This is a genomic window from Leisingera sp. JC1, from assembly GCF_001679925.1.
Taxonomy (GTDB): Bacteria; Pseudomonadota; Alphaproteobacteria; order Rhodobacterales; family Rhodobacteraceae; genus Leisingera.
The window spans coordinates 1-55082 of the sequence record NZ_LYUZ01000079.1 but is presented as its reverse complement, the minus strand read 5'-3'; the positions used below and the strand labels follow the sequence as shown (position 1 = coordinate 55082).

Sequence of the window (55082 nt, the reverse complement as noted above, 5' to 3'; positions counted from 1 at the left end):
GGATGCCGGCAGCGGCGAAGTGATCTGGGCCGTGGACCTGCCGGGCTACCTGAAGGACAAGCCCCGGAAGCGCGGCCAGATCCATGTGCACCATGGCCCCGTTGTCGCAGGCGGTCAGGTGGTTGTTGCTTCCAATGACGGGTTGCTGCGCTTCTTCAACCCGCAGGACGGCAGCCTCGGCCGAACGGTGGAAGTGCCCGGCGGCGCGACCACAGCACCGGTTATTGCTGGGCGCACGCTTTATGTGGTTTCCACCAAGGGCGATTTGCTGGCATACCGCTGACAGTGTTTCCGGGTGGCACAAGCCGCGCGGATGCGCTATGAGCCGCGTCTGAATCGCAGAAAGCTGGTCTGATGTCCTTTACCCTCGCCATCGTGGGCCGTCCCAATGTGGGCAAGTCCACCCTGTTCAACCGCCTTGTGGGCAAGAAGCTGGCCCTGGTCGACGACCAGCCGGGCGTGACGCGCGACCTGCGCGAAGGCGCGGCGCGGCTGGGCGATCTGCGCTTTACGGTGATTGATACCGCGGGTCTGGAGGACGCCACCGACAACTCGCTGGAGGGCCGCATGCGCCGCCTGACCGAGAGGGCTGTGGACATGGCCGACATCTGCCTGTTCATGATCGATGCCCGTACCGGCGTCACTCCGACAGACGAAATCTTTGCCGACATCCTGCGCCGCAAGTCCGCGCATGTGATCCTGGCCGCCAACAAGGCCGAGGGCAATGCCGCCGAGGCAGGCGTGCTGGAAGCCTACGGCTTGGGCCTGGGCGAGCCGCTCCGGCTGTCCGGCGAGCACGGCGAGGGGATGCCCGATCTCTACGGCATCCTGCAGCCGCTGGCGGAGAAGTTTGAGGCCGCAGCCGAAGAGCACGCGCCGGTCACAGATGTCGAGGTCTATGAAGAGATTGGCGAGGATGAGGAAGAGATCATTCCCGTTCCAACCGACGCCAAGCCCTTGCAGGTGGCCGTTGTGGGCCGCCCGAACGCCGGTAAGTCCACCCTGATCAACAAGATCCTGGGCGAGGAGCGGCTGCTGACCGGGCCGGAAGCCGGGATTACCCGCGATGCGATCTCGCTCAAGATCAACTGGAAAGACACGCCGATGCGGGTGTTTGACACCGCCGGCATGCGCAAGAAGGCCAAGGTGCAGGAGAAGCTGGAGAAGCTCTCTGTCTCCGACGGCCTGCGCGCGGTGAAATTCGCTGAGGTGGTGGTTGTCCTGCTGGATGCCAGCATCCCGTTTGAACAGCAGGACCTGCGGATTGCCGACCTGGCCGAGCGCGAGGGGCGCGCGGTTGTGGTCGCGGTCAACAAATGGGATGCCGAGGAGCAAAAGCAGGAAAAGCTGCGCGACCTCAAGGAAGCTTTCGGCCGCCTGCTGCCGCAGCTGCGCGGCGCGCCGCTGGTGACAGTATCGGCCAAGACCGGAAAGGGCCTGGACCGGCTGCATGAGGCGATCATGCGGGCCTATGGCACCTGGAACCGGCGGGTTCCCACCGCGGCGCTGAACCGCTGGCTGGTTGGAATGCTTGAGCAGCMCCCGCCGCCAGCACCGCAGGGCAAGCGGATCAAGCTGCGGTACATGACCCAGGCCAAAAGCCGCCCGCCGGGGTTCGTGGTGATGTGCTCGCACCCGGACAAGCTGCCGGAAAGCTATACCCGCTATCTGGTCAACGGGTTGCGCGAGGATTTTGACATGCCCGGCACCCCGATCCGCCTGTTTATGCGCGGGCAGGGCGACAAGAACCCCTACAAGGGCAAGCGGGCCAAAAACGCGGGCGCGCTGGAAAAGCACTTGAAGAAACGCGGAAGCTAAGGGCCTTGAAGGCGGGGCTCTCCCGCCCGGCCTCGCGGCATCCACAGAATACCTTGGCCCGTTGGGCCCGGCGCCGCCCCGGGGGGCGGCGCTTTTGCGTTGCGCTTGGCTGATCCGTTGTGTCTTTGGCGGGGTTCCGCCATCCTGCAGCGCACCATACGGGCCTATTCCATCCAAAGTAGCGCAATGTTACCCCTAGGGTTGAGGCGCTTTGCCTCAGCTGTCTTGCTTTTGGCAAGGCCGGGATTATCTGAGTTTTATCTTGGGCGGGCTGTGCCGTATTCGCATGTCTGTCACATCACGCATTTATGGACAGTTTCATGGATCTGAGGGCACACACGCGCAAGTACACCGAGAAAGACAACCGGCTGGCATCGCTCAGCTATTTCGGGACATTTGCAGTTTATTTCCTGTCGCTCTTTCTGGCCGTTGCCCACGCCGACCTCTGGTATGTGATGCTGCCGGCGGGTGTGGTCTTTGCCTTTGCCGCGGTGCGCCTTTACGTGCTGCAGCATGACACCGGCCACCACTCGCTGTTTCAAMCCCGCCTCCAGAACGAGATTGCGGGCCACGTTCTGTCGCCTTTCACCTTTGCCCCGTTTGAGGTGATGAAGCAGAACCACAACCTGCACCACTCAAACATCGGCAATCTGGAACACCGCGAGACCGGCGAAATTCACACCATGACGGTGCGGGAATGGAAGGCGGCCGGGTTCTGGGAACGGTTGGGTTACCGGCTCTACCGCAACCCGTTTGTGCTGGTGCCGCTGGGGTCGGCCTTCACCTATTTCATCCGCTACCGCTGGCCCAAGAACACAGCACGCTTTGGCGCCACCGGGGTGATCTTGCACAATCTGGTGATTGTTGCCATGCTGGGGCTGCTTTATTGGGTTGCAGGAATGACCGGCATCTGGATCTGGCTGGTGTTCTCCTTCCTCGGCGGCATGATCGGCGTGTTTCTGGTCTATCTGCAGCACAATTTCGAGGACACCTACTGGGACCGCCGCCCGGACCTGAACCCGCAGGTGGCAGCTCTGCAAGGATCGTCCTGCCTGGATTTCGGCTGGTTCTTCGACATGGCGGTGGCCAATATCACCCTGCATGACATTCACCACTACAACGCGCGGATCCCGTCCTATCGGCTGCGGCAATGCCATTACAGTCTGCCGCCTGAACTGGGGCTGCGGCGGATCAAGTTCCCGGAAGCCGTACGCGCGCTCACGCTAAAGCTTTGGGATGAAGATAAGAAATGCCTGGTGCCCTTTCCCGCATGAACAATTTTTGCAATTCTTGTAACGGAGTTTGGGTATTGAAACTGTTGAATTGGGGAAAGCAGCAACGATGACAGCTATTCAGAAACTTCGTGGGGTGGGGCCGGCGCTGGCCAAAGTGCTGGTGGCAAATGGTGTCGATACCATCGAGACGCTGGCCGCGATGGAAGAGGTCCAGTTGCGCAGCATTCCTGGAATTGGCGCTACCCGCGCGGCAGGCCTGAAAACCGCCGCAAAGGCGCAGGCAGAAAGCAGTACTGAAGCCGAGAATGCCCGTCCGGCGGCGCATGCGGTCAATGGCAAGGCGGCTGGCGGGCAGGAGGCGGACGGCCAGTCAATGACTTCTTCTGACCAGGCCGAAATGGACGCTAAACTGGCAGTGGCAGAGGCCGCCCGGAAAGCTGCAGAAGAAAAGGCAGCCAAAGCCCAGGCCAAGGCACGCAAGGCCAAGCGGCAGGCGATCCAGCTCGCCGAGGAATTTGCAGAAGCAAAGGAAAAGGCCAAGCTCAAGGCGCGGAAGGTCAAGGCCAAAGCAAAAAAGGCCATCGAAAAAGAAAAGGCCAAGGCCAAGGCCATTTTGGAAGGCAAAGCACCCGAAAAGAAAAAGAAGAAGTCGAAGAAATAGCTTCAACCTATTGTTTCAAAAGAAAACCGGCGCCAATGGCGCCGGTTTCTGCTTTCGGGGGAGGCTTTGGATCAGACCAGCTCACCCTCTGCTGTCAGGGTCAGCTTGCCGCCGAGGTAGGGCGCCAGCGCCTCTGGCAGCTTCACCGAGCCATCCGCTTGCTGACCGTTTTCCAGCACCGCAATCAGGCAGCGGCCCACCGCCAGGCCGGAGCCGTTCAGCGTGTGCACGAACTGCGGCTTGCCGCCGTCAGCAGGCTTGAACCGCGCGTTCATACGGCGGGCCTGGAAGTCGCCGCAGACCGAGACCGAGGAGATCTCGCGGTAGGTCTTCTGGCCGGGGACCCAAACCTCGATGTCGTGGGTCTTGCGGGCGCCAAAGCCCATGTCACCGGTGCACAGCACGATGGTGCGGTAGGGCAGACCCAGACGCTCCAGGATGTCCTCGGCGCAGCGGGTCATGCGCTCATGCTCCTCGATGCTTTTGTCCGGATGGGTGACCGAGACCATCTCGACCTTCTCGAACTGGTGCTGGCGCAGCATGCCGGCGGTGTCCTTGCCGGCCGAACCGGCCTCGGAGCGGAAGCACTGGGTATGCGCAACGTAGCGGCGCGGCAGGTAGCCTTCCTCGACCGTCAGGCCGTTCACAATGTTGGTCAGAGTCACTTCCGCCGTCGGCACCAGCCACCAGCCATTGGTGGTCTTGTAGCTGTCCTCGCCGAACTTGGGCAGCTGGCCGGTACCGTACATCATCTCTTCACGCACCAGAACCGGGGTCCAGGTTTCGGTCAGGCCGTTCTCATCCACATGGGTGTTGATCATGAACTGCGCCAGCGCCCGGTGGATGCGGGCCACCGCGCCGGACAGCACCACGAAGCGGCTGCCCGACAGCTTGGCCGCAACCTCGAAATCCATGCCCGGCTTCACGCCCTCGATCTCGAAATGCTCCTTGGCCTCGAAGTCCAGTGCCTTTGGCTCACCCCAGCGGCGGATTTCGACGTTATCGTCCTCATCCGCGCCGTCCGGCACATCGTCGAACGGCAAGTTGTCGATGGTCATCAGCAAGTCGGTCAACTGCTGGTCTAACGCCTTGGCTTCGGTGTTCATCGCCGCCACTTCGGCTTTCTTCTCCGCGACCAGCGCGCGCAGGCGCTCGAATTCCGCCTCATCGCCGCGGCCCTTGGCAGCGCCAACTTCCTTGGAGGCCTTGTTCTGCTCGGCCTGCGCGGTCTCCGCGGCCAGGATTTTGGCGCGGCGCGCCTCGTCCAGCGCCAGGATCTCGGATGACACGCCCGCATCCCCGCGCCGCGCCACAGCGGCGTCGAATGCGGCAGGATTTTCGCGGATAGCGCGGATGTCATGCATGAGAGTCTCTCCTAGCGTTGGAAGAATTGAATCAGTAGGCCCATCCTATGACGCAAGGGTGAACAAAGGGGAAGGGGGGCGTGCGGTCTATGTGCAAGCGGGCTTTCAAGCCACAGCGCATGCTGCACCGAAAAAGAAAAAGGCCGGGTGCTGGACCCGGCCCTTTGTTTCTCATTCCGCGGCCATTGCCATCATATGCACCTGATGCCGCGGCGGCTGCATCCGGATCTCGCCGGTCAGGAAATCGGCATAGTCAAAGGTAAGTTCCGTGCCTGCCGGGATAGTGGCCAGTGCCCGGCCCCAGACCCCGTCGGAAAAATCAAGGTTCGGATACATGGAGTGGTTTAGGAACCGTCCTTCGTCGCATTGCAGGATCAGGTAGCCGGCGCGGCAGGGATCCGGGAAGCTGTAGCGCTCCAGAAACTCCTTCATATGGGGTTCGACGTTGTCCAGCTTGCTCTCCGGGAAGGTGGTGTCGAGCATTCTGTCATAGCGCCAGACAATGTCGCCTTTGGTGATGTTGTCGTGGCAAAAGACGCCCAGCCCTTCTATGGCGGAGGGGGCGAGATAGCAGCGCACCATCATCATGCGCCTGTTCCTTCTTTCAGGAATGGCCGGGCCGCCATCCGGACCGGAAAGAGGGGGCAAAGCCCCGCGCCTGGCGGCTTGCGCAAGGGAAAGCAAAGCGCCGAATCGCACTGTTTTGCAATCAGTTTCCGCACGCCTGCAGGTCGTGTTTGGACTTTCTTTAACCTCCGGCTGCCTGGCAACTGGCTGTGGCCTCAAATCCGCCCATCCGGGACCGCAGGGTTCCCTTGCAAACCCCCGGTCCAGCGCATAGGTTCCGCTGCAAATTTCCGGCATGAAAATCATGCCGCTTTGACAGAAGGAATATCCCATGGACGCTGGCGCAATCGGCCAATTTCTCCCGCTTATCCTGATCTTCGCGATCATGTACTTCCTGCTGATCCGCCCGCAGCAGAAGAAGATGAAACAGCATCAGGCAATGGTGGACGGCTTGCGCCGCGGTGACCAGGTGGTGACCCAGGGCGGCGTGATCGGCAAGGTGGCCAAGGTCAAGGAAGACGGTGAAATCGAGGTCGAGATCGCGGATGGCGTCAAGGTGCGCGTGGTCAAGGCGACCATTGCCCAGGTTCTGAGCAAGACCGAGCCGGCATCTTAAGCGCCCTTAATAACCATCTGAAAAGGCTGGGCAATGCTGCAAATTGATCTCTGGAAGAGGGTGCTGATCTGGCTGGTATGCGCAGCTGGGATCATGCTTGCCCTGCCAAACGGGTTTTACACCCGCGTCGAACAGGCCAACGACGCGGCCGCCGATATCATCGCCAAGGGCGAGACACCGGAACGACTGGAAACAGCAGGCCAGTGGCCGTCTTACCTGCCGTCCGGGCTGGTCAACCTCGGCCTCGACCTGCGGGGCGGTGCGCATCTGCTGGCGGAAGTTCAGGTTGAAGATGTCTATGAGGCGCGGATGGATGCGCTGTGGCCGGAAGTGCGCGATGCGCTGAGGCCCGAGCGTGACACCGTTGGCACCTTCCGCCGCCAGCCCGGCCCTGCGGACCAGATTCGCCTGAAGCTTTCCAAACCGGAGGGCATGGCCCGCGCGCTGGAAGTGGTGCGCGGCCTGGCCAGCCCGGTCACCAGCCTGACCGGTGTAGGCGCCACCGACATTGAGGTCTCTGCAGAAGGCGACATTCTGGTGGTGCAGCTGAGCGAGGCGGAGAAACTTGCTTCTGACGACCGCACCGTGCGCCAGTCGCTGGAAATCGTTCGCCGCCGGATCGACGAGGTCGGAACACGCGAGCCGACCATCCAGCGCCAAGGCGCCGACCGCATCCTGATCCAGGTGCCGGGTATCGGCTCCGCCTCAGAGCTGAAGGCGATCATCGGTACCACCGCACAGCTGACCTTCAACCCGGTTGTGGGCCGCGGCAGCGACGCGGATGCAGCGCCGGGCATCGGCAACAAGATTGTTCCCTCGCTGGACGAAGAAGGCTTCTACTACACCATCGAGGCTGCCGCGGTTGTCACCGGCGAGGACCTTGTGGATGCGCAGCCGTCGTTCGACCAGAACGGCCGCCCTGCGGTGACCTTCCGCTTCAACACCTCCGGCGCCCGCCGCTTTGGCGACTACACTGCTGAGAATATCGGCTCTCCCTTCGCCATTGTGCTGGATGACGAGGTGGTCTCCGCTCCGGTGATCCAGTCGCACATCCCGGGCGGCTCCGGCATCATCACCGGCAACTTCACCGTTGAGGAAAGCACCAACCTCGCCGTACTTCTGCGCGCTGGTGCGCTTCCCGCAGGTCTGGACTTCCTGGAAGAGCGGACCATCGGCCCCGAACTGGGCCAGGACAGCATCGACGCAGGCAAGATCGCGACCATCGTGGCCTTTGTCGCGGTGCTGGCGTTCATGGGGCTCAGCTATGGCCTGTTCGGCCTGTTCGCTAACGTGGCGCTGATCCTGAATATCGCGCTGATCTTTGGCATGCTCAGCCTCATTGGCGGCACCCTGACGCTGCCGGGTATCGCAGGTATCGTTCTGACAGTTGGTATGGCGGTGGACGCCAACGTTCTGATCTTCGAGCGTATTCGCGAGGAGCTGAAGGCAGGCCGCGGCCCGGCCAAGGCCATCGACGAAGGCTATTCAAAGGCGCTCAGCGCCATTCTCGACGCCAACATCACCACTTTCATCACCGCGGTGATCCTGTTCGCCATGGGCTCCGGCCCGGTGCGCGGCTTTGCGATCACCCTGGGCTTGGGCATTCTGACGTCGGTGTTCACCGCGATCTTTGTGACCCGCCTGATGATTGTCATGTGGTTTGAACGGCGCCGTCCGAAAACGATTGAGGTGTGATATGCGGCTGAGACTTGTTCCCGAGGAAACCTCATTCGATTTCTTCAAACGCGCCAAGCTGTGGCTGGGCATCTCGGCCCTGATGATGGTGGTGGGCTTTGCCTCCTTCCTGTTTCAGGGGCTGAATTTCGGCATCGACTTCCGCGGCGGCACCACAATCCGCACCGAGGCGTCTGAGACCGTGGATGTGGGCGCCTACCGCGACGCGCTGGCAGTGCACGGGTTAGGTGATGTGTCGATCACCGAGGTCTTTGACCCGGCCTTCGAGGAGGACCAGCACGTTGCCATGATCCGCATTCAGGCACAGGACGACGGCGAGGCGATCTCCGGTGAGATGATCGAAACGCTGAAGGCCTCGCTGGACGCAGTGGCGCCGGGCATCAAATTCGTCTCGGTCGAATCCGTTGGCCCCAAGGTCTCGGGTGAGCTGATCACCACCGCCATTATTGCGGTCGCCTTGGCGATTGCCGCGGTGCTGGTCTACATCTGGCTGCGGTTCGAGTGGCAGTTCGCTCTCGGCGCGGTGGCAGCGCTTGTGCACGACGTGGTGCTGACTATCGGCGTGTTCTCGGAATTGCAGATCAAGTTCGACCTGGCGATCATCGCCGCCCTTCTGACCATTGTCGGCTACTCGCTGAACGACACCGTGGTGGTTTTTGACCGGGTGCGCGAGAACCTGCGACGCTACAAGAAGAAGGACCTCTCTGAGGTTCTGAACATCTCGATCAATGAGACGCTGAGCCGGACAATGATGACCTCAGTCACCACGCTGCTGGCGCTGATCTCGCTCTATGTGCTAGGCGGCGACGTGATCCGTGGTTTCGTCTTTGCGATGATCTGGGGGGTTGTGGTCGGGACATATTCGTCGGTCTTCGTCGCCTCCACCATCCTGCTGAAGCTGGGGGTGAAGCGCGACTGGTCGAAACAGGCAAACACCACCGGCAACCAGTTCGGCAACATTGATGCCTGAGGCATTTCAGGCAGCCCTGCAGACGCCGGGGCTGGCCTGGCTGCTGATCACCATTGGAGCCGCGGGCCTTGTCCGCGGCTTCACTGGTTTTGGCACCGCGATGATCTTTGTTCCCGTCGGCGCGCAGTTCCTGCCGTCGGCGGATGTGGTGTTCCTGATGGTGCTGATGGGGGTGTTTTCCACCATCACTCTGTTCCCGCAGGCCTGGAGCAAGGCGGACAGGGCAGAGGTGGGTGCCTTGTCCATGGCCGCTGCGGTCACCGTGCCGGCAGGATTGTGGCTGATGTCGCAGATGGATCCGCTGACCCTGCGCTGGGTTGCGGCCGGGGTTATCGGCGTGACACTGGCCGCTGTGGTCTCTGGCTGGCGCTGGCAGGGCAAACTTGGCTGGCCGGGGCGGTTCGCCATCGGCGGGGCGGCTGGTATCGTGGGCGGCATGACGGGCCTCACTGGGCCGGTGATTATCGTCTTCTACCTCGCCAACGTGCGTGACGTGGCGCGGGTCCGGGCCAACACTATCGTGTTCCTGGCTGCGCTGGATGTGGTGATCGCGGCCAACCTGATCTTCGGTGGAATGGCCAGCCTCAAGGCCGTCATTCTGGCCTGCCTGCTCGGCATCCCCTACATTATCACCACGCTGACCGGTAAGGCGCTGTTTGATCCAAAGCTGGAGAAGATCTACCGCTTTGCCTCCTATTCCGTGATTGCACTGGCCGTGCTATCCAGCCTCCCGGTATTTGACTGAAAGGACCGCCCATGCGCCTGAACGAAGTGAGTTATTCCGATGCGCAGCCCATTGACGGCTATGGCGAGGGGTTCTTCCGCATCGGCGGCAATGTGCACCAGAGCGCAGTGCTGACCTCGGCGGCTGGCACGGCTGGTTGGGGCGGCATGGCCGACGCTGAGTCGCTGCTGGCGCTTGCCGGAGAGATTGATGTGCTGTTCATCGGTACCGGACCTGAGATTGCCCATATCCCGGCAGATCTGCGCAAGGCGCTGGAGGACGCAGGGCTGGGCGTCGAGGCGATGAATTCTCCCGCTGCCTGCCGGACATACAATGTGCTGCTGTCCGAGGGGCGGAGGATTGCTTTGGCCGCGCTGCCGGTCTGAAGATGAATTTCCGATGTATTTGACCTGCCGCAAAGCGGGCATCTGTTGAATGGTCTTTTCATGCGCCGGAGCAATGGGATAAGCGAACTTCATGACATTGATTGTGACGGATCTGGGCGTGGCCCGCGGCGGCACCCCGGTGCTGGAGGGCCTGAGCTTTTCGCTGGAGTCCGGCAAGGCGCTGATCCTGCGCGGACCCAACGGCATCGGCAAGACCACGCTGCTGCGCACCGTCGCAGGCCTGCAGCCACCGCTGAAAGGCCGGGTTGAGGGCGCTGAGGACCAGATTGCCTATGCCGCCCATTCCGACGGGCTGAAGCCGACGTTGACGGTGGCAGAGAACCTGACCTTCTGGGCTAGTGTCTTTGGGCGTAACGGCATTGAAAAGGCGCTTGATGGGTTTGATCTGCAATCCCTGCGCGACCGGCAGGCGGGTGCGCTGTCGGCAGGACAGAAACGCCGCCTTGGCCTTAGCCGGATGCTGGTCACGGGCCGTCCCATCTGGATCATGGACGAGCCGACGGTGAGCCTTGATACAAACTCCGTTTCGATGTTCGCCGATGCCGTGCGGGCGCATCTGGGGCAGGGCGGCTCTGCTCTGATTGCCACCCATATCGATCTCGGGCTGGAGGCGGAAGTGTTGGATGTCGGCCCCTACAAGGCCAAGCCGCCGGAGATCGACGATTTTGACGGAGGCTTCCTGTGATTGCGCTTCTCCTGCGGGATCTGAGGCTCGCCTTCCGCGCGGGCGGCGGTTTTGGCCTCGGCCTTGCGTTCTTTCTGATCGTGACCGTGATGGTGCCATTCTCTGTCGGGCCGCAGCCGGAACTGCTGTCCCGAATTGCCCCGGGCGTTTTGTGGCTGGGCGCTTTGCTTGCTTGCTTGCTGTCGCTGGACAGGCTGTTGGCGCTGGATTGGGAGGACGGCTCGCTCGACCTCCTGGCCACCGCGCCGTTGCCGCTGGAAAGCACCGTCACGATCAAAGCACTGGCGCATTGGATCACCACCGGCCTGCCGCTGGTGCTGGCGGCGCCGGTGCTGGGCGTTCTGCTGAACCTGCCGCTGCAGGGCTTCCAGTGGCTGGTGATCTCCCTGCTTCTGGGCACGCCGGCGCTCTCTGTCATCGGCACCTTCGGCGCCGCGCTGACCGTGGGACTGAAACGCGGCGGTCTGCTGATGTCGCTCTTGGTGATGCCGCTGTATGTGCCGACGCTGATCTTCGGCTCCGAGGTCGCCCGCCGCGGGGCCGAGGGCATGACGGTGCAGACGCCGCTGTTGCTGCTGGCCGGCATCTCCGCCGCCTCCATCGCTTTGCTGCCCTTTGCCAGCGCCGCCGTCCTGCGCGTCAATTTGCGTTAGGACATTTGCCGGACCCGTGAATTGAGAAACCCGAGAACAAGAGCTAAATAGCCAACATGTCGATCTGGGAATACGCCAACCCGAAGAAGTTTCTGGCCACCTCCGAAAAGGTGATACCGGCCCTCTGGGTCAGCTCTGCGGTGCTGATCACCGTTGGCCTTATCTGGGGATTCTTCTTCACGCCGGACGATTACCGGCAGGGCTCCACCGTCAAGATCATCTTCCTGCATGTGCCGTCAGCCCTGATGGCGATCAATGCGTGGTTCATGATGCTGGTTGCCTCGCTTGTCTGGGTGATCCGCCGACACCACGTCAGCGCGCTGGCCGCCCGCGCCGCCGCGCCGGTGGGAGTGGTGATGACCGTGATTGCGCTGATCACCGGCGCGATCTGGGGCCAGCCGATGTGGGGCACCTGGTGGGCTTGGGACCCGCGTCTGACGTCCTTCCTGGTGCTGTTCCTGTTCTACCTCGGCTACATCGCCCTGTGGGAGGCAATCGACAACCCGGATACCGCCGCTGACCTGACCTCGATCCTCTGCCTGGTGGGCTCGGTCTTTGCCGTGCTCAGCCGCTATGCGGTGAACTTTTGGAACCAGGGGCTGCATCAAGGCGCGTCGCTGTCGCTCGATGAAAAGGAGAACGTGCACGATGCATTCTCCTCGCCGCTCTACGTCTGCATGGCAGGGTTTGTGCTCTTGTTCCTTGCCTTGGTGCTCTACCGCACCGGAACTGAAATCCGCGCCCGCCGCATCAAGGCTTTGATGGCGCGCGAACGGCTGGAGGCCTGATGCCCGATCTTGGAAAATACGCCGATACGGTGCTGTCGGCTTATGGTGCCTCGCTGTTGCTGCTGGCGGGACTGGTGGTGCTGACGATCCTGCGCGGCCGAAAGGTGCGCCGGGAGATGGAAACCCTGGAAACCCGGATGAAGCGCAATGGCTAAGATCTCTCCGCTGATGGCGGTGCCCGGCGTCGTGTTTGCAGGCTTTGTCGGCCTGGCCCTGGTCGGCATGTTCCGCGAGGACCCGAACAGCCTGCCGTCCGCCCGCGAAGGCCAGCCCGCGCCGCCGGTGGTGCTGGACGAATTTCCGGGCAAGGAGATGTTCACCGACGAGACTCTGCGCGACGGAAATGTGAAGCTGGTGAACTACTGGGCCAGCTGGTGCGCACCCTGCCGGGCAGAGCACCCGAACCTCGAGGCGCTGTCCAAGGAAGGCATTCCGGTCTACGGCGTCAACTACAAGGACCAGCTCGCCAATGCCGTGTCCTTCCTGAACGAGCTGGGTGATCCCTATTCAGCGATCGGCCGGGACGAGAAGGGCCGGATGGCAATCGACTGGGGCCTATATGGCGTGCCGGAGACCTATGTGGTGGACGGCAATGGCAAGATCGTGCTGCGCTTTGCCGGCCCCATCACCCAGCGGGTGATCGAAAGCACCCTGCGCCCGGCGATGGAACGGGCGGCGGAGCAATAACGGCGGCTCAATCGAAGACTGAGAGGTCCAGCTGCATCCCGGTGCCGAGCCAGATTGCGTGATCGCAGTGATCGGCCAGCTCATCGCCGGTCTCAGGATGGGCAAAGACAATCAGCCCGTTCCGGTTCAGCGCCAGCCATGGAAGCAGCATGGCGAATTGCTCCGGTGTGGCAGCCAGCTGGCAGGACCACATGGGATGGGGCCCGACGTTCTTTTGGTGGAACCGGCCCATTTCAACGGCAAACTGTTCTGCTGCCTGCTGGCACAGTTTTCGGGCCTGCTCCTTGGTTGCCGCGTCAAAATAGATATGGGCGTGGTAGCTCTTGATGCTGTCTGTCTGTCTCATGCTGCCAGTATTTGCCGTCCGCGGGGATGATGCAATTATCAGGCCGCGAACAGTTCCTGTGCGCGGAAAGCGGCGTCACCTTTTGGCTCCGTGTGCCGCATCGTAGTTCGCGCGGGAGGCGCGGATTGCCGGCTGGTTGCTGTCCGCCCAGTCTGCCAGCTGGCCGATTGTTCCGTGCAATGACCTGCCGCGCGCTGTCAGCGCGTATTCGACCTGCGGCGGCGACAGGTCCAGCACCGTGCGGCTGACCAGCCCGTCGCGTTCCAGATTGCGCAGCGTCACCGCCAGCATCCGCTGGGAAATCCCGTCAACTACCCGCCGCAAGGCGTTGAAACGGCAGGGGGCTTTAGCCAGCTCGATGATCAGCAGAACCGACCAGGCATCGCCGATCCGGTCCAAAACGTCCCGGACAGGGCAGTCGTAGTCTACGGCGCGGCGGCGGCTCATGGCGGTTCCTTTCAGGTAACCATGTGACAAACAAATGCGTATTCCGGCGAACAGGCAGGGCGCCTAAGTGGTTCCTATTAGTAACTATAGGACGAAGAGGAAGCAGGATGAAACTGCTGATTATCGGCGCCACCGGAATGATCGGGTCGCGTGTCACCCAGGAAGCGCTGAACCGGGGGCATGAGGTCATTGCTGCGGTTCGGAACCCGGCCAGGGTGCAGGAGAAAGACGGCCTGCGCACCGAAGAACTGGATGCAGCTGACACGGCACGTCTTGCTGTTCTTGCGGCGCAAGCGGATGTGACCATCAGCGCCGTCAGTCCGCGCAGCACAGGGGATGCCATCGCAGAGGCCAACGCCTATGCCGATGCGCTGATCGCCGGCCTGAAGGGGCAGCGGCTGGTTCTGGTCGGCGGCGCCGGATCGCTCAACCTGCCGGATGGTTCGCCGGTTGCAGATGTGGTGCCGGAGGCCTACCGGGCCGAGGCGCAGGGCATGCGCCAGGCGTATGAAAAGATCGCCGGGAGCGATTTGGATTTCACTGTTCTGGCTCCGGCCGGCCTGATTGAGCCGGGGGAGCGGACAGGCACTTTCCGGCTGGGTGGCCGCAGCTTTCTGACTGACGCAGACGGCAACAGCCGGATTTCTGCAGAAGACTATGCCGTGGCCCTGATGGATGAGGTGGAGCAGCCCAAACACCCCCGGCAGATATTTACTGCGGCGTACTGAGCTGGCCGGCTCCGAAAACGGATCAGTGGCGCGGTAAACGTGCCGCTGATCGTCCTGTGGTTCCTGTATAGCGCGCGGTCTTGGGGAGCACCCGCCGCTAAGGAACGGAAAATGTCCGGAAATCCTGCTCCCGCCGCATGGTTGCGCTGCGGGCATCAAGATCGCCACGTTCAGCGCGCCAGTCGAGGTACCGGTTCAGGTGCTCCGGCGACTCCCACAGGTGGAATACCCCGATCTCACAACGTTCGCGGTTTATACCGACATGCGCCTCTATGCAGCCGGGAAAATCCCGGGTGCCCGGAAGCATTTCCAGCACCGCTTCAGCATGAGCTTCGAAAGTGTCCGCGTCAGGGTAAATGACTGCAAAAACGGCCTCTTTCATACGCGGGCATCCAGCCTTTCGTTGGTCGTCGCACACAGCAGGAAGGTGTATTTCAAAAACACATTTGCACAAGCGGGCCGGGCCGTACAGCCGGTAAAGCAACTGTAAATTGCACGTCTGAATTGTATCCAGGATACGTTGTTGCGGCTGGCTCCCGGTATGTTGGCCCGGGATTTTGCAGCAAAATGGAAACATGCACCCCCGCAGGGTGCATGTTCAATTGTTCAGTCCGGCAGGTCTTACGACTTGGCCAGATTGCGCAGCACGTAGTGCAGAACGCCGCCGTGTTCGATGTATTCGATCTCCGGAGCGGTATCGATGCGGCACTTCAGGGTGATCTCTTTCACCGAACCGTCGGCAAAGGTGATCGAGCAGGGCACTTCCTGCAGCGGCTGGATGGTGTCCAGGCCGCTGATCGAGACGGTTTCCTCGCCGGTCAGGCCCAGCGACTTGCGGGTGTCGCCTGCGGTGAACTCGAACGGGATCACGCCCATGCCAACCAGGTTGGAGCGGTGGATACGCTCAAACGACTCGGCGATCACTGCCTTGACGCCCAGCAGCGCAGTGCCCTTGGCCGCCCAGTCGCGCGAGGATCCCGCGCCGTACTGCTCACCGCCGAACACCACCAGCGGGGTGCCGTTGGCCTGATGCGCCATCGAGGCGTCGTAGATCGAGGTCTGCTCGCCATCGGGGCCCTTGGTGTAGCCGCCCTCGACGCCGTCCAGCATCTCGTTCTTGATGCGGATGTTGGCAAAGGTGCCGCGCATCATGATCTCGTGGTTGCCGCGGCGGGAGCCGTAGGAGTTGAACTCACGCGGCTGCACCTGGCGCTCCAGCAGGTACTGGCCTGCGGGCGTGGTGGTAGCAAAGGAGCCGGCGGGGGAGATGTGGTCGGTGGTGACCATGTCGCCCAGAACCGCCAGAACCTTGGCATTCTCGATGTTGGAGATGGTGCCCGGTTCATGGGCCATGCCCTGGAAGTAGGGCGGGTTCTGGATGTAGGTCGAGGATGCGGGCCAGTCATAGGTTTCCGCATCGGTGGTTTCCACCGCCTGCCATTTTTCGTCGCCCTTGAAGACGTCGGCGTATTTCGACTGGAACGCCTCACGGGTGACGGTGGAGGCCACCAGATCCGCAACTTCCTGGGTCGAGGGCCAGATGTCCTTGAGGTAGACGTCGTTGCCGTCCTTGTCCTGCGCGATCACGTCGGTTGCCAGGTCGATGTCCATAGTGCCGGCCAGCGCATAGGCGACAACCAGCGGCGGCGAGGCCAGGTAGTTGGCGCGCACATCGGGGCTGATGCGGCCTTCGAAGTTGCGGTTGCCCGACAGCACAGAGGTCGCCACCAGGTCGCCCTCGGCAATCGCCTCGGAGATCTCCTGCTGGATCGGGCCGGAGTTGCCGATGCAGGTGGTGCAGCCGTAGCCCACAAGGTTGAAGCCGACCTTGTCCAGGTCCTCCTGCAGGCCTGCGGCCTCCAGATAAGCGGACACAACCTGCGAACCCGGCGCCAGCGAAGTCTTGACCCAAGGCTTGCGGTCGAGGCCAAGGGCGGCAGCCTTGCGCGCGACCAGGCCGGCGCCGATCATCACATAGGGGTTGGAAGTGTTGGTGCAGGAGGTGATCGAGGCGATCACGACCTTGCCCGATTCCATGGTGTAGTCCTCGCCTTTGACGGCGACTTCCTTGCCCATCGGACGCTTGAAGGTCTCTTCCATCTCCTGACGGAAGGCGGCCTTAGCGTTGGTCAGCGGCACATAGTCCTGCGGGCGTTTCGGGCCGGAGATGGCCGGAACGATGCTGCTCATGTCCAGCGACAGAGTGTCGGTGTAAACCGGTGCATAGTCCGCGCCGCGCCAGAAACCGTTTTCCTTGGCGTAGGCTTCGACCAGTGCGATGCGGTCTTCGTCGCGGCCGGTGTTGCGCAGGTAGCGCAGGGTCTCGTCGTCGATCGGGAAGAAGCCGCAGGTGGCGCCGTATTCAGGCGCCATGTTGGCGATGGTGGCGCGGTCTGCCAGTGGCAGGCGGTCCAGGCCTTCGCCGTAGAATTCGACGAACTTGCCGACAACGCCCTTGGCGCGCAGCATTTCAACGACTTTCAGAACCAGGTCGGTGCCGGTGGTGCCTTCGACCATCTGGCCGGTCAGTTCAAAGCCGATGACTTCGGGGATCAGCATGGAGATCGGCTGGCCCAGCATTGCGGCCTCCGCCTCGATGCCGCCAACGCCCCAGCCCAGCACTGCGGCTCCGTTCACCATGGTGGTGTGGGAGTCGGTGCCGACCAGCGTATCCGGGTATGCGACTTCCTTGCCGTTCTGGTCCACATCGGTCCAGACGGTCTGCGCCAGGTACTCCAGGTTCACCTGGTGGCAGATGCCGGTGCCCGGCGGCACGACGCGGAAATTGTTGAACGCGTTCTGGCCCCACTTCAGGAACTGGTAGCGCTCCATGTTGCGCTCATACTCGCGGTCCACGTTCATTTGGAACGCGCGCGGGTTGCCGAACTCGTCGATCATCACCGAGTGGTCGATGACCAGGTCAACGGGGACCAGCGGGTTGATTTTGGCTGCCGAGCCCTTCAGGCCGACAATGCCGTCGCGCATGGCGGCCAGGTCGACAACGGCAGGAACGCCGGTGAAGTCCTGCATCAGCACGCGGGCAGGGCGGTAGGCGATCTCACGCGGGTTCTTGCCGCCGTTGGCGCCCCATTCGGCAAAGGCCTTGATGTCGTCGGTGGAGACGGAGAAGCCGCCATCCTCGAACCGCAGCATGTTTTCCAGCACAACTTTCAGCGCGGCGGGCAGCTTGGAGAAGTCGCCAAAACCGGCCTCAGTGGCGGCGGGGATGGAGTAATAGGAGATCGACTTGCCGTTGACGCTGAGCGTTTTGCGCGCCTTGGCATTGTCCTGTCCGACGGTGATAGGCATGGTTGGCCTCCCTCAAGAATTTGAAATCCGGGAATTCGCTGCCTGCTAAATGCATGAGGAAGATGAAGCATTCAATAGCCCAAACGCCGCAGGCGGCACTTTTGTATGCGATTGTACACATTTTTTGCAAAGCAGTGCCTCATGCTGCCCTCAAAAATGATTGATTGGCCTGTTTGCAGGCAAGTCTTTAGACCTGATGCCTGACACACAGAGAAGGCGATTCATGAAATTCCTGCTACCGATCGTGGCCATGCTGGGCCTTGCCATGCCGGTTTACGGCCAATCCGCAGATGAGCCTGTTGTGGTTGAACTCTATACCTCGCAGGGCTGTTCGTCCTGCCCGCCCGCCGACGCGCTGCTGCATGAGCTTGCGGCGCGGCAGGATGTTCTGCCGCTGGCGCTGCACGTGGATTACTGGGACTACATCGGCTGGAAGGATAAGTTCGCCGATCCGTCACATACCAAGCGGCAGAAGGGGTATGCCCATGCGGGCGGGCGGCGGATGATTTATACCCCGCAGATGATCATTATGGGGCAGGACGACGTGGTCGGCGCTGATGCGCTGGCGGTTGAAAATGCCATTGCCCGGCACCGGAAAACGCCGCGCCCGGTATCGTTGAGCGTCAGCCGGGCAGGCGGGGATCTGGTGATCCGGCTGGAGCCGCGAGTGCAAATGGATTCCGGGCCCTTTCTTGTGCAGCTGGTGCGGTTCACTCCGCAGCGCAAGGTCAGCATTACCCGGGGCGAACTTGCGGGAAAATCTTTCACTTACGCCAATGTAGTGGAGGACTGGCAAGTCGCGGCAAATTGGGACGGTGCCGGCAGTCTGGAGATTTCTGTTCCCGCGCCAGGCAGCAATCCCGCCGCTGTTCTGGTCCAGGCCGCACCCTTCGGCAAGATTATCGCAGCCGCACGGGCGGATTGAACACCCGCTTCAGTCCACCGGGCTTTCCGCCTGCCGGGCTGCCTTGCCGACCGGAACATAAGGTTTCCAGCGGCGGTGAATCCAGAACCACTGTCCGGTGTGCTTGCGGACAATTGCTTCCAGGTCCGCGCTCAAAGCCTTGGTCATGGCCAGCGGATCTGACGGCGGCACCTCGGCGTTCATCACGATCTCGAAATCCAGACCGTTTTCCTGCCGCACGGCATAGACCGGGATCAGCGCAGCGCCGAATTTCAGCGCCAGTTCCGCAGGCACGGTGGATGTGACAGCAGGCTTGCCGAAGAAGTCGACCAGCTGGCCGCCCTGGGCATGCAGATCAGTGACAATGGCAGCGATGCCGCCCTTTTTCAGGTGACGCACCAGCTCCACCATGCCGCGTTTACCCTGTTCGAACATCGGCTCGCCGTTCTGCTTGATGGCGTCAACATAGTGCTCGTTGAAATACGGGTTGGCCATTCGGCGGTACAGGGCGCCCATCTCGTGACCGCGGGCCACAAGCGCGGCGCGGGCCGCGTCGTAGTTCCCAAAATGGGCGGTGGCCAGCAGCACCGGCCGGCCTTCTGCCCGGGCCGCTTCCAGGGCTTGCAGGCCAGGGCCGGTGATAGGCGCGGACCTGGCCCGTTCGTGAAAGGGCTTGCCTGCGTAGATTTCCGCAATCATCCGGCCTGCGTTGTCGCTGACGTCGCGGTACAGATCAGCGGGGTCCAGGTCCGACAATTCCGGGCTGACAAGTTTCAGGTTGTCGCGCACCCGCTTGTCAAAGCGCGCTAGCCGCCCCATGGCAGTGACCAGGCGGCCCATCATCGGCACACGCAAGCGATAGGGCACCAGCCCGGCGCCCAGCAGAAGGCCGCGCAGGAACAGGTTGCTGCCAAAATATTTGACATGGCTCCAGGTGGAGAGCTCGGAAGGATCTGCGGGCATGGCGTCTGGATATCTGCGGCGCGGAACTGCGCCCGGAAGCCTGCATCATACGCAGCCGCGGCAGCGGGTACAAGCAGCTCGCGAATGTGATGCGGCACGGCGGCTGCGGCGGGAAGCCGGCTCCCGGTTCAGCGCTTTTCGGCAAGCCTGTCTGCTGTGTATCAGCCGCCCTCTTGCTCTTCATCTTCCTCTACCGACTTGAGTTCAATTTCGCCGGTGGAAACCAGATCGCGCATGGCGCTGATAATCAGGCTGTAGGCAGCCTCGCCATCGCTGCGTTTGACCTTCCCGCGCTCTGCCACTTCTTCGCGGATGTTGTCGGCCATCCGGCTCGACATGTTCTTGAGCAGAAACTCGGAGGTGGCGACATCTTCCTCGTCGGTGGCAAAGGCAATGGCGGTCACCAGATCCGGCTGGGACAGCACCCGGATCAGCTTGGGCACGTCCAGCGGTTTCATCCGTTCGGAGACCAGCGCATAGGTAAAGATTGCCTTGCGCACCGAAACAGCGAACTCCTCATCTTGCTCGTCCAGTGCTGTCAGAACCTCATCTCGCTTGGCCGCGGCAGCCTCCGTCAGGACGGCGCCCAGGCGCTGGCCAGGTGTCTGGTCAAACGCAAGATCAGGCCGCGCCTCCACCTGAGCGGCCAGAGACAGGCCGATGCGGTCCACTGTGTCCGGCGTCACATTGGCGGTCTGGCTGACTGCATAGGTGATGCGGCGGGCCACCGGTCCGGGCAGATGGATCAGCATCTGGGCTGCCTTCGCGGTATCCAGCTTGGACAACAGCACGGCCGCTACCTCGGTGCTTTCGGCCTGGGCCAGTTCAGCCAGATCCTCAGGCGGCAGCTGCTTCAGCCGCTCCCAGGGGTCGCCGAACTGGCGCACCCCAGCCTCGCGGCGCAGGCGGGTGTGGGTATGACGGCTGATCTTGCCTTCCATCGCGCTCAAGGCGCCTGCCAGGCCGTTGGGAAAATGCAGGCCGACATTGTCCAGCAGATCGGCAAATTCACCGGCAACGGAATTCAGTGTTTCCCGGTCGACAATCCGCATCCGGCCCATCTGCTGGGTCAGTTCCAGCTGCAGATCGTCGGGCAGTTCCTCCAGGGGGATCTCGGCGCCTTCGTTCAGCAGAAGCCGGACGATGATAGCGGCCTTGGCCTTGCCGCTGAGGCCGGAGGCCGCAGCAGGATTCGCGAGCGCACCGCCGCCCATGCCGCCGCCGAGACCGCCTGCATCCAAGCCGCCCAAAGGCGCCGGAGCGGCGAAATCGCCCATGTCCATTCCGCCCATTCCGCCCCCGCCCAGATCCATCGGAAGCGCCAGCATATCGTCTTGAGGCATTCTCGCACCCTAGAAAAGATTCTTCTCAATCATTCAGAGGCAGGATAGGCCGCAAGCCGTAAAGAAAGGCTGAAGCCTAGTAGCTGTAGGAGGTGCCTGTTTCCAGCGCGCTGCGCAATGAGGCCTCGGCCCAGCTGCCACCACCGCCGCGGGCGCGGATTTCCTTCCATTGGGCAAGGGCCGCGCCGTATTTTCCCTGTTCAACAAAGCCTTGGCCCATATAGGACCGTGCCAGGATGTTGTCAGGGTCCTGCGCCAGCGCCTGATCATAATAGGCCTGCGCCAGTTCCTGGTTGCCGAGCTTGCGATGGGTGAAGCCCCAGTAGGTCAGCACCATGCTGTCCTTCTGATCGGCCATTGCGCTCAGCACCGCCTGGGCGTCTTCCTGGCGTCCGGCATAGGCCAGCTCTCTGGCTGCACCCAGCAGCCCGTCCTGGTTCAGCGAGGACTTCCGCGGCCGAACACAGCGTTTCTTCTCCTCATCCCACACCCGCTTGCCCTTGCAGGTCTTGGTGGTCTCAGTTGGTTTCGGCGGGTTCCAATCGTTGCCGCTGGCGGCAAGGGCCGCCTGCGGCGCTGTAAGGCAGACCATCAGAAGCAAAGCCGGGAGCGGGGCTGCAGTCGGGACGGATCTTTGGGCAAGTCGGCGCATGTCTGAAGCTCCTGCGGTGTGGGTTGCGGACAAACTAGCCCAGCTTCCGCGGCGAAGGCGAGCCGGTTGTCTTCAAATTTGCGTTGGTTCCGGATTAAGTCTGGTGTTGCGCCAAATCGTGGGAAGCATGGGGGGCTGGTGTAAAAACATGCGCCAATCGGCCACGGATCTCTGCAAGCCGCCGCGCTGCGCGGCTGCCTTCGGCGGGGGCGCGGGCAGTCAGCTTAGCCCATTCGGTCATGAGCTTGGCGCGCAGGCTGAAGGCCAGCAAATCAGGCGGTACCGGATGGCGATAAGTGCGCAGGAACATATCCACATGATGCTGGCGGATGCCGCCTGCTCCCAGATCCTGCGGGCTGGCGGGTTTTAGCAGATCCAGCATTAGGAAATCCACAACATCATAGAGACCCAGCTTGCGGTGAGCATAGGCCAGATCCAGCCCGCAAGCTGTGCCCTTACCGTAGATCAGGTTGCCGCCGTGAAAATCGCCATGGGCGAACAGGCTGGGGGCGGTCCGACCCTGCAGGGCCTCCGCTTGCTCCGACAGGCGTTGGATGTGACCAAGCGCCCGGGCATCAGGTTGCCCGTCGTCTGGAACCTGCGCTAGCGCGGTGTCGATCTCGTCAAAGATCCAACCTGTGTGAAACCGGTCTTCGGATGCTGTTTCCAGCTCGTGCAGCTTGTGCAACCAGGCGCCAGCGCGGCGGAAGACCTGTGCTGCTTGTTCCGGGGACGAGGCGCGCAGGTACATGCCTGTCGCGGTCTGGCCCGTGGAAAAGCGAGTGACATGGAAAGTGCCGTCGCGGCCGAGGTATACTGGTTCGGTTACAGACAGGCGCACATCATCGGCGAAATGCGCCTGCAGCCTCTGCAGATGCCGGAACTCGGGTTCAAGCCAGCCCGGCTCCTCAAGCTGGTCGCATTTCAGGGCAAAGCTCTGGCCGTTTTCGTGCACGAGGCTAAACACCAGCTGCGCCCGTTTGCCAAAGCCGGATTTATGGATGCAGGTGTAGGCGGTTTCGCCCGGCTGGCCGCATGCAGAATTGAACTCCGCCACTTTGCGCTGCACCGCGCTGTCGTCAAATTTCGAAAACAAGCTCAAATCGCAAACCCGCTGAAACCTTGCCACGGCCCTGCCGCGAAGGCCGATGCTGCTGTCTTAACAGGGGGACTATGGCCCGCAGATGTTGAAATTTCGACAAAAAAGCGCCCCGTCAGGTTGACGGGACGCTGAAGATCCAATGCTGTAGCCCGGCTTAATCGCCGAACACGCGCTTGAAAATCGTGTCGACATGTTTGGTGTGGTAGCCCATGTCGAACTTCTCGTTGATCGCTTCTTCGCCCAGCGCCGCAACCACGTCCGCATCGGCCAGCAGAAGCTCGCGGAAATCGACGCGCTCCTCCCAGACTTTCAGGGCGTTGCGCTGCACCATTGCATAGGCGTCCTCGCGGCTGACGCCGGCCTGGGTCAGTGCCAGCAGCACCCGCTGCGACATTACCAGGCCCGGGAATTTGTTCATGTTGTCCAGCATGTTCTCCGGGAAAACCAGCATCTTGTCGACGACCCCGGCCAGACGGTGCAGAGCGAAGTCCAGGGTGATGGTCGCATCCGGGCCGATGCCGCGCTCGACGGAGGAGTGCGAGATATCGCGCTCATGCCACAGCGCCACGTTTTCCATCGCCGGGATCACCGCCATGCGCACCAGGCGCGCAAGGCCGGTGAGGTTCTCGGTCAGAACCGGGTTCTTCTTGTGCGGCATCGCCGAGGAGCCTTTCTGGCCCATCGAGAAGAATTCCGCGCCTTCCAGAACCTCGGTGCGCTGCATGTGGCGGATTTCCACCGCGACGTTCTCGATCGACGAAGCAATCACGCCCAGGGTGGCAAAGAACATCGCGTGGCGGTCGCGCGGGATCACCTGGGTGGAAATCGGCTCAGGGCGCAGGCCCAGCTGCTCGCAAACATGTTCCTCAACCGCCGGGTCGATGTTGGCGAAGGTGCCGACCGCGCCGGAGATCGCGCCGGTGGCAACTTCCCAGCGGGCCTTTTCCAGGCGGTTCTTGTTGCGGTCCATTTCCGCATAGAAGCGGGCAAAGGTCAGGCCCATGGTGGTCGGCTCTGCGTGAATGCCGTGGCTGCGGCCGACTCGCACGGTGTTCTTGTGCTCCAGCGCGCGTTTTTTCAGCGCCGCCAGCACCTTGTCCATGCCCTCCAGCAGAATGTCGGCGGCGCGCACCAGCTGCACGTTCAGGCAGGTGTCCAGCACGTCCGACGACGTCATGCCCTGGTGCACAAAACGCGCCTCTTCAGAGCCGACATGTTCGGCCAGATGGGTCAGGAAGGCGATGACGTCATGCTTGGTGACGGCCTCGATCTCGTCGATGCGGGCGACGTCGAATTCCACGTCTTTGGCTTTCCACACCGCGTCAGCGTTCTCGCGCGGGATCACGCCGAGGTTGGCCATGGCTTCGCAGGCATGCGCCTCGATCTCGTACCAGATCTTGAATTTGGTCTCGGGCGACCAGATTGCGACCATCTCGGGGCGGGAATAGCGGGGGATCATGGGCGAAGGCACCTTTATGTGATTGCGCAGCAGATGCCCGGCCTCTTAGATCAGCAGAGACAGGACAGCAAGGCTGGGAGAGGGCCATGAGGCAGTTTGCCCTGATGATTGCGTTATCATGCACCGTTTCGCCGGTTTGGGGCGACGAATGGCGGGTTTTGAACGGTGAAGAAGTGCAGGCGGCGCTGGAAGGGCGCAAGCTGGTTTACGGCAGCGGTGCCTGGCAGGAATTCCGTGCCTCAGGCCGGACGCTTTATAACGCAGGCCATGACAGCTGGGGCTACTGGGGGGTGCGGGGTGGAAAATACTGCTCCACCTGGCCGCCTTCGGATCTGTGGGCCTGTTACGCGCTGGAAAGCAACGGCGAGGCCATCCGGTTTGTTGGGGAAGGCGGTGACATCACCACCGGCCGGTACGCTGAGACTGCAGAGTGAGCCAGCGCGCAGATCCGCACGCTGCAAACTGGATAGTACACAGCGGATGCGAGCAGCCGTATAGAAGGGGTTAGCCGCCCCGTAAATGCGCCAGCAGCTGAGCGTTGCGGCAGTAGGACGGCGCCTCCGCCAGCTCCGTTGTCTCCCGCTGCAAGTCACTGCAGCCGTCCTGGTTGCGGCAGGTGCTGCAACGCAAGACCGCGCGCATGTATTTCTGGCCCTGCGCCTGCGGGTCCGCGGCCACGATGCCGCCATAGTCGATGCCCAGACGGCTGGCCATGCCCTGCACCAGATCGCTGCTGCGCCCGAGTTTCGCGAAAAGTCCCATGTCTCTCCTCCCATGCCCGGCGGCGGCCGGGCGTGGACACAGCATGGTCGGGATTGTGTGGCCGGACTTTGATGTGGCGCAAATTCCGCAGCAGTCGGGTTCTCACGACTGCACCGTCCGGGCGCGGGAGCGCTGACGGAAATTCGGGAGCGTCAGGCAACGGCTTTTTCCGCAGCTTCCAGCCTTGTCACCACCTTGGCGCCGCTTTCCAGCGTCCGGTGCACCGGGCATTTGTCAGCGATTTCCAGCAGCCGCGCGCGCTGCTCTGCGCTCAACGGTCCGCAGAGGCGCACCACCCGGGTGAACTGGTCGATCTTGGCAGGCCCCGACGGCAGCGCATCCTGGGCGTGCACCTTGTCGTGGCTCACATCGACGCTGATCCCCTCCAGCGGCCAGCCCTTGCGGCGGGCATACATCCTGAGCGTCATCGAGGTGCAAGCGCCCAGGCCCGCGGCGACAAAACCGTAAGGCGACATTCCGCGGTTGGTGCCGCCATAGGCCAGCGGCTCGTCGGCGAAGGCATGGTGGTAGGGGCCGGATTGCACATCCTGCAGGAAACCCTCCGGGTCCGCCTCCGTCACCCTCAGGATGCCCTCCGGCGCACCGGGCGGCGGCGCGGGCGGCGCCATTTTGACATAGCGCCCGGCCCAGGCGGCAATCACTTCTGCTGCGTATTCGGCATCCGCCGCGCGGGTGATCAGGTGGTCGGCGTCATCCAGGGTGACAAAGCTTTTGGGATGCTTGGCGGCGGTGAAGATCGACGCGGCATTGTCGATGCTCACGGTCTCATCACGCGGCGCATGCAGCACCAGCAGCGCCGCCTTCAGCTCCGCAATTGCAGGCGCCAGTGCCTCGGCATGGATGTCGTCGACAAACTTCTTGCCGATCACAAACGGCCGCCCGCCCAGGCAGACCTCGGCGCGGCCCTTGGCCTCGATCTCCGGCAGGGCGGCATCGAAGTGGTGCGAGACATGGCCCGGATCAAACGGCGCCCCCAGGGTCACCACGCCCTTCACAGACGGAATGCCCGCACGCGCCCGCAGAACTGCGGCGCCGCCCAGCGAATGGCCGATCAGCAGCGCCGGCGCCATATCGCGCGCCGCCAGGTATTGCGCGGCCTTGATCAGGTCCGCCACGTTAGAGCTGAAGGTGGTGTTCTCAAACTCGCCCTCCGAATGCCCCAGCCCGGTGAAGTCGAACCGCAGGACCGCAATGCCCATGGCCGCCAGCCGTCCGGCAATCCGCCGCGCCGCCGGAATGTCCTTGGAGCAGGTGAAGCAATGGGCAAAGAGCGCTGTCGCCAGCACCGGCCCCTCGGGCAGGTCGAGGCGGGCAGCAAGAGTGTTTCCGGCGTGGCCGGTAAAGGTGATCCGTTCCGTGGGCATGGGCGTGGCCTTTGTTGGGTGTTCCGCATAGATTGAGCGCTCGGACAGCCTCTAACAAGCCAACAGGCCGGAACGTCACGGGAAGGTGAAGGCAGATGAGCAGCAACGCACTTACGGGCATCGGATGTTACAGCCCGCAGACCGCGCGGGACCGTGGCATGTGGGATCGCCTGTCTGAGTTTTGCGCCAGCGAGCCTCAGGCCTTTGGCCGTAATCCGGAAACCGGCCATATCACCGGCTCCGCCTTTGTGCTGTCACCGGACCTGCAATGTGTGCTGCTGACCCATCACAAGAAGCTCAACCGCTGGTTCCAGCTGGGCGGCCATTGCGACGGCATTGCCGATGTGCCGTTCGTGGCGCTGAAGGAAGCTTACGAGGAAAGCGGGCTCACGCGGATCAGGCCGCTGTCGGCGCAGGTCTTCGATGTCGACATTCACGAAATCCCGGCGCATCCCCGCGACTGCGCGCATCTGCATTACGACGTGCGCTACCTGTTTCAGGCAGAGACGGGAGAGATTGCTCCCAGCGATGAATCCCACGCGCTGGCCTGGGTGCCGCTGACCCAGCTTGAGGAAGTCACCGATTCACCCGGAGTTTTGGTCCTGCGCGAAAAGCTGGCGCCGTTCCTCAAGCTCCATTGTTAATCGGAAGCGCCCGCCGCCGCAGGCCGTTCCGGCCCCTTCGTGCGGAAGGGGCCGGGTGCAGCGTTCAGGCCTCGCCCAAGAGCGCCTTGTCGAAGGGGTAGCTGGTCAGATTCTCATAGCCGTCTTCGGTAATCAGCACCTGATCTTCCAGCTTGATCGAGAAATCGCCACCTTCCGGAGAAACCAGCGCCTCGACGCAGAGCACCATGCCCGGCTCCAGCTCGTAATCGAAGGCGCCTTCGACCATCTGATCCGGGTAGGCCACCAGCGGCCATTCATCGCACAGGCCGACGCCATGCATCATGCAGCCGTATTTCTGCTTCTGGAACTGATCATCCAGGGGATGGCAGCCCTTGGACAGTTCCTGAATGTTCACGCCGGGCTTCAGCATCTCCATGTTGTGGCGGATGTGCTCCAGCCCGTGCTGCATGGCATAGATCATGTCGGGCCGCGGTTTTTCATCTCCGATCCACCAGCTGCGGGAAATGTCGATGCAGATCCCGTAGGAGCCGACCAGATCGGTGTCGAAGCTGATCATCTCGTTGTTCTGGATGATGCGGGGGCCGCATTCCTGGAACCACGGGTTGGTGCGGGGCCCAGAGGCCAGCAGCCGGGTCTCGATCCATTCGCCGCCGCGGCGGATGTTTTCCGCGTGCAGCACCGCCCAGACATCATCTTCAGAGATATTGCCGCCGGGGATCTGCTCGCGGGCAAATTTTTCCATCGCCGCCACCGCGGTTTCGCAGGCGTGATGGGCGCAGCGCATCGCAAGGATCTCGTCCGGGCCTTTCACCGCGCGGCATTTTTCGGTCAGCTCCTCGCCGGGGTAAATCTCAAAACCCTGTGCCTCCAGCGCCCGCAGCCCGTGCAGCATCACCTTGTCCACGGCCAGGCGTTTGTTGCTGCCGCTGTGCTCCTCCAGCAGGATGCGCACCTCGTTGGAGAACTTGTCCGCCGCCACGTCGATCTTGTCGCCCCGGTCGAAGTAGAACAGGTCGGCACCGGCGCGCTGCTCCCGCACCAGCGGGTTGAACTCGCTGAGGAACGGCGACTGCTTGTAGTCCCACAGCACCATGTAGCCGTCGGCGCAGATCAAGAGCGCGCGGAACGGGTTGTGGGTGTTCCACAGCTGCATGTTTGTGCTGTCGGTAGCATAGCGGATGTTCAGCGGGTCAAACACCAGGAGGCCGCCGTAGCCGCGGTCGTTGATGTGCTTGACCAGCCGTTCCCACCGGAACTTGCGCAGCGCCTGCAGGTCGGGAAGCTGCAGCCCGGCCTCGGCCCATTCGCCAAATGCCAGCTGGGTCGGGCCGATCTCAACCCGGTCATTGTCATTCGGAGTGTTGTCGCCGAGTTTGGCGCCGCGGGTGGGGTCAATCTTGCGGATGTCGCGGTAATGCTCGTTCATGCTCGGAAGTCCTTGCTGCACAGTTCTGTACAATGTGCAGCCGGAATCAGGCGGAATCGCTGCTGAAAACGACGGAATTGACCGTCGTTTCTGACTTGCAGCAGAAATGGAGGGCAGGGGATCCATGGTCCCCCGCAACTGGAGCGCTACTACGGCAGAAGCGGCCGGGCTGCCAGAACCATGCCTGCGCTTTCAAGATAGAGGAGCAGCGCGGTCAAAAACAGCAGATGGCTGATAAGCCGCAGCCGCCGCGGACGGGTCAGCGTCATTGCGGCCAGCGTTGAAGACTGCACCTGCCGGCTCCATCTGGCCCGCAGATCCGGGAGGAAGGCAGAGACGCCCGACCCGTTCCAGGACCTGCTGGAGGCCGGCGCAGCCGAACTCGCCGCTTTGCGGATCTCGGCTTCATGGAAGGCGCGGTCGCAATGCGCCTCCAGAGCCAGCGCGGTTTGATCCACAGGTGTAAAGCAGTCCTTTCCGCGGGGCCTTGGCTGTGTCTTGCGGACTGCCTCAGGCGGGCGGGTCACTGCCGCAGCTGCGACGGGAACAGGTTCGTGTCTGTTGCCGGCTTCGGGATCAAACGCGCTCAGGAACTGTTCGCAGGTCAGCGCAATCCCGGTGTCGAGCCATTCAACAAAGGTCGCCTCCACCCTGTCCAGCAGACGGCGCAGCATTTCGGCCAGAATCAGTTCCGAGATTTCCTGATCGCAATACCCGGGATAGGATGGGGCCAGCGACAGCTCCAGAAGGGCCGAGGGCTGCATCACGCTGCCGGGCAGCTTGCTGGTGCGGCGCAGGGGAACCCGGCGCAGGCGCACGGTCACAAGATAATGGTCACACTGCAAACGGGCGGTGTTTTCCGCGCGCGCTGTGATCATCTCCGCCGGGTGGCCAAAATCATCCAGCGTGTCCACAACTGCGGTAACCGCAGCCGAAAGAGTATTGCCGTCGCGGCATTCCAGCCCCAGCCGGCCTGTATATTGCACGTTCTCTGCCACTGTCCGGGTCCTCCATTCAGGGTGCCGACAGAGAAACTATAAAATTTGAAATAGTTGAAAGTGGGGCACTCCAGGCTGAATTCAGACAGGCGGCACCTGCTCAGGGTTGTGAAATAGGGCATCCTGCAAGCTGCTGAAATTAAATGAGTTTGCGTAGAAACTTCAGAATCCGTTGCCAGGAATATGTCCCAACTGTGACGGGCGGCGGTCACATTGATGCCCAAAGGCCTACAATGGCGGCGGAAGCACACGCACTGTTTGTCAGACCAGCCCGCAACGAAAGCGCCCGCCATGCGGCGGGCGCGATTCTCTGCGGTTCTGATGCGATTGCAGTGCCGCTCAGCCGTCGATCTGGCGCCCCATGATTGCCAGCGACTGCTGGTATACGGTGGCGGCGTTCCATTCCTTCAGCACACGGTAATTCGGCTCTCCCTGCTGGTAACCCCTTCCTGGCTTCCAGCCTTTCTGGCGCAAGTAATTGGCGGTGGAGGCCAAGGCATCGCCCATGTTATAGAAATCGACCCGTCCATTGCCGTCCCAGTCGACGCCATATTCCAACGCGTTGCCGGGAAGGAACTGGGTGTGGCCAAGTTCGCCGTGCTTGGCGCCCAGGGTTGCAGGTGTGATAGCGCCCTGGTCCACCAGCTTCAGCGCCCCCAATGCGTGCGGCCGGAAGAAATCCGAGCGGCGGCAGTCATAGGTCAGCGTGACGATGGCGGAGACAACCTGGCTGTCTCCCATGTAGTTGCCAAAGGCTGTTTCCATCCCATGAATCGCAATCAGCACACCTGCTGGCACGCCGTATTTGCGCTCCAGCGCGGCATAGAAATCCGGGTTGCGCGCCTTGCGCTTGCGGCCCTGGGCCACGATGGTGGCAGAGCCGCGGATCTGCATGAACTTCTCCAGCGAGTATTTGAAGCTCTTCTGGTTGCGGTCGGCAGCGATAGTGCGGCGGGCGTATTGCGCATTAGCCAGCGCCTGAAGCCCCGCCTTGCGCACGCCTGCGCGCTTGGCCTCGCGCTGGAATTCCTGTTTCCAGGCATCAAACCCGGCGGAGGTATTGCCGCAGGTCGCGGCGAGGGCAGGGGAAGCAAGCAGGGCGGAAATCAGGGCAGGGGCAATCAGCCGGCGCATGAAGAAAACTCTCAAATGTGACTCGTGACTTGCAGCCTAACGCGCTGGCGGCCCGAGTCTAACGGGAAAAGCCATCATTGCTTCCCATTTCCTCAGGCAAATGCGCTGCCGGCAGCCAGCGCCAGCCCGTCAGCAACCGCGGTCATGGCATTTCCCGTTTCGAGCCGGGCATTTGGGCACAAGTCGCGCATTTCCGCCTGCACAGCGGACAGCAGCGAAGAGCCGCCGACCAGAACGACACGCTCCACCTTGCCGGGCGCAATTCCCGCCTGCGCCAGTGTGTCGGCCGCGCAGGCGCCAATGGACGCGGTCTGCTCCGCCAGCGTCTGCGTCATGCCGGCGGCATCCAGCGGCACCGACAGGCCGCGCTCCAGCAGTTTCAGATCGATGAGTGCTTGGGCACCGGTGCCATTGGCGCGGATCTTGCCGTGTTCCACCGCAAAGGCCAGCTCATGGCCAAGTTCGTCCTCCAGTACTGCGACCAGCCGCGCAAGTTTCTCCGGCTCCACCGCATTGGCGGCCAGATCCTTCGCTGCCCGGCGGCTCTCCGGGGCATAGAGAAAGGGGATCATCTGCCAGGTTGCCAGATCGTTGAACAGCCGGTTCGGCGCGGGCAGGGTGCCGCCGCCGAATGCGTTGCGGATCTGGCTGCCCTGGCCCAAGAGCGGCATCACGTGGCGGATGCTCAGCTGCCGGTCGAAATCGGTGCCGCCCAGCCGGACGCCATGTGAGGCCAGGATACGGGTTGCCCCCTCCGCGTCCTGCTCAAAGGCGGTAAAGTCCGAAGTGCCGCCGCCGATATCGACAATCAGCCCCAGGCCCGGCGCCGGCGCGGCGGCGCGCAGGGCGGCCTCGGGTTCATACATGAACAGCACATCCTGAAATCCCGCCTCCAGGTAACAGGCGCGGAGGTCGGCCTCTGCCTGTACGTTGCGTCCCTCATCCTTGGAATGGAACCGCACCGGCCGTCCAGACAGAGCATGGGTAAACTCCATATGCGTCGCTGCTTCGGCCCGCCGTTTCATCTCCGCCAGGAACCGCGCAATGAGAGTGGCAAAGCTGATCCGCTCGCCGCCCAGCCGCCGTTCCTCCTGCAAGAGCGGCGTGCCCAGCAGGCTCTTCAGCGCCCGCATGAACCGCCCCTCATCCCCATTGATAAGCGCCCGCGTGGCACTGTGGCCGATCCGCATGGTGCGGCTGCCCTCCTCAAAGAACACCGCAGTGGGCAATGTCTGTTCGCCCGGCTCCATCTCCACCAGCCAAGGGCGGCCTGCAACTGCAATGCCGGCGGCGGAATTGGAGGTGCCGAAGTCGATTCCAAGGGTGTTGGGGGTGGTCATGGAAAAGCTCCGGAAGCAGGAAAGGAGCCTGCGCCAATACCACCTTGGCCGTGAAAGGCAAAGACCCTCTGCTTTTTTGTGCGTCAGCCTTCCCGGAGCTCTGGCCAGAGCTCCGGGTTCAGCTCGCTAATAAAGGGTGCAAGCGTCTCCAGATGCTGTTCCCACTTGCGGACGGACCGCGCGTGCACAGGCTCGCGAACCTGGTGCAGGCTGGCAGTCAGTACCTGGCCGGTGTGGCGGTGCGGCTCGGCCATCTCCGGCACCCAGTCCAGCCAGCAATGGCTTGCAATCAGGCGGCTTCCGCTCTGAATGTCCGCAACCAGATCTTCATACCGCAGGTCAAGGATACGCCCCGGCAGAACGCGGTGCCAATGTGCCATCAGCTCTGCGTACAGGTTGAAGCGGTGTGCCATCGCCCGCAGATCGTAAGTGTAGGGAAGCGCGCCGCCGGCAAACAGCGTCTGCCACTGCGACAGTGCGGTGTCGCGCGGGTCCCGTCGTAAATGGATCACCTTGGCCTGCGGATTGGCCTGCAGCAGGAAGCCCAAGAACCGGAAGTTCTCAGGCATCTTGTCAACATAGGCGCGGGTGCCTTCCGGCATTGGCGGCAGGTTCTCTCGGGTGACGCGGTACATTTCCTTCACCTCTTCCGCGCCAAACGCTGCGCCCGATTGCAGCGCGGCAACCATCCGTTCATCAATGCGCCGCTCGCCTGCAGCAATGACCGCCGGGTGCGCGCCAAGCACTGCCTCCGTCAGCGTCGTGCCGGAGCGCGGCATTCCAATGATGTAGATCGGACAAGGCTCTTGCGCTGTTTTGGTCTGCAGCACCGCTGTTTCAGGAAACCGGGACAGGGCTTCCTGGCTCAGCTGAGTTTGCTGCCGCCGGTCATAGGGCAGCAGCTGCGCAACGGTTTTGTTTCCGCATCTGTACAGGTCTTGGGCTTTCTGCAGGTCTCCGGCCCGTCGCGCAAAATGAGCAGCCGCAAACTCCAGGGACGCCCGATCCAGCGTTTTGGGCGGCGTTTTTTTCAGAACCGCTTCCGCCGTTTCCTGTGTCTCAGCCACCTGATCCGCAGGAAGCGCCAGGGACAATTGCAGCAATGCGTTTGCATAGCCTGGATCGGATTTCAGAATTTCCTTGTAAACGGCGCAGGCATCGTCCCGCAGACCGCTTGAGTCCAGCAGCGATCCGATCCTCGAAAGCGTTTGCGTATTGTCCGGGTCAATCGACCGGGCCTGCTGCAGGACTTGCAGCGCCTCATCGGTTTGCAGCTGATAAATCAGAAGGTCGGCAATGCAGTGGCGAAGGCAGATGTCGCCGGGCGCCAGTTCCAAGGCACTGCGGTATCCGGAAAGAGCCGCATTGATTTCCCCCAGGTCCTCCTCGGCCTCGGCCAGCAGTCTGACAGCCTGCAAATTCTGCGGCGCCAGCCGCACAGCCTCCGCTGCAGCGGTGCGGGCTCCGGTGAACTTCTGCAGGCTCCGGCGTGCCGAAGCGAGCGCCAGCCAGCTGCTGACGTCCTGCGGCTGCTGCTGAACTGCTTTGGCCAGCACGGTTTCGGCCTTTGCTGTCTGGCCTGTTGCCGTCAGCGCCAGCCCGAGGTTGCGCCGCGCGTCGTGAAAGGACGGGTCAAGCTCCAGCGCCTTGCGGTAGAGAGGAATGGCCTCGCGCTCCTTGCCTGCCGCGCAAAGCGCCACCGCTGCGAGGTTCGGAAACAGCGGATGGCCCTTGTGCTTCTTCATCGCCGATTTGGCCGCTTTCAACGCGGCTTTGTGATTGCCCTGACGGGTCAGGGTAAGGGCGGTCTGGATGTCGGATTGCAAGCTCATGCCGCCAGCAATGGGTGATGCCCGCTCGGAAATCAAGCGGTGCCATGCCGTTATGCAACGGCCTCTCAAAAGCAAAAGGCGCCCCGAGGGACGCCTTTCCGTGTCTGGTCTTTCAGCTTAGCAGCTGTAGTACATACCGAATTCCACCGGGTGCGGGGTGTGCTCGTACTTGTGGACCTCTTCCATCTTCAGCTCGATGTAGCCGTCGATCTGGTCCTTGGTGAACACATCGCCCTGCAGCAGGAAGTCGTGGTCGGCGGCCAGCGCGTCCAGTGCTTCGCGCAGCGAGCCGCAGACGGTCGGGATGCCTTCCAGCTCTTCGGCGGGCAGGTCGTACAGGTTCTTGTCCATGGCTTCGCCCGGATCGATCTTGTTCTTGATGCCGTCCAGGCCGGCCATCAGCAGCGCGGCAAAGCACAGGTAGGGGTTTGCGCTCGGATCGGGGAAGCGAGCCTCGACGCGCTTGGCTTTCGGGCTTTCGGTCCACGGAATACGGACGCAGCCGGAGCGGTTGCGGGCGGAGTAAGCGCGCAGGACCGGGGCTTCAAAACCCGGGATCAGGCGCTTGTAGGAGTTGGTGCCCGGGTTGGTGAAGGCGTTCAGGGTTTTGGCATGCTTCAGGACGCCGCCGATGAAGTACAGCGCTTCCTGGCTGAGGTCGGCGTATTTGTCGCCGGCAAACAGCGGCTTGCCGTCTTTCCAGATCGACATGTTCACGTGCATGCCGGAACCGTTGTCGCCATAGATCGGCTTCGGCATGAAGGTCGCCGACTTGCCATAGGCGTGCGCCACGTTGTGGATCACGTATTTGTACTTCTGCAGCTCGTCCGCCTGTTTGGTCAGGCTGTCGAAGATCAGGCCCAGCTCGTGCTGGCAGGACGCAACCTCGTGGTGGTGCTTGTCGACCTTCATGCCCAGACGCTTCATGGTGGACAGCATTTCCGAACGCAGGTCCTGCGCTTCGTCGGTCGGGTTCACCGGGAAGTAGCCGCCCTTCAGGCCCGGGCGGTGGCCCATGTTGCCCATTTCGAACTCGGCGTCGGTGTTCCAGGAGCCGTCGGTTGCGTCAACCTCATAGGACACCTTGTTGATGGTGTTGGAGAAACGCACGTCGTCGAACAGGAAGAACTCTGCTTCCGGGCCCATGTAGGCCACGTCGCCAATGCCGGAGGACTTCAGGTAGGCTTCGGCCTTCTGGGCAGTGCCGCGCGGGTCGCGCTCGTAGCTTTCGCCGGTGTCGGGCTCAACGATGGAGCAGTGGATGCAGAGAGTCTTCTCGGCGTAGAACGGGTCGATATAGGCCGAGGTGGTGTCCGGCATCAGTTTCATGTCGGAGTTTTCGATCGACTTCCAGCCGGCGATCGAGGAGCCGTCGAACATGAAGCCTTCTTCCAGGAAGTCTTCGTCAACCAGGTCCACATCGACGGTCACGTGCTGCAGCTTGCCGCGCACGTCGGTGAAGCGGATGTCGACATAGGCGACGTCTTCGTCTTTGAGTTGCTTGAGAACTGCGTCTGCGCTCATTCCCTCGGTCCTTTTGATTTAGATGTCAGGATATTCGTTGAATTCGTTTACAGCGCGTCCGGGCCGGTCTCGCCGGTACGGATGCGGATCGCTTGCTCGACGGGCGAGACAAAGATTTTGCCGTCGCCGATTTTGTCGGTCTTGGCGGCATCGACAATGGCCTCGATCGCCTGGTCGACCTGATCGTCGTCCAGCACCACCTCGACCTTCACCTTGGGCAGGAAGTCGACCACATATTCAGCGCCGCGGTAGAGCTCGGTGTGGCCCTTCTGGCGGCCAAAGCCCTTGACCTCGATGACAGAAAGACCCTGGACGCCGACGTCCTGCAACGCTTCCTTCACCTCATCCAGTTTAAAAGGCTTGATGATGGCTTCGATCTTTTTCATGCCTTGGCTCCTCGCAAGCTTGTTGGGGGTGTCATTTCACTTCTAAATGAAGGCAGCAATGCGCGCCTGTGCAGCTGCGGCAATTGTGGGCAGAATTTGATCGTAGCTGCCTAAAAATTAAGCACTGCGTCCAAAAAATGCGCAGAATTGAATCGGGGAAGGGCGAACCATGACCGAACTGCTGACCGCAGCCCAGATGCGGGCCATCGAACAGGCCGCCATTGCATCCGGCGAAGTGACCGGGCTGGAGCTGATGGAGCGGGCCGGGCAGGGGGTGGTTGAGGCCATCTTCGAGGAATGGCCGGAGTATAAAACAGCGCCCCAGAGCGTCGCGGTGTTGTGTGGCCCGGGCAACAATGGTGGAGACGGATTTGTCGTGGCTCGGTTGCTTGCTGGCAAAGGCTGGACTGTGAAGGTCTTCTTGTACGGTGATCCAGATAAGCTGCCAGCTGATGCGCGCACCAATTATGAGATTTGGCTGGCTGACAACCAGGTCGAGGTGCTCACCGAAAGAGCGTTCCGAAAGGAGCCTTACTGCTTGTATATTGATGCCCTGTTCGGGGCCGGGCTATCTCGCCCGTTAGAGGGTGAAGCCCTTAATGTTGCTTCCCATATGTCGGGGCGCAACGGTGATGATTACAGTGATAGCGTTGTCGCCATAGATGCCCCGTCCGGCCTCTGCTTGGATAGCGGAACTGTTCTTGAGGAAGCGCCGCTCAGCCTCAGCCATCCGATCTTTGACCAACAGGGGCAGGAACCTCGAGGTCGTAAGCCGTTTCAAGACAGATTTGCAGCCCTGACAGTTACGTTCGACAGCCCAAAGTTCGGTCATTTTGTAAATGAAGGCCCGTCTGTGTGCGGCCATGTTGTTGTTAAAGACATTGGGTTGGAACAATGGCGAGTGCTGAAAGAAACTATACCCGGCACGCCTCCTCGGTCATTGCGACTGCCTCATTCAATTCTGCTGGGAGAGTGTCCATTAGTCGAAGATCGTCGGAAGCCTTGGATCTCTCGATTTGATTCCGTTCGATGCAAAAAGGCATCCTCAAAAGGCCACAAATACTCCCATGGCCACGCCCTTGTCCTCTCCGGCGGCCATGGCAAGACCGGCGCCGCCCGGCTGGCCGCCCGCGGCGCCTTGCGGATCGGGGCCGGGCTGGTCACCATCGGCTCGCCGCGCTCGGCAATGTTTGAGAACGCTGCCAACCTGACCGCCATCATGCTGCAGCAGATTGACGGGGCGCATGGGGTCAGTGAATTGCTGGAGGACAGACGTTTCAACGCGGTCTGCCTCGGCCCGGGCCTGGGGCGCGGCGCCGACACCCAGGCAGTGGTTATGGCGGTCCTGAAGGAAAACCGCGCCACCTTGCTGGATGCCGATGCGCTCACAAGGTTTGAGCTGAAGCCGGAGGCGCTGTTCGACCTGCTGCACGAAAACTGCGTGCTCACCCCGCATGGCGGTGAATTTGCCAAGCTGTTCCCGGACCTGGCAGAAAAACTGAACGCGCCCGCAACAACCGGCCCCGCCTATTCCAAGGTGGACGCCACCCGCGAGGCCGCCAAACGTGCGGGCTGCGTGGTGCTGTTCAAGGGGCCGGATACGGTGATCGCCGCGCCGGACGGGCGCTGTTCGGTCAATTCCGCCCACTACGAGCGCTCCGCGCCCTGGCTCGCTACCGCAGGATCGGGCGATGTGCTGGCTGGCTTCATTACCGGCCTGATGGCGCGCGGGTTCGCCCCGATGCGGGCGGCTGAAACCGCTGCATACATCCACGTCGAATGCGCGCTGGAGTTCGGCCCCGGCCTGATTGCCGAGGACCTGCCAGAGCAGATCCCCGCGGTGTTCCGTAAACTGGGCCTCTAAGGCTCAGGCCGCCGGTCGCAGGTCCTGTTGCGGCGCGGCCGCGGCTGCCAGTTCCAGCCCGCCTGCATAGATCACATGCGGGCGGGAGAACTCCAGCACCGTCAGATCCATCATCTGCAGGCCGAGATCGCGGATGAACTCGCCGTCCACCAGCTCATAGGCCGGCACCACCGCCTGCGGCTGGCCGAACATCGCTTTGGCACGCCAGTCGCGCACCAGGATGCGCTGGTCCCACGGAACCACAAGATCGCTGTCAGCGCGCATGTCTCCCAGGGAGCCTGCGGCAATGCACACCGCCTGCAGCATTGCACGGCGGGTGCGGACGTCCTCTACCTGCGCCATTCCTTGCGTGCGGGTGATCAGGCTGTCGCCGACCTTGATTTCTTCCGCCGCACGCTCTCCCTCGCGGGTCAGCACGATGGTGCCGCGCAAGAGGCTGATATTCTGGCTGCCTTGAAACAGCCGCCGGGGCTGTGCCTGGACGCGCATCGCCATTTGCGCGCGCAGGGCCGCATTTCCAAACGGTTTCATATTGTTGCTCGCTTTGTCTGCCTCAGACTTTTTTCCCAAACTACCGCACAAGCGGATTCCGCGCCCAGCCTTTTTGCGCGAAAACCCGCCTATTGTTGCGATATTCCGCACCGATTGTTGCCGTTTTGCACATTGGCAATTCGGGCACGATTTCCCCTCGCATCCGCCGCCAAGCTTTGCTATTCAGCGCGTCACGCGGCGGGCTTGCCCCGGCGCACAGTGCGGGTGTGGCGGAATTGGTAGACGCACCAGATTTAGGTTCTGGCGCCTTTGGCGTGGGGGTTCGAGTCCCTTCACCCGCACCATTCACTGAAATCAACAGGACGCAGTCGTGCATGTGCGGCGGCTGATGGCTGGTCCGGCGGTCCGGTTCGATAATTTGCCCGGTCCCCGCCTCCCGTATGCTATACTGGACCCTGACCGGCCTGCAGCCAGCGGCCGGCCCAAGCGTTTACCAGTACATTGTTGAAAAGGGGGATGGCCATGAAACGTCTTCTGCAAATCTCCACTGCGGCTGCGGGGGTGTGTGCCATTGCGGCCCCGGTGTCAGCCGAACTGCGGTATGACAATAATTCCGGCGGCTATGTCGAAATCTACGGCCAGTTCAATCCGGCCATCATCTCCGTCGATGACGGCCAGCAGACCGAAACCAACCTGCTCGACAACGATTTGTCCCGCTCCCGGGTCGGACTGCGCCTGATACAGCCTTTCGGGGCCAATACGTTCGGGTTCCGGTTTGAAACCGGGCTGGGCTTCCCGAACTCGACCGAAGTGAATCAGTTCGGCTCCGACTACAGCGGCTGGACCCGTGCCGACCTGCGCCATGTGGACTTCTGGCTGGAAGGCAATTGGGGCAAGCTGTCAACAGGGCAGGGCAGCATGGTGGCGGATGGCGCCGCGGAGACCGACCTGTCCTATGTCGGCACCGCGCTTTATTCCTACACGGTCGATCCCAACGCGGGCTTCCTGTTCCGGGATACTGCCGGCACGCTCAGCGGCCCGTCGCTGGGCGGCGCGTTTGACAACCTCGACGGCTCCCGCCGCGGCCGGATCCGCTATGACACCCCGGATCTGAACGGGTTTACTGCCGGTATCGCCTGGGGGCAGAACATCCTGTCGTCAGGGGATGATGCCGATTACTACGATATCGGTCTGCGCTACGGGCAGGAATTCGGCTCCACCAACTTCGCGGCGTCGCTGGCCTATCAGGTGCGTGACGATGCCGGGGCTGAACGCTCGGATGTGATCGGCTCAGCCTCGGTGCTGCTGGACAGCGGCATCAGCTTCACCGTAGCGGGCGGCAGCCGGGATGATGATGCGGCGGGTTCCAGTGATCCCAGCTATTACTATGCCAAGATCGGCTATGAGACCGACAACTGGCTGCCTTGGGGCCAGACCGGGCTCGGCGTGCATTACTACGATGGCGAGGACTTCAACGTTACCGGCTCCAGCACCAAGGGCTGGGGCATCGGCGCGGTGCAGAAGGTCGACAGCATCAATACCGACATCTACCTGACTTATCAGGAGTATGAGTATGAGGACAACGCCGCGACCTACCAGGATCTGACAACCTTGGTTCTGGGGGCCCGCTGGCGGTTCTGACCGCAATGGCACCAGCCGGAAACCGCCCCGCCTGGCCGGGGCGGTTTCAGTTTCCGAGCAAAATATACTGTGCAAAAAACCGCGGCCGTCTGAGCATCAGCGCAGGGTTGCAGTGGCTGCATGGCAAGCTTGCTGGTGGCGCCGCTGGATATGTGAGGTCCTTCACTTAACACATTGATGGTGAGCGGAATTTTGCACGTCAAGTTTCGTAATGGGCGGATTTCCGCCTATGGCGGAACCCTGCCTGAGAGATGGAATTTCAACCCTGAAGGCGGCAAAAAACGCGTGATACGCCCTGTATCGCAGCTGCTGACCTCAGGGATGGAGAGGGACAGGGGCTGCACAACAGGAGACTCAAAGCTAATGAGCATCAAATTCACAGCCCGCGCAGGGGCAGCCTCCCTGGCTGCCGTTCTCGCGGCCCCGGCATTTGCAGGCCCCACGTACACCAACGACACCGGCGGCAGCTTCCGCTGGTACGGACAGTTCAATCCAGCCTACCAGTCGTTTGACGACGGCGAACAGGACTTCAACCGCCTGACCGACAACGCGGCCTCCAACTCGCGCATCGGTTTCTGGCTGGAGCAGGCGTACGGTGAGAACACCCTGCGGTTCAATTTTGAAACCGCCTTCGGCTTTCGCTCCTCGGACGGGGTCAGCCAGACCTCAACCGGCGACAACCTCAGCTGGGACCGCACCAACATCCGCCACGTCGACTTCCAGTTCGACACTGCCCGCTATGGCCGCTTTTCGGCGGGTCAGGGCTCGATGGCGACCGACGGCATCACCGGTGCTGACTTCTCCGGCACCGGCCTCGGCGCCTCCAACGCGGTTGCCGATTCCGCGGGCGGCTATGCCTTCCGCACCGGTGCAGGCACGCTCGGCAGCATCGACATCGGTGATGCCTTCACCGATCTGGACGGCAGCCGCCTGGGCCGCGTCCGCTACGATTCGCCGGAGCTTGCGGGCTTCACCCTGTCGACCTCCTGGGGCACCGATATCCTGAAGGACGCCAACGACCGCGAAAGCTATGACGTGGCGATCCGCTGGGCCAATGACGATGCCGCGGGCTTTGCCATCGACACCGGCATCGGGGCCTCCTGGACCGAAGAAACCGGCGAGCAGGACTACCGTGATATCTCCGGCTCCTTCGCGGTGCTGCACAAGGCCACCGGCCTGTCGCTGAACATCGCTGCAGGCGAGCGCGACATCGCGGGCACCTATGCCTATGCCAAGCTGGGCTACTCCGCAGACCTGATCGCCGCCGGCTCCACCTCCTTCTCGGTGGACTACTATGACGGCTCCGACATGGTCAGCAGCGGCGACAGCGCCGAGTCCTGGGGCGTCGCAGCGGTTCAGAAGATCGACGCCTACAACGTCGAGACCTACCTGGCCTACCGCGACTATTCCTATGCCGATACCAGCGCCACCACCTACCAGGACGCAAACGTCATCCTGGCCGGTGCCCGCTGGAAGTTCTGAACCGCAACTCCCTCGGTTTCAGATCTGGAAACACGCCCCTTTGCGGGCGTGTTTTTTCGTGTTGAGGCTTCGGAAATCCGCGCGATTGCGCAGGAAAGGGGCAATCCCCCTTGCGCCGCCGCGCCGGGGGAAATAGAAGACCGCAAATTGTCTGGGGGCACCTCGCACAGGGGCCCCGAATCTCTATGGGGAATAGGATGCAGGTCACCGAGACGCTGAACGAAGGTCTGAAACGCGGCTACGCCATCACCGTCACCGCCGCCGAGCTGGACGAGAAGGTCAACGAAAAGCTGGTCGAAGCCCAGCCGGAAATCGAAATGAAAGGTTTCCGCAAGGGCAAGGTGCCGATGGCGCTGCTGAAAAAGCAGTTCGGCCAGCGCCTGATGGGCGAAGCGATGCAGGAATCCATCGACGGCGCCATGAACAAGCATTTCGAGGACAGCGGCGACCGTCCGGCGCTGCAGCCCGAAGTCAAGATGACCAACGAAGACTGGAAAGAAGGCGACGACGTCAACGTCGAGATGTCCTACGAGGCACTGCCGGAAATCCCCGAAGTCGATTTCTCCGGCGTTGAGCTGGAAAAGCTGGTTGTGAAGGCTGAAGACGAAGCCGTCACCGAAGCGCTGGCCAACCTGGCTGAAACCGCCAAGGAATTCGAAGCCCGCGAAGAGGGCGCAGCAGCCGAAGACGGCGACCAGGTCGTGATCGACTTCGTCGGCCGCATCGACGGCGAAGCCTTTGACGGCGGCGCAGGCGACGACTACCCGCTGACCCTGGGCTCAAACTCCTTCATCCCCGGCTTCGAAGAGCAGCTGGTCGGCACCAAAGCCGGTGAAGAAAAAGACGTGACCGTGTCCTTCCCCGAGGAATACGGCGCAGAGCACCTGGCCGGCAAAGAGGCCGTGTTCTCCTGCACCGTCAAGGAAGTCAAAGCTCCGAAAGCGGCTGAGATCGACGATGAGCTGGCCAAGAAATTCGGCGCCGACGACCTGGACGCGCTGAAGGGCCAGATCACCGAGCGCCTGGAAGCCGAATACGCCGGTGCCGCCCGCGCAGTGCTGAAGCGCGGCCTGCTGGACAAGCTGGACACCCTGGTTTCCTTCGACCTGCCGCCGTCGCTGGTCGACGCCGAAGCCAAGCAGATCGCGCACCAGCTGTGGCACGAGGACAACCCGGAAGTGCAAGGCCACGACCACGGTGAAATCGAAACCACCGAAGAGCACACCAAGCTGGCCGAACGCCGCGTCCGTCTGGGCCTGCTGCTGGCCGAGCTGGGCCAGAAAGCCGAGGTCGAAGTGACCGACGCCGAGATGACCCAGGCGATCATGGCGCAAGCCCGCCAGTACCCGGGCCAGGAACGCCAGTTCTTCGAGTTCATCCAGCAGAACGCCCAGATGCAGCAGCAGCTGCGCGCGCCGATCTTCGAAGACAAGGTTGTCGACCACATCGTCGGCCAGGCCAAAGTCACCGAGAAAGAGATCTCCAAGGACGACCTGCAAAAGGCCGTTGAGGAGCTGGAAGAGGAATAATCCTCTCTCCACGACTTACGGAAAGGCCGCCCATCAGGCGGCCTTTTTCGTTGGATGGGATAAGACGGCGCCGGCCGTCCAGTGCTATCGGTTTCTACCGATGTTCTTCCGGCACCCAGTCCTCGCTCGGGCTGTTCCAGAACCTGTTGGGACTATCCTCATCCAGCCCCCGGATATGGAGCGTCCGCACGCAGGGTGCCACATAGATCACCGGCTCCTCGTAAGGGTGCGCGGCGTAGATGCTTTCCAGAACCCGCGCGGCCCCGGCGTCATCGCGGGCCAGGAAAAATGACAGCTCCACGCATGGCACCTGAACGGAAGCCCCGGTCGCCGCGTTCCGCCCGCTCCCCAGCGACCGGAAGCTCTGTTTGCCCGCCGCTGCTTGAAAGGTCACACGATCGTAATCGCCGTATTTCAGGGCAGTGACCGCCAGAACCGCATCAACGATTCCCTGCACGCGGGTTTCGGGTACCTGGACGGTGATCCGCAAACCGTCTTCGGGGATAAACCTGCCGGTCTTCAATTCGGGCATTCTCATAAGGGACTCCAGTGGTGATTGGAACTGGATACCCCAGGCAGGCGAAGCTGCGGGAAAGGACGGTTCGATGCGGGGCGAAACGTTCGGCCTTGCAGGCAGGCGGTGCCAGTCAGGCAAGGAGGAGCAGGAAAGCAGGGTCAAGGAAGGCAGGCCCTCCCGCCCGTCCTTGGTGCCGTCCTGGGGACAGCGCCGCGGCCCGTTGGGCTAGGCAGCGCCCCTTCGGGGCGCTGCAGAAGGGGAGGTTTCAGCTGTCAGAGGGGGGCGCCGGGCGCAGACCGGTTTCCACCAGCATGCCGCGGCGCTTGGCCTCGTAGTAGTAACCGCGCGAGTAGTGCTTCACCGCCATGTCCTGGCTGCCATCAGCCAGCAGCCAGGCGCCGCGCAGGTATTTCACCGAAAATTGCAAGTTGGTATCGGCATCCAGCAGTTCCTTGGGCTCTCCCTTGAACCCCATCGACCGCGCCGTCGCGGGAAGGATCTGCAGCAGCCCGTAGTAGGGGCGGTTCACCGCCTTGGGCCTGTGGGTGCTTTCGCGCACCGCCAGCCGGTGCACCAGGCTGCGCGGCACCTCGTAGTGGTCCGCCCAGTAATTGATCTTCCGGCGCAGTTCCGGGGTCTCATTCGGGTAGAGCGGCGGGGCGGCTCGGGACACCTCCGGCGGGGAGGCGGTGCTGGCGCAGGCAGACAGCACTGCAGCCGCAATAAACAAGATCAAAGTGGTCCGGCGCGTCATGCGGCCTCCGAAGGCGGTTTCTCTTGCGGGCCAGATTAACTGCCTTGCGGCGTGCTGCAATCCTGCCTGTGCTGCCGCTTGGCCGGAACGGCGGGGAACCGCCATTCAATGCGGGGAAAGCCGCCTGTTTCCGGTGGGTTCCGGGCCGGAATGCAAGCCGCCGGAAGGTCGATCAAAGTTTAATCATTAGAGATTTGTTAAATATGGCATCCCACTACATATTGGGTATGCGCATTGAGGCAGAAACAACCCTCAGGGCAGCATGCCCCTCACGCCTGGGGGGCAGCTGACCACTTCGGGCAGAAAGGGACCGCGGCTGTTTCCCAAAATTTCGCGGTCCCTACAACGCCCAGGCAACCCCGGTAACACTGGAGACCCGCGGATTGCGCAGGACGTCCAGGCAGATGCGCCCGCCAGACGGCCGCGATCGCGGGCGCTCAGACAGGTTTCTGTATGGCGTCAGCCGGTTCTTTGAACAGGCTCTTTTCCGGCGCAAGCAGTCCTGCAGGCACCAGTTCTGACACCGCTTCGGTCCTGAAGTCCGGCCGGTCGAACCGGTGGCCGCGCAGCAGCCGGAACAACAACCGCCGACGCAGCGCCAGTTCCTCAGTTTCCAATGCGTCCAGCATGGCGCATCCCCCTTTCTCACTCCACACAGGCAGTATTCTTGCGGAATACGGCAAACAGATGGTTATTTGGGGGCGGGAATTTCCGTGCAATTTGGCGCGTCTTTTCAAACTTCGCGCAAGCAATGAAAAAGGCCGCCCGTCAGGCGGCCTTTTCCGTGTCTCACTGTCCCGATAAGGATCAGTTGGTTTCTTCGCCAGCGGCTTCGGCGGCCGGTGCGTCGTCGTCGTCGGACGCAGCAGAGCCGATGTCGTCGAACAGCTCGGAGATTTCGAACTCAGCGGCGGCTTCCTCTTCGGCGGCCAGCTCCTGGATCGATTTGCCCGAGGCTTGCAGTTCAGCTTCTTCGGCCGAGCGGGCCACGTTCAGCTTGATTTCGACTTCCACTTCCGGGTGCAGTTTCACGGCGACGGAGTGCAGGCCCAGTTCCTTGATCGGGTGGATCAGGGCGACCTGTTTCTTGTCGACCGAGAAGCCGTCCGCGGTTGCAGCATCTGCCGCGTCGCGCGGGGTGACGGAGCCGTACAGCGCGCCCGCGTCCGATGCGGAGCGAATCACGATGAACTGCTGGCCGTCCAGCTTTTCTGCCAGAGCCTCGGCCTCTTTCTTGGTCTCCAGGTTGCGCGCTTCCAGCTGCGCTTTCTGGGCCTCGAAGGCGGCGATGTTGGACTCGGAGGCGGTTTTCGCCTTGCCCTGCGGCAGCAGGAAGTTGCGGGCGAAGCCGGGCTTCACGTCAACGACGTCGCCCATCTGGCCCAGCTTTGCAACGCGCTCAAGAAGGATAACTTGCATCTGCTTATCTCCTTACTTCACGGCGTAGGGCAGCAGGGCGAGGAAGCGGGCGCGCTTGATAGCACGGGCCAGCTCACGCTGCTTCTTTGCCGAAACGGCGGTGATGCGCGAAGGCACGATCTTGCCGCGCTCAGAGATGTAGCGCTGCAGCAGACGGGTGTCTTTGTAGTCGATCTTCGGCGCATTTTCACCCGAGAACGGGCAAACCTTGCGGCGGCGGAAAAACGGTTTGGCTGCCATGATTTAGCGTCCTTTTCTCAAGCGTTGATCAGCGGCGCTCACGGCGATCGCCGCGTTCGTCGCGCTTCTGCATCTGGACCGAAGGGCCCTCGGCGTGCTCGTCGACCTTGATGGTCAGGACGCGCATCACGTCATCATGCAGACGCATCAGGCGCTCCATTTCCTGAACGGCGGCCGACGGTGCGTCGGTCTTCAGGAAGGCATAGTGGCCCTTGCGGTTCTTGTTGATCTTGTAGGCCATGGTCTTGACGCCCCAGTACTCCTGCTCGACCAGCTTGCCGCCGTTGTCGGACAGAACAGCACCGAAATGTTCGATGAGGCCTTCAGCTTGCGAGTTGGACAGGTCCTGACGCGCAATCATGACATGCTCATAGAGTGGCATGCGAACTCCTGTTTGTGTCTAGGCGCATTTCATAGACGGGGCATGTAACACTTCCGCTGCCCGGTCACGAGAGGCTGCGCGGATCGAAGAAGTCGCGGAAGCAGGGCCTCCTATACAGGCTGCGGCCGAAAGAGCAAGGCAAAAGGGCTTTTTGCGCTGGCTTCCATGGTCCGCCGCGGCAAAACCGCAAGCCCGCCCCATTGCTGCCCCAATGCAGGTCTTCACTGCTTAACGAAGCCTTAACGCGGTGAAACACGCGGCGCCAGCTTTCCGGGAGGGGAGCATCAGCAGGGCAGCAGAGTGCAGACCGCAGCAGAAGGGCAGTCAAATGGCCGTGACAGACCACACCCCGCCGCAGATTTCCGCAATGCCAGGCGCACGTGCGCTGGGTGCGATTTCACGCCAGGAGCCGCTGCGCCTGCGGTTCCAGGCAAACTGGAAGGTCCGGGTGATGATGTTCCGCCTGCTGGGCGCGGCGATGATCCTCAGTTCTGCCGGTCTGTGGCTGGTGCAGGGGGCCGGGGCCGACCCGGAATTGAACTTGATCCGCTTTGGTGTCTCCATCGCCTTCCTGCTGGCTGGCGTGGTGCTGATGACCGCGCATGAGCCTGCGGCCCGGCCGGAAGCCTGCTTCGACCCCGTCCGCCGGGAGCTGCGGGTCCTGAAACATGATGCCCAGGGCAGCCCGCGCACCGTCCTGCGCCGCAGCTATGACTCTCTGGGCGCCGCGCGGCTGACCGGCAATGCCGTGCAGCTGTTCGAGGATGACGGCAGCCTGCTGATCGAATTGCCGCTGGACTCCGCCGCCACCCGCGGCCAGCTGCGCGACCAGCTCAGCGGCGCGGTGAAGATCCTCACCTGAAACAAGATCACGATTGCGCGAGACTCTGCCCGGCTGCCCGCAGCCGGGTTCAGTGTTCAAAGGTTCACAGATAATGTTGGTTTTTGCGGTCTTCCTTTTGAGGCCGAAAAAGCCACATCTGTTGCTATGAAAACTCTTCAACTCGGAGCCTTTGACATGAAAAAGACACTGCTTGCCGCCGCCCTGGCTGCCGCCGCTGCATCCGGCGCTGCCGCCGCACCGGAGAAATACGTGCTGGACGCAAGCCACAGCCAGGTCCTGTTCGATTACAACCACCTCGGTTATTCGACCACCTACGGCCTGTTCTCCGGCTTCGAAGGTGAGATCATGTTCGACCAGGAAGACCCGGCGGCCTCCTCCGTGTCCGTGTCGATGCCGCTCAGCAGCATGTTCACCGGCTGGCAGGCGCGTTTCGACCACTTCATGACCAAGGATTTCTTCGACGCGACCGAGGATGAAACCATCAGCTTCACCTCCACCGGCATCGAAGTCACCGGCGACAATACCGCCAAGATCACCGGCGACCTGACCCTGAACGGCGTGACCAAATCCGTGGTGCTTGACGCCAAGCTGAACCAGGCTGGCGAGCATCCGATGGCCAAGAAGCCCTGGGCGGGCTTTGACGCCACCACCCAGATCCTGCGCACCGACTACAACCTGGGCCAGTTCGCGCCTTTCGTCAGTGATGAAGTCAACATCAAGATTTCGGTCGAAGCGATGAAGGCCGACGGCTGATCCAGCCACCGCATCGTTGAAATTGCAGCCGCCGGCTCCTTGGGGCCGGCGGTTTTCCTTTGCGCAGATTGCGCGGACCTCCCCAAACCGTGACCCAAGTTCACTGGCTTTTGCGCCGCGCGGCGCGCAGACTGAAGACGGCCCCTCCGGCCGCTTCGGAAAGGAGGCACCATGTTCCGCTTCGGCTTTCTCACTTCAGCCTGCGCGGCGTTGGCCCTTGCTGCCAGCCTGGCCTTTACAGCACCCGCCGCAGCCCATGATTCCGGCAATGACGCCGCCCGCGCCATCGCCGGGCTGATTGCGCTTGGCATCATCGTCAAGAGCCTGGACAACGACCGGGACCGCCACCGCGGCCGCGTCTACTATCACCAGCCCCGGCAATACCACGGCTATCACGGCGCCCGCCGGCACCACGCCACCCGCAACCGGCACCACTTCCGCCGCCACGGCGGTCACCGGCACCGCTCACGCCACGGCAGCTATTACTATCACCGGCACTAGGCGCATGTTTGGTTGTGTCCTGGCGGGCGACTTCGCCCTTTTGGTGTTGCCCGCGGCAGGCGGCCTGTGACAGAACCTGATCTGTCAACAAACGGACCGGCTGACAGGAGCGGGCAATGGCGGCAAACAAGGCACAAGCGGGCAGGCTCAGCTACCGGCGGTCGCGACGCGGCGACGCGCAGGCGGTCTTTGATATTGTGAGCGCCTCAGTCAGCCGCCTTGCGCCCGATCCTTATCCGCAGGAGGTGGTGGACAGCTGGATGGCAGGCCGGGTGCCCGAGGATTACTGCACCGATTGTTCCAGTGGTGAAATCTGGATTGCAGAGGCGGACCGGAAACCGGTGGGTTTTGCCCATGGTGTTCCGGGAGAGATCAAGCGCTTATTCGTTGCCGCCGGGTTCACCGGTCTTGGGGCCGGTGCTGGTCTGATGCAGCTTGCACTGGATGATGCTCTGACCGCGGGCGCCGGCCATGTGCGCATAGAGGCAACTTTGAACGCGGTTCCCTTCTACGGAAAATGGGGTTTCGCGGAAACCGGCCGCAGTGTGTTTTCCGGTCGGGATGAAGGACTGCCGGAAATCGCCGTCGTGATCCTGGAAAACGTGTTCTGAAAACCCGACAGGCGTGCTGCAGAGCGGTACCGCGCCGCGCATCAGCGCGGCGCCGGGCCCAAGGCTGCCGGGGGATGCCGGCTTTGCCGGCGCACCCGCCAGACGCGGGAGCACGCGGCTCCCGGTGCAGGCAGTTATTCCGCCCGCTTGGCGTCCAGTTCCACCGCCACATTAACGGCAAACGCCAGCGAGCTTTCATCCGGCAGGCTCTTGCCGACCCTGAAATCCAGCCGGTTCAGCGTCAGCCCGCCGGTCATCTTCGCGGTATCCCCGTTCAGCTCCAGATCAAAGGGCAGGGTGGCCGGCACCGTCTCCCCCTTGATGGTCAGGGTACCCACGGCCTGATAGCCCTCTGCCAGCTTCTCAATCTCCGCCTTGAACTGCGCGGTCGGGAAATTGGCGCTGTCAAAGTAATCCGTGCCCATGGCTTGCTGCGCTACGGTGCCCAGTTCCAGAGAGGGGATTGCAATGGTCACCTCCACATCACCGGCCGGGCCGGGGGCGGCGGGTTCTTCAAAGTTGATCACAGCGGTCCACTCGCCAAAGCTGCCATTGATCACGCTGCCCATCTGAGTGACGGCAATGCCCAGCGTGCCGGATTGCACCGCCCAGCCGCCAGCCCCTTCAGGCGCAGTAGCCACAACCGGGGCAACGGTGCCTTCTGTGACATGGTCGTGGCTGTGATCATGGCCGCCCAGAAGGCCCAGCGCCGCACCGCCGCCCAGCACGCCGCCCCAAACCACCACTGCCGCCAGCAGTGGCACCAGGCTGTGCGCCTGCACAGGCGGCTTGGGCAGGGTGCCGCTGCCCGGCAGCATCCGCCGCAGGGTGGAATCGCGATCAATGACATGGTGCTTCAGCGCGCCGGCAACATGCAGCCCCAGCGCCGCCGCCAGCGTCCACACCAGCAGCCAGTGCAGCCCGCCAAAGAACCCCGCAACATGGTCGGACTTCGGCACAAACGGCAGGTTCTGCCCGAACGGCCACCAGATCGGCGCAAAGCCGGTTGTCGCCGCATGGTGGATCCAGCCCGACAGCGGCACCGCCACCAGCGAGCCGTAAAGCAGCCAATGCACCACCTCTGCCGCCAGCGCCTCTGCCTTGCGGTCCGGGTGCAGCAGGCCGGGTTTCGGCTGGCTCAGCGCCCACAGGATGCGCAGCAGCGCGGTGAAGAATACCGCGACGCCCACGGTCTTGTGCAGGGAGAACAACAGCGTCGCCCGCTCGATCACCGCCTGGCTGCCATCAAACCCGGGGCTCTGGATCTCATGCGCCAACTCATTGGCGAAATAGCCCAGCGGAAAAGCGGAGAAGATCAGCAGGGCGGTCAGCCAGTGAAAACCTTTGGCGACAGAGCCGTAGGACGAAAATGTATTGGTGCGGGACATTGGCGCATTTCCTGGTCAGGGTCCGGTTGACCTTAACCTAACCGCGCCTGCTGCCGTTGCAACGCACGAAGGCTGTCCGCCCGCGCACAGGTTTCGTGCGTCAGGTGCGGCTTTGCTTGTACGTTAGGGAAAGGGCGGGTACATCAGGCAAAACGCTAAAACAGACGAGGTCATCAATGACGATCGCATTTGTGTTCCCCGGGCAGGGCGCCCAGACCATCGGCATGGGCAAGGCGCTGGCCGAGGCCTATCCGGCTGCCAAGGCCATCTTTGACGAGGTGGACAGCGCACTCGGCGAAAGCCTGAGCCAGCTGATCTGGGAGGGCGACATCGAAACCCTGACCCTGACCCAGAACGCCCAGCCCGCCCTGATGGCCACCTCCATGGCTGCGATGCGCGCGCTGGAGGCCGAAGGCGTCACCATCGGCAAGGCCTCCTTCGTGGCCGGCCACAGTCTTGGCGAATATTCCGCTCTGGCTGCAGCCGGCGCCATTTCCGTCGCTGACACCGCGCGCCTTCTGCGCACCCGCGGCCTCGCGATGCAAAGCGCGGTGCCGGTGGGCGAGGGCGCCATGGCTGCGATCCTCGGCCTCGACCTCGACGCTGTGCGCGCTGTGGCTGAGGAAGCCGCGCAGGGCGAGGTTTGCCAGGCCGCCAACGACAACGACCCCACCCAGGTGGTGGTCTCCGGCGCCAAGGCCGCCGTGGAACGCGCGGCTGAGATCGCCAAGGAAAAGGGCGCCAAGCGCGCGGTGATGCTGCCGGTATCCGCCCCCTTCCACTGCGCCCTGATGCAGCCCGCCGCCGATGCCATGGCCGAGGCGCTGGCCGGCGTTGACATCAAATCCCCGGCGGTGCCGCTGATCGCCAACGTGCGCGCCGATGCCGTCACCAGCCCGGATGAAATCCGCGCATTGCTGGTGGAGCAGGTGACCGGCTCCGTGCGCTGGCGCGAAAGCGTGCAGGCAATGGCCGCCAAGGGCGTCACTGAATTCTGGGAGATCGGCGCAGGCAAGGCGCTCTCGGGCATGATCCGCAAGATCGACCGCAACCTGGCCTGCCGCCAGGTCGGTGCCCCGGACGACGCCAAAGCCGCCGCTGAGGCCTGAAACATATTTCCCGGCGCCTGCTCCCCGGTGCGCGCCGGCACCGCATATAAAGGACAAGAACATGTTTGATCTGACTGGCAAGACTGCCCTCATCACCGGCGCCTCCGGCGGCATCGGCGGCGACATAGCGCGCGCCCTGCACGCTGCCGGCGCCACCGTCGCGCTCTCCGGCACCCGCGAAGAACCGCTGCAGGCGCTGGCCGCCGAACTGGGTGAGCGCGCCCATGTGCTGCCCTGCAACCTGTCTGATGCCGAGGCGGTCGAAGCCCTGCCGAAACAGGCGGCTGAGGCGATGGGCTCCGTCGATATCCTGGTCAACAACGCGGGCATCACCCGCGACAACCTGTTCATGCGCATGAAGGACGAGGAATGGCAGAGCGTTCTGGACGTGAACCTCACCTCCACCATGCGCCTGTGCCGCGGCGTGTTGCGCGGCATGATGAAGGCGCGCTGGGGCCGCATCATCAACATCTCCTCGGTGGTCGGCGCCACTGGCAACCCGGGCCAGGGCAACTATGCCGCCTCCAAGGCCGGCATGGTCGGCATGTCCAAGTCGCTGGCCTATGAGGTCGCCAACCGCGGCATCACAGTGAACGCCGTGGCGCCGGGCTTCATCGCCACCGCCATGACCGACAAGCTGAACGACAACCAGAAAGACGCGATCCTCACCCAGATCCCGGCCGGTCGGATGGGGGATTCGAAGGAAATCGCCTCTGCCGTGCTCTATCTGGCCAGCCAGGAAGCGGGCTATGTCACCGGCACCACCCTGCATGTGAACGGCGGCATGGCGATGATCTGATCGCCCCTCCGCGCCCGGTTATTGGAAACCCCGCAGCCTGCCTGCGGGGTTTTTCCGTTCTGGCAGCCCCGGACAAGAGCCTCAATGCGGGCGAGCCTCAGCCGCCAAATGGTTGAAATCCGGTGAAAAAGCAAAAAAGATGCAGCGCAGGCCTTGCAACCACTTGATTACAAGGCCATCTGCACGCTTCATAGCGGCCACAGGCAAACTGCGCTGCCGCTAGATGACCGCGCGAAACCGTTTGCCTTGGCTGCGGTCTATGCTATAGGCGGCCCATATCCGCTGGCATTTCCTAACGGAAACGCCGCACTGTCCCCGTCCCGCGGGGATCACACCGCCCGCTCCGGGCAAAACCACGCCGCCCGGCTAGGGCAGGGCAGAACCGGGCAGAGTGCCCTGTAAAACGAGGAAGAGACATGAGCGACGTCGCAGATCGCGTAAAAAAGATCGTTGTTGAGCACCTGGGTGTTGAAGAAGACAAGGTCACCGAAAACGCCTCCTTCATCGACGATCTGGGCGCAGACAGCCTGGACACCGTGGAACTGGTGATGGCGTTTGAAGAAGAGTTCGGCATCGAGATCCCGGACGACGCAGCCGAAACCATCCAGACCTTCGGCGACGCGGTCAAGTTCATCTCCGAAGCGTCCTAAGCCACGCTTCCGGATGACCGGATTTCACGGCGCTCTCCTGCACGGAGGGCGCCGTTTTCTTTTGGCGGCCGCGGCTCCGAATCTTCTGCCGCGGCAATCCGGCCCCTTGCGCCGCCGCGCTGTGTTTGCGCTACCGGCCATCCCTGAATTCCGCGCCGCAATTGTTCCATAAATGGTCATGAAACGGCGCACCTCCAGGAAAATTCCGTGCTACTCTGACCTCATGAGGCATTACATGAGGAGACTGGCACTATGATCATCTACCCCACGATGCAACTTCAGAACGGCCGCTGCGTGACGCTCGAAAAAGGGCGCCTGGATGAGCCGCAGGTCTGGCATGTGGACCCGGTCGAAACCGCCAAGGGTTTTGCTGCGGCGGGGGCTGAATGGATGCACCTCACCGATTTCAACGCGCTGGAGGGCGACAGCAGCAACGAGGAACTGGTCACCCAGATCATCCGCAGCGCCGGCATCCCGGTGCAGCTGGGCGGCGGCATGCGCTCCCGCGAGCAGGTCGAGCATTGGATCGACAAGGGGGCAGGGCGCGTCGTGATCGGCACCCTGGCGGCCCGCGATCCGCATCTGGTGCGCGAACTCGCGGAACACCATCCCGACCAGATCGTTCTGGCGGTGGACATCTGGCAGGGCCAGGTGATGACGGACGGCTGGCGTAAATCCGGCGCCTTCACCCCGGAAGCTTACCTCGAAGCCTTCGCGGGCGCGCCCTTTGCAGGCATCCTCATCACCGATATCGATTCCGATGTGGCCGATACCGAGGCACAGATGGGGCTGATCTCGCATCTCGCCTCGCTGGTGAAACTGCCGGTCATCGCCAGCGGCGTGGTGCACAACGCCGATGACATCTCGCGGCTCAAGTACATTTCCAACATTGCCGGCGCTCAGGTCGGCCGGGCGCTGTTCCGCAAGACACTCTCGGTCGAGGAGGCGCTGGCCGTTGCCCGCCCGGAACCGGAACCGGTTGCCGAATTCCAGTAACCGCCCGGCGGGGCTGTAAATAAACAGCCAGGCAGTAACCAGCCTGGGACATTCAGCCAAGGGCGCCTGCATTCAGGCGCCCTTTCTGCGCTGACCGTCTTCTGCTGCGCCGGGCGGATGCCGGCAAGGCGCCAGCCGATCTCAGGCTTGTGCACTGACCGGATTGGCATGCGCGCCGGGGTCTGCATCCGCTGCTGGGACTGCGGTCTTTTTCGACAGGCTGAGCAGCACCTGAAGTTCTTCCGCTGTCATCGGCTTGCTGAATTTCACACCGACGTAGTCCGCGTTCTGCCAGGTCACCTGGGCGCGGATGTCTTCCAGACCCGGAAACTCGGCCATGACCTCATCCTTGGGAGCGAGCGCCGGGATGCCAGGCAGCTGCCAGACACGGACCTTGGCGCCCATGCGGCTGATATCAACCAGTTTCGCACGCAGCGTCTGCCGGTTGCGCTTCAGGTCGCAGCTCAGCGAGCAGGGGTGCCGCCTGCGTCTGCGCCGGTGGCGCCGGGCAATCCGCTCCGCCAGAAACAGGCCGCCGCCAGCCAGAAGCAGAACCGACAGGGAGCTGGCAATGGCCGTTTCCTGCGAAATGCCCCTGATCCGCCCAATGCCGGCGGGGGTATCCGCCTCATTCTTCTGTTCCGGAGCGAAATCACAGGGCAGCGGAATGATCCGGGCCGAAAATTCTTCCAGCAGAGTCGCGGTGCCAAGCCGTTCGGCGCTGGTCCCGGCCTTGGCAATGCCGTGCCGGTTGTAGACCTGCAGCAGGCCTTTCTGCTGGGTGATCAGCCGCATGGCCAGCGGCTCATACACCTCCATCCCGGACCGCCGCATCTGCATGCGCAGCGTCACCACCGGATGGTCCTCCAGCCAATGCTGCAACTGCCTGGCCTTGACCGGATTATTGCCGGTTTGCAGATGCTCAAGGAAGCCGCGCGCCTCATGCTGGAACATCACCAGGTCAGACTGCAGCAGGCAGGTTGCCCTGGACGCCTCAGCCGGGCGCGCACCGGTCCAGGCTGCAACAGGCGCGGCGAGTGCTGCCAGGATCAAGGGCCAGTGTTTCATGAAAGGGGCTCGCTTTGCAGCTGGGGCCGGGCCGGCGTGGGACTGTATACAGGAAGACTACCATTGAGGGTGATATCATTGATTAACTTCGCCCTATAAGGGAGTTAATTCGCCGTAAAAGCGAAAGCCGCGCCCGGGGCGCGGCTATTGCGATGGGGCGGAAAGGACACAATCTGACGGAAAGCGGCGTTTGCAGGCCGCCTCAGGCAATAGCTGCCGGTCGGGAGGCGCCGGCCGCGGACTCCCCTGTGCAGGCCGCCCCAACCTTCTGGCAGTGAAAGGGAACCCGGACGGCACCTGGGATCAGGACCCGCTGGTTTCCCCTTAACTGGTCAGGCCGGAAATCCGCCGGATCCGCAGGACGCCGGAAAGGCAGGCTTTCACCGGACTGGCCCGCCTGGAAGTGAGCCTGCGCTGCCATCGGTTTGAGGTTCCGGCGATCCGCCGCCATCGCCTGCGCGTGCCGGGAAGCTGAAATTCCGCGGTTTTGGTGCCGGGGGAGTGGGG

The 55082-nt window shown here is 62.5% G+C and carries 59 protein-coding genes and 1 tRNA gene (1 of these 60 running past the window's edge); 31 read left to right on the top strand and 29 right to left on the bottom strand.

What is annotated here, in order from left to right:
• The 4 genes from A9D60_RS07620 to A9D60_RS07605 all read left to right on the top strand — a co-directional run.
• On the top strand, positions 1-283 hold the end of the coding sequence (locus tag A9D60_RS07620) for a PQQ-like beta-propeller repeat protein (RefSeq protein WP_065267021.1). 1040 nt of this gene lie to the left of the window's left edge; only the last 283 of its 1323 coding nucleotides appear in the window; its start codon lies beyond the left edge, outside the window; the stop codon is at positions 281-283.
• A gap of 71 nt (positions 284-354) precedes the next feature.
• Positions 355-1818 carry a ribosome biogenesis GTPase Der gene (gene der / locus A9D60_RS07615; protein ID WP_065267020.1) on the top strand — a complete coding sequence of 488 codons (1464 nt, stop codon included), beginning with the start codon at positions 355-357 and terminating at the stop codon, positions 1816-1818.
• A gap of 320 nt (positions 1819-2138) precedes the next feature.
• Positions 2139-3092, top strand: coding sequence for a fatty acid desaturase (locus A9D60_RS07610; RefSeq protein ID WP_065267040.1), 954 nt, complete (start codon positions 2139-2141; stop codon positions 3090-3092).
• Between the two features lie 28 nt (positions 3093-3120).
• A complete protein-coding gene (locus A9D60_RS07605) occupies positions 3121-3714 on the top strand; it encodes a helix-hairpin-helix domain-containing protein (RefSeq protein WP_254656647.1) in 594 nt (197 codons plus the stop codon).
• A 71-nt stretch (positions 3715-3785) separates the two neighbouring features.
• Here the strand turns inward: A9D60_RS07605 and serS are convergent, their stop codons facing one another.
• A complete protein-coding gene (serS, locus tag A9D60_RS07600) occupies positions 3786-5078 on the bottom strand; it encodes a serine--tRNA ligase (protein ID WP_065267018.1) in 1293 nt (430 codons plus the stop codon).
• Positions 5079-5249: 171 nt separating this feature from the next.
• Positions 5250-5666 (bottom strand): SET domain-containing protein, encoded by a 417-nt coding sequence (locus A9D60_RS07595; RefSeq protein WP_065267017.1) that lies wholly within the window; start codon positions 5664-5666, stop codon positions 5250-5252.
• Positions 5667-5976: 310 nt separating this feature from the next.
• Between A9D60_RS07595 and yajC the strand changes: the two genes are divergently transcribed.
• The 10 genes from yajC to A9D60_RS07545 all read left to right on the top strand — a co-directional run bounded on the left by yajC (position 5977) and on the right by A9D60_RS07545 (position 12870).
• On the top strand, positions 5977-6261 hold the full coding sequence (gene yajC / locus A9D60_RS07590; protein ID WP_065267016.1) for a preprotein translocase subunit YajC: 285 nt from the start codon (positions 5977-5979) through the stop codon (positions 6259-6261).
• A gap of 33 nt (positions 6262-6294) precedes the next feature.
• A complete protein-coding gene (gene secD / locus A9D60_RS07585) occupies positions 6295-7956 on the top strand; it encodes a protein translocase subunit SecD (RefSeq protein ID WP_065267015.1) in 1662 nt (553 codons plus the stop codon).
• A 1-nt stretch (position 7957) separates the two neighbouring features.
• Complete coding sequence (gene secF / locus A9D60_RS07580; RefSeq protein ID WP_065267014.1) at positions 7958-8926, top strand: protein translocase subunit SecF; 969 nt, start codon at positions 7958-7960, stop codon at positions 8924-8926.
• Positions 8919-9671: a TSUP family transporter gene (locus A9D60_RS07575; protein ID WP_065267013.1), complete on the top strand. Its 753-nt coding sequence runs from the start codon at positions 8919-8921 to the stop codon at positions 9669-9671. The genes secF and A9D60_RS07575 overlap by 8 nt, the downstream gene beginning before the upstream one ends.
• An 11-nt stretch (positions 9672-9682) precedes the next feature.
• Positions 9683-10036 (top strand): Mth938-like domain-containing protein, encoded by a 354-nt coding sequence (locus A9D60_RS07570; protein ID WP_065267012.1) that lies wholly within the window; start codon positions 9683-9685, stop codon positions 10034-10036.
• Positions 10037-10127: 91 nt separating this feature from the next.
• Entirely contained in the window at positions 10128-10742 is a 615-nt protein-coding gene (gene ccmA / locus A9D60_RS07565; RefSeq protein WP_065267011.1) for a heme ABC exporter ATP-binding protein CcmA, read from the top strand.
• The gene (ccmB, locus tag A9D60_RS07560) at positions 10739-11395 is read left to right on the top strand and encodes a heme exporter protein CcmB (protein ID WP_065267010.1); all 657 of its coding nucleotides are present in this window, start codon (positions 10739-10741) and stop codon (positions 11393-11395) included. The genes ccmA and ccmB overlap by 4 nt, the downstream gene beginning before the upstream one ends.
• A gap of 56 nt (positions 11396-11451) precedes the next feature.
• Positions 11452-12183 carry a heme ABC transporter permease gene (locus A9D60_RS07555; protein WP_065267009.1) on the top strand — a complete coding sequence of 244 codons (732 nt, stop codon included), beginning with the start codon at positions 11452-11454 and terminating at the stop codon, positions 12181-12183.
• Positions 12183-12338: a heme exporter protein CcmD gene (gene ccmD / locus A9D60_RS07550; RefSeq protein ID WP_065267008.1), complete on the top strand. Its 156-nt coding sequence runs from the start codon at positions 12183-12185 to the stop codon at positions 12336-12338. The genes A9D60_RS07555 and ccmD overlap by 1 nt, the downstream gene beginning before the upstream one ends.
• A complete protein-coding gene (locus A9D60_RS07545; protein WP_065267007.1) occupies positions 12331-12870 on the top strand; it encodes a DsbE family thiol:disulfide interchange protein in 540 nt (179 codons plus the stop codon). Before ccmD ends, A9D60_RS07545 begins: the two co-directional genes overlap by 8 nt.
• A 7-nt stretch (positions 12871-12877) precedes the next feature.
• Here A9D60_RS07545 and A9D60_RS07540 read toward each other — a convergent pair whose 3' ends face one another.
• Both A9D60_RS07540 and A9D60_RS07535 read right to left on the bottom strand, forming a co-directional pair.
• Entirely contained in the window at positions 12878-13216 is a 339-nt protein-coding gene (locus A9D60_RS07540) for a DOPA 4,5-dioxygenase family protein (RefSeq protein ID WP_065267006.1), read from the bottom strand.
• Positions 13217-13291: 75 nt separating this feature from the next.
• Entirely contained in the window at positions 13292-13663 is a 372-nt protein-coding gene (locus A9D60_RS07535) for a winged helix-turn-helix transcriptional regulator (RefSeq protein ID WP_065267005.1), read from the bottom strand.
• A gap of 107 nt (positions 13664-13770) precedes the next feature.
• Here A9D60_RS07535 and A9D60_RS07530 point away from each other — a divergent pair, with 107 nt between their 5' ends.
• On the top strand, positions 13771-14391 hold the full coding sequence (locus tag A9D60_RS07530) for an NAD(P)-dependent oxidoreductase (protein ID WP_065267004.1): 621 nt from the start codon (positions 13771-13773) through the stop codon (positions 14389-14391).
• Between the two features lie 97 nt (positions 14392-14488).
• On the opposite strand, the gene A9D60_RS07525 is transcribed toward A9D60_RS07530, so the two are convergent.
• Both A9D60_RS07525 and acnA read right to left on the bottom strand, forming a co-directional pair.
• Entirely contained in the window at positions 14489-14773 is a 285-nt protein-coding gene (locus A9D60_RS07525) for an antibiotic biosynthesis monooxygenase (RefSeq protein ID WP_065267003.1), read from the bottom strand.
• Positions 14774-15012: 239 nt separating this feature from the next.
• Positions 15013-17700 (bottom strand): aconitate hydratase AcnA, encoded by a 2688-nt coding sequence (gene acnA / locus A9D60_RS07520; RefSeq protein ID WP_065267002.1) that lies wholly within the window; start codon positions 17698-17700, stop codon positions 15013-15015.
• A 223-nt stretch (positions 17701-17923) separates the two neighbouring features.
• On the opposite strand from acnA, the gene A9D60_RS07515 reads away from it, so the two are divergent.
• Positions 17924-18625, top strand: a complete 702-nt coding sequence (locus A9D60_RS07515; RefSeq protein ID WP_065267001.1) for a DUF1223 domain-containing protein — start codon at positions 17924-17926, stop codon at positions 18623-18625.
• Positions 18626-18634: 9 nt separating this feature from the next.
• On the opposite strand, the gene A9D60_RS07510 is transcribed toward A9D60_RS07515, so the two are convergent.
• The 5 genes from A9D60_RS07510 to purB form a co-directional block, all read right to left on the bottom strand.
• Positions 18635-19567 (bottom strand): lysophospholipid acyltransferase family protein, encoded by a 933-nt coding sequence (locus A9D60_RS07510; RefSeq protein WP_065267000.1) that lies wholly within the window; start codon positions 19565-19567, stop codon positions 18635-18637.
• 161 nt (positions 19568-19728) lie between these two features.
• The gene (locus tag A9D60_RS07505; protein WP_065266999.1) at positions 19729-20910 is read right to left on the bottom strand and encodes a flagellar motor switch protein FliG; all 1182 of its coding nucleotides are present in this window, start codon (positions 20908-20910) and stop codon (positions 19729-19731) included.
• A 76-nt stretch (positions 20911-20986) separates the two neighbouring features.
• Positions 20987-21502, bottom strand: a complete 516-nt coding sequence (locus tag A9D60_RS07500) for a tetratricopeptide repeat protein (RefSeq protein WP_175392919.1) — start codon at positions 21500-21502, stop codon at positions 20987-20989.
• Between the two features lie 154 nt (positions 21503-21656).
• A complete protein-coding gene (locus tag A9D60_RS07495; RefSeq protein WP_175392918.1) occupies positions 21657-22658 on the bottom strand; it encodes a phosphotransferase family protein in 1002 nt (333 codons plus the stop codon).
• A 160-nt stretch (positions 22659-22818) separates the two neighbouring features.
• The gene (gene purB, locus A9D60_RS07490; RefSeq protein ID WP_065266996.1) at positions 22819-24123 is read right to left on the bottom strand and encodes an adenylosuccinate lyase; all 1305 of its coding nucleotides are present in this window, start codon (positions 24121-24123) and stop codon (positions 22819-22821) included.
• Positions 24124-24209: 86 nt separating this feature from the next.
• Here purB and A9D60_RS07485 point away from each other — a divergent pair, with 86 nt between their 5' ends.
• Positions 24210-24557, top strand: a complete 348-nt coding sequence (locus A9D60_RS07485) for a hypothetical protein (protein ID WP_065266995.1) — start codon at positions 24210-24212, stop codon at positions 24555-24557.
• Positions 24558-24627: 70 nt separating this feature from the next.
• Here A9D60_RS07485 and A9D60_RS07480 read toward each other — a convergent pair whose 3' ends face one another.
• Positions 24628-24885 carry a DUF6455 family protein gene (locus tag A9D60_RS07480; protein ID WP_065266994.1) on the bottom strand — a complete coding sequence of 86 codons (258 nt, stop codon included), beginning with the start codon at positions 24883-24885 and terminating at the stop codon, positions 24628-24630.
• Positions 24886-25037: 152 nt separating this feature from the next.
• A complete protein-coding gene (locus A9D60_RS07475) occupies positions 25038-26270 on the bottom strand; it encodes a bifunctional alpha/beta hydrolase/OsmC family protein (protein ID WP_065266993.1) in 1233 nt (410 codons plus the stop codon).
• Positions 26271-26365: 95 nt separating this feature from the next.
• On the opposite strand from A9D60_RS07475, the gene A9D60_RS07470 reads away from it, so the two are divergent.
• Positions 26366-26914 carry an NUDIX hydrolase gene (locus A9D60_RS07470; protein WP_065266992.1) on the top strand — a complete coding sequence of 183 codons (549 nt, stop codon included), beginning with the start codon at positions 26366-26368 and terminating at the stop codon, positions 26912-26914.
• Positions 26915-26978: 64 nt separating this feature from the next.
• On the opposite strand, the gene dddP is transcribed toward A9D60_RS07470, so the two are convergent.
• From dddP to A9D60_RS07435, 7 genes are all read right to left on the bottom strand, one after another.
• A complete protein-coding gene (gene dddP / locus A9D60_RS07465; RefSeq protein ID WP_065266991.1) occupies positions 26979-28322 on the bottom strand; it encodes a dimethylsulfonioproprionate lyase DddP in 1344 nt (447 codons plus the stop codon).
• A 149-nt stretch (positions 28323-28471) separates the two neighbouring features.
• A complete protein-coding gene (locus A9D60_RS07460; protein WP_175392917.1) occupies positions 28472-29308 on the bottom strand; it encodes a hypothetical protein in 837 nt (278 codons plus the stop codon).
• A gap of 351 nt (positions 29309-29659) precedes the next feature.
• Positions 29660-30454: a lytic murein transglycosylase gene (locus tag A9D60_RS07455; RefSeq protein WP_065266989.1), complete on the bottom strand. Its 795-nt coding sequence runs from the start codon at positions 30452-30454 to the stop codon at positions 29660-29662.
• A 92-nt stretch (positions 30455-30546) separates the two neighbouring features.
• Entirely contained in the window at positions 30547-31794 is a 1248-nt protein-coding gene (locus A9D60_RS07450) for an Hsp70 family protein (RefSeq protein WP_065266988.1), read from the bottom strand.
• Positions 31795-31877: 83 nt separating this feature from the next.
• Positions 31878-33626: a tetratricopeptide repeat-containing sulfotransferase family protein gene (locus tag A9D60_RS07445; RefSeq protein WP_065266987.1), complete on the bottom strand. Its 1749-nt coding sequence runs from the start codon at positions 33624-33626 to the stop codon at positions 31878-31880.
• A gap of 117 nt (positions 33627-33743) precedes the next feature.
• Complete coding sequence (gene glnA / locus A9D60_RS07440) at positions 33744-35150, bottom strand: type I glutamate--ammonia ligase (RefSeq protein ID WP_065266986.1); 1407 nt, start codon at positions 35148-35150, stop codon at positions 33744-33746.
• A gap of 47 nt (positions 35151-35197) precedes the next feature.
• Positions 35198-35536: a P-II family nitrogen regulator gene (locus tag A9D60_RS07435; RefSeq protein ID WP_008554830.1), complete on the bottom strand. Its 339-nt coding sequence runs from the start codon at positions 35534-35536 to the stop codon at positions 35198-35200.
• Positions 35537-35705: 169 nt separating this feature from the next.
• Between A9D60_RS07435 and A9D60_RS07430 the strand changes: the two genes are divergently transcribed.
• A complete protein-coding gene (locus tag A9D60_RS07430; RefSeq protein ID WP_065266985.1) occupies positions 35706-37400 on the top strand; it encodes a bifunctional ADP-dependent NAD(P)H-hydrate dehydratase/NAD(P)H-hydrate epimerase in 1695 nt (564 codons plus the stop codon).
• Positions 37401-37403: 3 nt separating this feature from the next.
• On the opposite strand, the gene A9D60_RS07425 is transcribed toward A9D60_RS07430, so the two are convergent.
• Complete coding sequence (locus A9D60_RS07425; protein ID WP_065266984.1) at positions 37404-37931, bottom strand: Hint domain-containing protein; 528 nt, start codon at positions 37929-37931, stop codon at positions 37404-37406.
• Positions 37932-38152: 221 nt separating this feature from the next.
• Between A9D60_RS07425 and A9D60_RS07420 the strand changes: the two genes are divergently transcribed.
• The 4 genes from A9D60_RS07420 to tig all read left to right on the top strand — a co-directional run bounded on the left by A9D60_RS07420 (position 38153) and on the right by tig (position 42544).
• Positions 38153-38236, top strand: a tRNA-Leu gene (locus A9D60_RS07420).
• A 178-nt stretch (positions 38237-38414) separates the two neighbouring features.
• Positions 38415-39533 carry a porin gene (locus tag A9D60_RS07415; protein WP_254656646.1) on the top strand — a complete coding sequence of 373 codons (1119 nt, stop codon included), beginning with the start codon at positions 38415-38417 and terminating at the stop codon, positions 39531-39533.
• 363 nt (positions 39534-39896) lie between these two features.
• A complete protein-coding gene (locus A9D60_RS07410) occupies positions 39897-41015 on the top strand; it encodes a porin (protein ID WP_065266982.1) in 1119 nt (372 codons plus the stop codon).
• A gap of 197 nt (positions 41016-41212) precedes the next feature.
• Positions 41213-42544, top strand: a complete 1332-nt coding sequence (gene tig, locus A9D60_RS07405) for a trigger factor (protein WP_065266981.1) — start codon at positions 41213-41215, stop codon at positions 42542-42544.
• 94 nt (positions 42545-42638) lie between these two features.
• Here the strand turns inward: tig and A9D60_RS07400 are convergent, their stop codons facing one another.
• The 6 genes from A9D60_RS07400 to rpsF form a co-directional block, all read right to left on the bottom strand.
• Entirely contained in the window at positions 42639-43076 is a 438-nt protein-coding gene (locus A9D60_RS07400) for a hypothetical protein (protein ID WP_254656645.1), read from the bottom strand.
• A 250-nt stretch (positions 43077-43326) separates the two neighbouring features.
• The gene (locus tag A9D60_RS07395; RefSeq protein WP_065266979.1) at positions 43327-43815 is read right to left on the bottom strand and encodes a lytic transglycosylase domain-containing protein; all 489 of its coding nucleotides are present in this window, start codon (positions 43813-43815) and stop codon (positions 43327-43329) included.
• A 437-nt stretch (positions 43816-44252) separates the two neighbouring features.
• A complete protein-coding gene (locus A9D60_RS07390) occupies positions 44253-44444 on the bottom strand; it encodes a hypothetical protein (protein WP_065266978.1) in 192 nt (63 codons plus the stop codon).
• Positions 44445-44622: 178 nt separating this feature from the next.
• Positions 44623-45234, bottom strand: coding sequence for a 50S ribosomal protein L9 (gene rplI, locus A9D60_RS07385; protein ID WP_065266977.1), 612 nt, complete (start codon positions 45232-45234; stop codon positions 44623-44625).
• Between the two features lie 12 nt (positions 45235-45246).
• Positions 45247-45474 carry a 30S ribosomal protein S18 gene (rpsR, locus tag A9D60_RS07380; protein ID WP_005608650.1) on the bottom strand — a complete coding sequence of 76 codons (228 nt, stop codon included), beginning with the start codon at positions 45472-45474 and terminating at the stop codon, positions 45247-45249.
• A 28-nt stretch (positions 45475-45502) separates the two neighbouring features.
• On the bottom strand, positions 45503-45856 hold the full coding sequence (gene rpsF, locus A9D60_RS07375; protein WP_019295532.1) for a 30S ribosomal protein S6: 354 nt from the start codon (positions 45854-45856) through the stop codon (positions 45503-45505).
• Positions 45857-46184: 328 nt separating this feature from the next.
• On the opposite strand from rpsF, the gene A9D60_RS07370 reads away from it, so the two are divergent.
• The 4 genes from A9D60_RS07370 (at position 46185) to A9D60_RS07355 (ending at position 48565) form a co-directional block, all read left to right on the top strand.
• A complete protein-coding gene (locus A9D60_RS07370; protein WP_065266976.1) occupies positions 46185-46718 on the top strand; it encodes a hypothetical protein in 534 nt (177 codons plus the stop codon).
• A gap of 156 nt (positions 46719-46874) precedes the next feature.
• Complete coding sequence (locus tag A9D60_RS07365; RefSeq protein WP_065266975.1) at positions 46875-47453, top strand: YceI family protein; 579 nt, start codon at positions 46875-46877, stop codon at positions 47451-47453.
• 171 nt (positions 47454-47624) lie between these two features.
• Positions 47625-47954, top strand: coding sequence for a hypothetical protein (locus A9D60_RS07360; protein WP_065266974.1), 330 nt, complete (start codon positions 47625-47627; stop codon positions 47952-47954).
• Between the two features lie 116 nt (positions 47955-48070).
• The gene (locus tag A9D60_RS07355; protein ID WP_065266973.1) at positions 48071-48565 is read left to right on the top strand and encodes a GNAT family N-acetyltransferase; all 495 of its coding nucleotides are present in this window, start codon (positions 48071-48073) and stop codon (positions 48563-48565) included.
• Between the two features lie 134 nt (positions 48566-48699).
• Here A9D60_RS07355 and A9D60_RS07350 read toward each other — a convergent pair whose 3' ends face one another.
• Entirely contained in the window at positions 48700-49953 is a 1254-nt protein-coding gene (locus A9D60_RS07350; RefSeq protein ID WP_065266972.1) for a cytochrome b/b6 domain-containing protein, read from the bottom strand.
• A gap of 176 nt (positions 49954-50129) precedes the next feature.
• On the opposite strand from A9D60_RS07350, the gene fabD reads away from it, so the two are divergent.
• From fabD to A9D60_RS07330, 4 genes are all read left to right on the top strand, one after another.
• Positions 50130-51062, top strand: a complete 933-nt coding sequence (fabD, locus tag A9D60_RS07345) for an ACP S-malonyltransferase (RefSeq protein ID WP_065266971.1) — start codon at positions 50130-50132, stop codon at positions 51060-51062.
• A gap of 61 nt (positions 51063-51123) precedes the next feature.
• Complete coding sequence (gene fabG / locus A9D60_RS07340) at positions 51124-51861, top strand: 3-oxoacyl-ACP reductase FabG (protein ID WP_039182681.1); 738 nt, start codon at positions 51124-51126, stop codon at positions 51859-51861.
• A 416-nt stretch (positions 51862-52277) separates the two neighbouring features.
• The gene (locus A9D60_RS07335) at positions 52278-52511 is read left to right on the top strand and encodes an acyl carrier protein (protein WP_005982462.1); all 234 of its coding nucleotides are present in this window, start codon (positions 52278-52280) and stop codon (positions 52509-52511) included.
• Between the two features lie 252 nt (positions 52512-52763).
• Entirely contained in the window at positions 52764-53507 is a 744-nt protein-coding gene (locus tag A9D60_RS07330; RefSeq protein ID WP_065266970.1) for a HisA/HisF-related TIM barrel protein, read from the top strand.
• Positions 53508-53648: 141 nt separating this feature from the next.
• Here the strand turns inward: A9D60_RS07330 and A9D60_RS07325 are convergent, their stop codons facing one another.
• Positions 53649-54575 carry a PilZ domain-containing protein gene (locus A9D60_RS07325; protein ID WP_065266969.1) on the bottom strand — a complete coding sequence of 309 codons (927 nt, stop codon included), beginning with the start codon at positions 54573-54575 and terminating at the stop codon, positions 53649-53651.
• Positions 54576-55082 lie beyond the last annotated feature (507 nt).

Bases quoted from the DNA above. Each gene is read 5' to 3' on its own strand.
- serS (WP_065267018.1), bottom strand. From the start codon at position 5,078: ATGCATGACATCCGCGCTATCCGCGAAAATCCTGCCGCATTCGACGCC.
- A9D60_RS07595 (WP_065267017.1), bottom strand. From the start codon at position 5,666: ATGATGATGGTGCGCTGCTATCTCGCCCCCTCCGCCATAGAAGGGCTG.
- yajC (WP_065267016.1), top strand. From the start codon at position 5,977: ATGGACGCTGGCGCAATCGGCCAATTTCTCCCGCTTATCCTGATCTTC.
- secD (WP_065267015.1), top strand. From the start codon at position 6,295: ATGCTGCAAATTGATCTCTGGAAGAGGGTGCTGATCTGGCTGGTATGC.
- secF (WP_065267014.1), top strand. From the start codon at position 7,958: ATGCGGCTGAGACTTGTTCCCGAGGAAACCTCATTCGATTTCTTCAAA.
- A9D60_RS07575 (WP_065267013.1), top strand. From the start codon at position 8,919: ATGCCTGAGGCATTTCAGGCAGCCCTGCAGACGCCGGGGCTGGCCTGG.
- A9D60_RS07570 (WP_065267012.1), top strand. From the start codon at position 9,683: ATGCGCCTGAACGAAGTGAGTTATTCCGATGCGCAGCCCATTGACGGC.
- ccmA (WP_065267011.1), top strand. From the start codon at position 10,128: ATGACATTGATTGTGACGGATCTGGGCGTGGCCCGCGGCGGCACCCCG.
- A9D60_RS07555 (WP_065267009.1), top strand. From the start codon at position 11,452: ATGTCGATCTGGGAATACGCCAACCCGAAGAAGTTTCTGGCCACCTCC.
- ccmD (WP_065267008.1), top strand. From the start codon at position 12,183: ATGCCCGATCTTGGAAAATACGCCGATACGGTGCTGTCGGCTTATGGT.
- A9D60_RS07545 (WP_065267007.1), top strand. From the start codon at position 12,331: ATGGCTAAGATCTCTCCGCTGATGGCGGTGCCCGGCGTCGTGTTTGCA.
- A9D60_RS07540 (WP_065267006.1), bottom strand. From the start codon at position 13,216: ATGAGACAGACAGACAGCATCAAGAGCTACCACGCCCATATCTATTTT.
- A9D60_RS07535 (WP_065267005.1), bottom strand. From the start codon at position 13,663: ATGAGCCGCCGCCGCGCCGTAGACTACGACTGCCCTGTCCGGGACGTT.
- A9D60_RS07530 (WP_065267004.1), top strand. From the start codon at position 13,771: ATGAAACTGCTGATTATCGGCGCCACCGGAATGATCGGGTCGCGTGTC.
- A9D60_RS07525 (WP_065267003.1), bottom strand. From the start codon at position 14,773: ATGAAAGAGGCCGTTTTTGCAGTCATTTACCCTGACGCGGACACTTTC.
- acnA (WP_065267002.1), bottom strand. From the start codon at position 17,700: ATGCCTATCACCGTCGGACAGGACAATGCCAAGGCGCGCAAAACGCTC.
- A9D60_RS07515 (WP_065267001.1), top strand. From the start codon at position 17,924: ATGAAATTCCTGCTACCGATCGTGGCCATGCTGGGCCTTGCCATGCCG.
- A9D60_RS07510 (WP_065267000.1), bottom strand. From the start codon at position 19,567: ATGCCCGCAGATCCTTCCGAGCTCTCCACCTGGAGCCATGTCAAATAT.
- A9D60_RS07505 (WP_065266999.1), bottom strand. From the start codon at position 20,910: ATGCCTCAAGACGATATGCTGGCGCTTCCGATGGATCTGGGCGGGGGC.
- A9D60_RS07500 (WP_175392919.1), bottom strand. From the start codon at position 21,502: ATGGTCTGCCTTACAGCGCCGCAGGCGGCCCTTGCCGCCAGCGGCAAC.
- purB (WP_065266996.1), bottom strand. From the start codon at position 24,123: ATGATCCCCCGCTATTCCCGCCCCGAGATGGTCGCAATCTGGTCGCCC.
- A9D60_RS07485 (WP_065266995.1), top strand. From the start codon at position 24,210: ATGAGGCAGTTTGCCCTGATGATTGCGTTATCATGCACCGTTTCGCCG.
- A9D60_RS07480 (WP_065266994.1), bottom strand. From the start codon at position 24,885: ATGGGACTTTTCGCGAAACTCGGGCGCAGCAGCGATCTGGTGCAGGGC.
- A9D60_RS07475 (WP_065266993.1), bottom strand. From the start codon at position 26,270: ATGCCCACGGAACGGATCACCTTTACCGGCCACGCCGGAAACACTCTT.
- A9D60_RS07470 (WP_065266992.1), top strand. From the start codon at position 26,366: ATGAGCAGCAACGCACTTACGGGCATCGGATGTTACAGCCCGCAGACC.
- dddP (WP_065266991.1), bottom strand. From the start codon at position 28,322: ATGAACGAGCATTACCGCGACATCCGCAAGATTGACCCCACCCGCGGC.
- A9D60_RS07455 (WP_065266989.1), bottom strand. From the start codon at position 30,454: ATGCGCCGGCTGATTGCCCCTGCCCTGATTTCCGCCCTGCTTGCTTCC.
- A9D60_RS07450 (WP_065266988.1), bottom strand. From the start codon at position 31,794: ATGACCACCCCCAACACCCTTGGAATCGACTTCGGCACCTCCAATTCC.
- A9D60_RS07445 (WP_065266987.1), bottom strand. From the start codon at position 33,626: ATGAGCTTGCAATCCGACATCCAGACCGCCCTTACCCTGACCCGTCAG.
- glnA (WP_065266986.1), bottom strand. From the start codon at position 35,150: ATGAGCGCAGACGCAGTTCTCAAGCAACTCAAAGACGAAGACGTCGCC.
- A9D60_RS07435 (WP_008554830.1), bottom strand. From the start codon at position 35,536: ATGAAAAAGATCGAAGCCATCATCAAGCCTTTTAAACTGGATGAGGTG.
- A9D60_RS07430 (WP_065266985.1), top strand. From the start codon at position 35,706: ATGACCGAACTGCTGACCGCAGCCCAGATGCGGGCCATCGAACAGGCC.
- A9D60_RS07425 (WP_065266984.1), bottom strand. From the start codon at position 37,931: ATGAAACCGTTTGGAAATGCGGCCCTGCGCGCGCAAATGGCGATGCGC.
- A9D60_RS07415 (WP_254656646.1), top strand. From the start codon at position 38,415: ATGAAACGTCTTCTGCAAATCTCCACTGCGGCTGCGGGGGTGTGTGCC.
- A9D60_RS07410 (WP_065266982.1), top strand. From the start codon at position 39,897: ATGAGCATCAAATTCACAGCCCGCGCAGGGGCAGCCTCCCTGGCTGCC.
- tig (WP_065266981.1), top strand. From the start codon at position 41,213: ATGCAGGTCACCGAGACGCTGAACGAAGGTCTGAAACGCGGCTACGCC.
- A9D60_RS07400 (WP_254656645.1), bottom strand. From the start codon at position 43,076: ATGCCCGAATTGAAGACCGGCAGGTTTATCCCCGAAGACGGTTTGCGG.
- A9D60_RS07395 (WP_065266979.1), bottom strand. From the start codon at position 43,815: ATGACGCGCCGGACCACTTTGATCTTGTTTATTGCGGCTGCAGTGCTG.
- A9D60_RS07390 (WP_065266978.1), bottom strand. From the start codon at position 44,444: ATGCTGGACGCATTGGAAACTGAGGAACTGGCGCTGCGTCGGCGGTTG.
- rplI (WP_065266977.1), bottom strand. From the start codon at position 45,234: ATGCAAGTTATCCTTCTTGAGCGCGTTGCAAAGCTGGGCCAGATGGGC.
- rpsR (WP_005608650.1), bottom strand. From the start codon at position 45,474: ATGGCAGCCAAACCGTTTTTCCGCCGCCGCAAGGTTTGCCCGTTCTCG.
- rpsF (WP_019295532.1), bottom strand. From the start codon at position 45,856: ATGCCACTCTATGAGCATGTCATGATTGCGCGTCAGGACCTGTCCAAC.
- A9D60_RS07370 (WP_065266976.1), top strand. From the start codon at position 46,185: ATGGCCGTGACAGACCACACCCCGCCGCAGATTTCCGCAATGCCAGGC.
- A9D60_RS07365 (WP_065266975.1), top strand. From the start codon at position 46,875: ATGAAAAAGACACTGCTTGCCGCCGCCCTGGCTGCCGCCGCTGCATCC.
- A9D60_RS07360 (WP_065266974.1), top strand. From the start codon at position 47,625: ATGTTCCGCTTCGGCTTTCTCACTTCAGCCTGCGCGGCGTTGGCCCTT.
- A9D60_RS07355 (WP_065266973.1), top strand. From the start codon at position 48,071: ATGGCGGCAAACAAGGCACAAGCGGGCAGGCTCAGCTACCGGCGGTCG.
- A9D60_RS07350 (WP_065266972.1), bottom strand. From the start codon at position 49,953: ATGTCCCGCACCAATACATTTTCGTCCTACGGCTCTGTCGCCAAAGGT.
- fabD (WP_065266971.1), top strand. From the start codon at position 50,130: ATGACGATCGCATTTGTGTTCCCCGGGCAGGGCGCCCAGACCATCGGC.
- fabG (WP_039182681.1), top strand. From the start codon at position 51,124: ATGTTTGATCTGACTGGCAAGACTGCCCTCATCACCGGCGCCTCCGGC.
- A9D60_RS07335 (WP_005982462.1), top strand. From the start codon at position 52,278: ATGAGCGACGTCGCAGATCGCGTAAAAAAGATCGTTGTTGAGCACCTG.
- A9D60_RS07330 (WP_065266970.1), top strand. From the start codon at position 52,764: ATGATCATCTACCCCACGATGCAACTTCAGAACGGCCGCTGCGTGACG.
- A9D60_RS07325 (WP_065266969.1), bottom strand. From the start codon at position 54,575: ATGAAACACTGGCCCTTGATCCTGGCAGCACTCGCCGCGCCTGTTGCA.